The 57,671-nt window shown below is 42.6% G+C and carries 48 protein-coding genes (1 of these 48 running past the window's edge); 24 read left to right on the plus strand and 24 right to left on the minus strand.

Annotated elements, in window-relative coordinates; genetic code table 11:
- The first annotated feature begins 414 nt into the window (after nucleotides 1-414).
- Entirely contained in the window at nucleotides 415-735 is a 321-nt protein-coding gene (locus F9K23_16790) for a hypothetical protein (GenBank protein KAB2913480.1), read from the plus strand.
- Here F9K23_16790 and apaG read toward each other — a convergent pair.
- The 3 genes from apaG to F9K23_16805 form a co-directional block, all read right to left on the minus strand.
- Nucleotides 732-1,118, minus strand: coding sequence for a Co2+/Mg2+ efflux protein ApaG (gene apaG / locus F9K23_16795; protein KAB2913481.1), 387 nt, complete (start codon nucleotides 1,116-1,118; stop codon nucleotides 732-734). The two genes, F9K23_16790 and apaG, sit on opposite strands and share 4 nt — an antisense overlap.
- A gap of 205 nt (nucleotides 1,119-1,323) precedes the next feature.
- The gene (locus F9K23_16800) at nucleotides 1,324-2,073 is read right to left on the minus strand and encodes a glucose 1-dehydrogenase (protein ID KAB2913482.1); all 750 of its coding nucleotides are present in this window, start codon (nucleotides 2,071-2,073) and stop codon (nucleotides 1,324-1,326) included.
- A 141-nt stretch (nucleotides 2,074-2,214) separates the two neighbouring features.
- Complete coding sequence (locus F9K23_16805; GenBank protein KAB2913483.1) at nucleotides 2,215-3,090, minus strand: helix-turn-helix domain-containing protein; 876 nt, start codon at nucleotides 3,088-3,090, stop codon at nucleotides 2,215-2,217.
- Nucleotides 3,091-3,194: 104 nt separating this feature from the next.
- Between F9K23_16805 and F9K23_16810 the strand changes: the two genes are divergently transcribed.
- Together F9K23_16810 and F9K23_16815 are read left to right on the plus strand one after the other, a co-directional pair.
- Entirely contained in the window at nucleotides 3,195-4,301 is a 1,107-nt protein-coding gene (locus tag F9K23_16810) for a DNA replication/repair protein RecF (protein ID KAB2913484.1), read from the plus strand.
- Between the two features lie 5 nt (nucleotides 4,302-4,306).
- The gene (locus tag F9K23_16815; GenBank protein ID KAB2913485.1) at nucleotides 4,307-4,594 is read left to right on the plus strand and encodes a DUF721 domain-containing protein; all 288 of its coding nucleotides are present in this window, start codon (nucleotides 4,307-4,309) and stop codon (nucleotides 4,592-4,594) included.
- Nucleotides 4,595-4,598: 4 nt separating this feature from the next.
- Here F9K23_16815 and F9K23_16820 read toward each other — a convergent pair whose 3' ends face one another.
- The 4 genes from F9K23_16820 to F9K23_16835 all read right to left on the minus strand — a co-directional run bounded on the left by F9K23_16820 (nucleotide 4,599) and on the right by F9K23_16835 (nucleotide 7,375).
- Nucleotides 4,599-4,832: a hypothetical protein gene (locus F9K23_16820; protein ID KAB2913486.1), complete on the minus strand. Its 234-nt coding sequence runs from the start codon at nucleotides 4,830-4,832 to the stop codon at nucleotides 4,599-4,601.
- The gene (locus tag F9K23_16825; GenBank protein KAB2913487.1) at nucleotides 4,832-5,518 is read right to left on the minus strand and encodes a DUF2589 domain-containing protein; all 687 of its coding nucleotides are present in this window, start codon (nucleotides 5,516-5,518) and stop codon (nucleotides 4,832-4,834) included. The genes F9K23_16820 and F9K23_16825 overlap by 1 nt, the downstream gene beginning before the upstream one ends.
- Nucleotides 5,518-6,357, minus strand: coding sequence for a hypothetical protein (locus F9K23_16830; GenBank protein KAB2913488.1), 840 nt, complete (start codon nucleotides 6,355-6,357; stop codon nucleotides 5,518-5,520). Before F9K23_16830 ends, F9K23_16825 begins: the two co-directional genes overlap by 1 nt.
- Before the next feature lie 73 nt (nucleotides 6,358-6,430).
- Nucleotides 6,431-7,375 carry a DUF2589 domain-containing protein gene (locus tag F9K23_16835; protein ID KAB2913489.1) on the minus strand — a complete coding sequence of 315 codons (945 nt, stop codon included), beginning with the start codon at nucleotides 7,373-7,375 and terminating at the stop codon, nucleotides 6,431-6,433.
- Between the two features lie 413 nt (nucleotides 7,376-7,788).
- Between F9K23_16835 and F9K23_16840 the strand changes: the two genes are divergently transcribed.
- On the plus strand, nucleotides 7,789-10,653 hold the full coding sequence (locus F9K23_16840) for a TonB-dependent receptor (GenBank protein KAB2913490.1): 2,865 nt from the start codon (nucleotides 7,789-7,791) through the stop codon (nucleotides 10,651-10,653).
- 330 nt (nucleotides 10,654-10,983) lie between these two features.
- Complete coding sequence (locus F9K23_16845) at nucleotides 10,984-11,250, plus strand: acylphosphatase (protein KAB2913491.1); 267 nt, start codon at nucleotides 10,984-10,986, stop codon at nucleotides 11,248-11,250.
- 2 nt (nucleotides 11,251-11,252) lie between these two features.
- On the opposite strand, the gene F9K23_16850 is transcribed toward F9K23_16845, so the two are convergent.
- The 4 genes from F9K23_16850 to F9K23_16865 form a co-directional block, all read right to left on the minus strand.
- Nucleotides 11,253-12,443, minus strand: a complete 1,191-nt coding sequence (locus F9K23_16850) for a hypothetical protein (GenBank protein KAB2913492.1) — start codon at nucleotides 12,441-12,443, stop codon at nucleotides 11,253-11,255.
- Entirely contained in the window at nucleotides 12,424-14,877 is a 2,454-nt protein-coding gene (locus tag F9K23_16855; protein KAB2913493.1) for a DUF2339 domain-containing protein, read from the minus strand. The genes F9K23_16850 and F9K23_16855 overlap by 20 nt, the downstream gene beginning before the upstream one ends.
- Before the next feature lie 46 nt (nucleotides 14,878-14,923).
- Nucleotides 14,924-22,885, minus strand: coding sequence for a PKD domain-containing protein (locus F9K23_16860; protein ID KAB2913494.1), 7,962 nt, complete (start codon nucleotides 22,883-22,885; stop codon nucleotides 14,924-14,926).
- 161 nt (nucleotides 22,886-23,046) lie between these two features.
- Nucleotides 23,047-24,210, minus strand: coding sequence for a phosphoribosylformylglycinamidine cyclo-ligase (locus F9K23_16865; protein KAB2913495.1), 1,164 nt, complete (start codon nucleotides 24,208-24,210; stop codon nucleotides 23,047-23,049).
- Nucleotides 24,211-24,334: 124 nt separating this feature from the next.
- Between F9K23_16865 and F9K23_16870 the strand changes: the two genes are divergently transcribed.
- On the plus strand, nucleotides 24,335-24,739 hold the full coding sequence (locus tag F9K23_16870) for a hypothetical protein (GenBank protein KAB2913496.1): 405 nt from the start codon (nucleotides 24,335-24,337) through the stop codon (nucleotides 24,737-24,739).
- A gap of 11 nt (nucleotides 24,740-24,750) precedes the next feature.
- Here the strand turns inward: F9K23_16870 and F9K23_16875 are convergent, their stop codons facing one another.
- The gene (locus F9K23_16875; protein KAB2913497.1) at nucleotides 24,751-25,143 is read right to left on the minus strand and encodes a VOC family protein; all 393 of its coding nucleotides are present in this window, start codon (nucleotides 25,141-25,143) and stop codon (nucleotides 24,751-24,753) included.
- A gap of 254 nt (nucleotides 25,144-25,397) precedes the next feature.
- Between F9K23_16875 and F9K23_16880 the strand changes: the two genes are divergently transcribed.
- Both F9K23_16880 and F9K23_16885 read left to right on the plus strand, forming a co-directional pair.
- Nucleotides 25,398-25,862, plus strand: coding sequence for a MarR family transcriptional regulator (locus tag F9K23_16880; GenBank protein ID KAB2913498.1), 465 nt, complete (start codon nucleotides 25,398-25,400; stop codon nucleotides 25,860-25,862).
- A 45-nt stretch (nucleotides 25,863-25,907) separates the two neighbouring features.
- A complete protein-coding gene (locus F9K23_16885) occupies nucleotides 25,908-26,612 on the plus strand; it encodes a hypothetical protein (protein KAB2913499.1) in 705 nt (234 codons plus the stop codon).
- Between the two features lie 87 nt (nucleotides 26,613-26,699).
- On the opposite strand, the gene rsgA is transcribed toward F9K23_16885, so the two are convergent.
- A complete protein-coding gene (gene rsgA, locus F9K23_16890; GenBank protein KAB2913500.1) occupies nucleotides 26,700-27,620 on the minus strand; it encodes a ribosome small subunit-dependent GTPase A in 921 nt (306 codons plus the stop codon).
- Between the two features lie 77 nt (nucleotides 27,621-27,697).
- Nucleotides 27,698-28,654, minus strand: a complete 957-nt coding sequence (gene metF / locus F9K23_16895; protein ID KAB2913501.1) for a methylenetetrahydrofolate reductase [NAD(P)H] — start codon at nucleotides 28,652-28,654, stop codon at nucleotides 27,698-27,700.
- A gap of 96 nt (nucleotides 28,655-28,750) precedes the next feature.
- Here metF and F9K23_16900 point away from each other — a divergent pair, with 96 nt between their 5' ends.
- Nucleotides 28,751-29,266 carry a YcxB family protein gene (locus F9K23_16900; protein ID KAB2913502.1) on the plus strand — a complete coding sequence of 172 codons (516 nt, stop codon included), beginning with the start codon at nucleotides 28,751-28,753 and terminating at the stop codon, nucleotides 29,264-29,266.
- A 10-nt stretch (nucleotides 29,267-29,276) separates the two neighbouring features.
- Here F9K23_16900 and F9K23_16905 read toward each other — a convergent pair whose 3' ends face one another.
- The 3 genes from F9K23_16905 to F9K23_16915 all read right to left on the minus strand — a co-directional run bounded on the left by F9K23_16905 (nucleotide 29,277) and on the right by F9K23_16915 (nucleotide 31,310).
- Nucleotides 29,277-29,720, minus strand: coding sequence for a hypothetical protein (locus F9K23_16905; protein KAB2913503.1), 444 nt, complete (start codon nucleotides 29,718-29,720; stop codon nucleotides 29,277-29,279).
- Nucleotides 29,721-29,828: 108 nt separating this feature from the next.
- Nucleotides 29,829-30,878, minus strand: coding sequence for a hypothetical protein (locus F9K23_16910; GenBank protein KAB2913504.1), 1,050 nt, complete (start codon nucleotides 30,876-30,878; stop codon nucleotides 29,829-29,831).
- A 15-nt stretch (nucleotides 30,879-30,893) separates the two neighbouring features.
- Nucleotides 30,894-31,310 carry a hypothetical protein gene (locus F9K23_16915; GenBank protein KAB2913505.1) on the minus strand — a complete coding sequence of 139 codons (417 nt, stop codon included), beginning with the start codon at nucleotides 31,308-31,310 and terminating at the stop codon, nucleotides 30,894-30,896.
- 195 nt (nucleotides 31,311-31,505) lie between these two features.
- On the opposite strand from F9K23_16915, the gene F9K23_16920 reads away from it, so the two are divergent.
- The 14 genes from F9K23_16920 (at nucleotide 31,506) to F9K23_16985 (ending at nucleotide 48,410) form a co-directional block, all read left to right on the plus strand.
- Nucleotides 31,506-31,736 carry a twin-arginine translocase TatA/TatE family subunit gene (locus tag F9K23_16920; protein KAB2913506.1) on the plus strand — a complete coding sequence of 77 codons (231 nt, stop codon included), beginning with the start codon at nucleotides 31,506-31,508 and terminating at the stop codon, nucleotides 31,734-31,736.
- Nucleotides 31,737-31,766: 30 nt separating this feature from the next.
- Nucleotides 31,767-33,179 (plus strand): Asp-tRNA(Asn)/Glu-tRNA(Gln) amidotransferase subunit GatA, encoded by a 1,413-nt coding sequence (gatA, locus tag F9K23_16925; protein ID KAB2913507.1) that lies wholly within the window; start codon nucleotides 31,767-31,769, stop codon nucleotides 33,177-33,179.
- A gap of 61 nt (nucleotides 33,180-33,240) precedes the next feature.
- Nucleotides 33,241-34,437, plus strand: a complete 1,197-nt coding sequence (locus F9K23_16930) for a LysM peptidoglycan-binding domain-containing protein (GenBank protein ID KAB2913508.1) — start codon at nucleotides 33,241-33,243, stop codon at nucleotides 34,435-34,437.
- 59 nt (nucleotides 34,438-34,496) lie between these two features.
- Complete coding sequence (locus F9K23_16935) at nucleotides 34,497-35,138, plus strand: hypothetical protein (GenBank protein KAB2913509.1); 642 nt, start codon at nucleotides 34,497-34,499, stop codon at nucleotides 35,136-35,138.
- A gap of 17 nt (nucleotides 35,139-35,155) precedes the next feature.
- Complete coding sequence (locus F9K23_16940) at nucleotides 35,156-35,920, plus strand: UDP-2,3-diacylglucosamine diphosphatase (protein ID KAB2913510.1); 765 nt, start codon at nucleotides 35,156-35,158, stop codon at nucleotides 35,918-35,920.
- On the plus strand, nucleotides 35,920-36,612 hold the full coding sequence (locus tag F9K23_16945; GenBank protein ID KAB2913511.1) for a hypothetical protein: 693 nt from the start codon (nucleotides 35,920-35,922) through the stop codon (nucleotides 36,610-36,612). Before F9K23_16940 ends, F9K23_16945 begins: the two co-directional genes overlap by 1 nt.
- Nucleotides 36,613-36,936: 324 nt before the next feature.
- Nucleotides 36,937-37,515 carry an RNA polymerase sigma factor gene (locus F9K23_16950; protein KAB2913512.1) on the plus strand — a complete coding sequence of 193 codons (579 nt, stop codon included), beginning with the start codon at nucleotides 36,937-36,939 and terminating at the stop codon, nucleotides 37,513-37,515.
- Nucleotides 37,499-38,995, plus strand: coding sequence for an outer membrane beta-barrel protein (locus tag F9K23_16955; GenBank protein ID KAB2913513.1), 1,497 nt, complete (start codon nucleotides 37,499-37,501; stop codon nucleotides 38,993-38,995). The genes F9K23_16950 and F9K23_16955 overlap by 17 nt, the downstream gene beginning before the upstream one ends.
- Complete coding sequence (locus tag F9K23_16960; GenBank protein KAB2913514.1) at nucleotides 38,976-40,145, plus strand: PKD domain-containing protein; 1,170 nt, start codon at nucleotides 38,976-38,978, stop codon at nucleotides 40,143-40,145. Before F9K23_16955 ends, F9K23_16960 begins: the two co-directional genes overlap by 20 nt.
- Nucleotides 40,146-40,325: 180 nt before the next feature.
- Entirely contained in the window at nucleotides 40,326-41,864 is a 1,539-nt protein-coding gene (locus F9K23_16965; GenBank protein KAB2913515.1) for a hypothetical protein, read from the plus strand.
- A gap of 37 nt (nucleotides 41,865-41,901) precedes the next feature.
- Complete coding sequence (locus F9K23_16970; GenBank protein KAB2913516.1) at nucleotides 41,902-42,777, plus strand: outer membrane beta-barrel protein; 876 nt, start codon at nucleotides 41,902-41,904, stop codon at nucleotides 42,775-42,777.
- 118 nt (nucleotides 42,778-42,895) lie between these two features.
- Nucleotides 42,896-43,792: a PorT family protein gene (locus tag F9K23_16975; protein KAB2913517.1), complete on the plus strand. Its 897-nt coding sequence runs from the start codon at nucleotides 42,896-42,898 to the stop codon at nucleotides 43,790-43,792.
- 159 nt (nucleotides 43,793-43,951) lie between these two features.
- Nucleotides 43,952-46,534 (plus strand): T9SS type A sorting domain-containing protein, encoded by a 2,583-nt coding sequence (locus F9K23_16980; GenBank protein KAB2913518.1) that lies wholly within the window; start codon nucleotides 43,952-43,954, stop codon nucleotides 46,532-46,534.
- Between the two features lie 553 nt (nucleotides 46,535-47,087).
- Nucleotides 47,088-48,410, plus strand: coding sequence for an alkaline phosphatase family protein (locus F9K23_16985; GenBank protein KAB2913519.1), 1,323 nt, complete (start codon nucleotides 47,088-47,090; stop codon nucleotides 48,408-48,410).
- Nucleotides 48,411-48,634: 224 nt separating this feature from the next.
- Here the strand turns inward: F9K23_16985 and F9K23_16990 are convergent, their stop codons facing one another.
- The 3 genes from F9K23_16990 to F9K23_17000 form a co-directional block, all read right to left on the minus strand.
- Complete coding sequence (locus tag F9K23_16990; protein KAB2913520.1) at nucleotides 48,635-49,009, minus strand: hypothetical protein; 375 nt, start codon at nucleotides 49,007-49,009, stop codon at nucleotides 48,635-48,637.
- 117 nt (nucleotides 49,010-49,126) lie between these two features.
- The gene (locus tag F9K23_16995; protein ID KAB2913521.1) at nucleotides 49,127-53,434 is read right to left on the minus strand and encodes a hypothetical protein; all 4,308 of its coding nucleotides are present in this window, start codon (nucleotides 53,432-53,434) and stop codon (nucleotides 49,127-49,129) included.
- Nucleotides 53,435-53,461: 27 nt separating this feature from the next.
- Nucleotides 53,462-54,151 carry a hypothetical protein gene (locus F9K23_17000; GenBank protein ID KAB2913522.1) on the minus strand — a complete coding sequence of 230 codons (690 nt, stop codon included), beginning with the start codon at nucleotides 54,149-54,151 and terminating at the stop codon, nucleotides 53,462-53,464.
- Between the two features lie 664 nt (nucleotides 54,152-54,815).
- Here F9K23_17000 and F9K23_17005 point away from each other — a divergent pair.
- Nucleotides 54,816-55,523, plus strand: a complete 708-nt coding sequence (locus F9K23_17005; GenBank protein ID KAB2913523.1) for a DUF2490 domain-containing protein — start codon at nucleotides 54,816-54,818, stop codon at nucleotides 55,521-55,523.
- Between the two features lie 124 nt (nucleotides 55,524-55,647).
- Here F9K23_17005 and F9K23_17010 read toward each other — a convergent pair whose 3' ends face one another.
- The 4 genes from F9K23_17010 to F9K23_17025 form a co-directional block, all read right to left on the minus strand.
- The gene (locus tag F9K23_17010) at nucleotides 55,648-56,088 is read right to left on the minus strand and encodes a hypothetical protein (protein KAB2913524.1); all 441 of its coding nucleotides are present in this window, start codon (nucleotides 56,086-56,088) and stop codon (nucleotides 55,648-55,650) included.
- Between the two features lie 114 nt (nucleotides 56,089-56,202).
- A complete protein-coding gene (locus F9K23_17015) occupies nucleotides 56,203-56,817 on the minus strand; it encodes a hypothetical protein (GenBank protein ID KAB2913525.1) in 615 nt (204 codons plus the stop codon).
- Nucleotides 56,818-56,879: 62 nt separating this feature from the next.
- On the minus strand, nucleotides 56,880-57,611 hold the full coding sequence (locus tag F9K23_17020) for a hypothetical protein (protein ID KAB2913526.1): 732 nt from the start codon (nucleotides 57,609-57,611) through the stop codon (nucleotides 56,880-56,882).
- A gap of 1 nt (nucleotide 57,612) precedes the next feature.
- Nucleotides 57,613-57,671 carry the 3' end of a hypothetical protein gene (locus F9K23_17025; GenBank protein KAB2913527.1) on the minus strand. Its footprint extends 5,137 nt past the window's final position, so 59 of the gene's 5,196 nt are visible here — the last part of the coding sequence; the start codon falls outside the window, past its right edge; its stop codon occupies nucleotides 57,613-57,615.

Below are 57,671 nucleotides of genomic sequence, written 5' to 3' on the forward strand. Positions count from 1 at the left end.
TGGGGGGAGTGGTGCGTGTGGTGCTGATGAAACCAAAGAACTTAGTGCCGGACAGGGAGGTAACGGAGGTGATGGGGGACTGGGCGGCAATGGAGGTAATGGCGGCATGGTTATGATTTTTGGTGATGAAGAGGCTTTGAAACATTTGCATTGCGTACAAATTGACAATGGAGGGGGTGCAGGTGGAAACGGAGGCGATGGAGGTCGCTCAGGAAGGGGAGGAAGTAATCTTAACAGCAGTTTTCTTGCCTTATTGTTTGGGACGAATAGAGGTTACAGAGGAAATAACGGACTTCAGGGTAGCTACGGCAATAGCGGAAACCCTCCCGCTATTCATAAAATTGATACCCTGACTTTAAACAATATTATGGGTATTGAATAGAGCTTTCTTACTAAAATAATAGCTTTGCAATAATGCAATACGTTATTCGTGCACTTGTGCTATTCTGTTTTGTTTTTTTAGCAGGCGAGCTTACTGCATCGCCTGTGCAAAGTGCCAATGACAGTGCGGTGGTTACTTACCACGAAAACGGACAGGTAAAGGAAAAAGGAAGCTACCGAAACGGCTTAAAGCATGGAAAATGGAAAGAATACGATGCAGAGGGTGTGATACTTAAAATGACCAAGTATAAAAACGGCGAGTTTAAGTGGGAACGCTTGTATAAAAACGGAAAGCTAAGTCAGATAACTGATAAAAAAGGCAGAGTACACAAAATGAAAGACTGCGGCTGTTAATTAAGCCTGTGCGGAAGCACCATCTTAAATTCGGGGATAGTTACAGTAAAAAGTTTGCCATCGGCGTGGCGCACAAACTCATAAGTGCCGCTCATTTTACCCATATCGGTATGCAGGTTACATCCTGATGAATAAGCATAATTATCACCGCTGGCCAATGTAGGTTGCAAGCCAACCACACCTTCACCCTCTACTTCACGGTATTCACCATTACTGTCATAAATATGCCAGTGGCGGCGAAGTAACTGAACGGTATAGTCGCTTTGATTCACAATTTGCACGTGATAGGCAAAAAAGTACTCTCCCCTTTCGGGGTTAGAGAAATCAGGCTGGTAATCTGTAACTACCGACACCCTTATCTCCTCTGTAACGGCTGTTGGCATAAAAGGCATAATAGGAAGCAAAAGTATATTTCACGGTTTCAAAAACCGCTTTACTTTTTACGAGCGGCAAGGATATTATGTGAATGGCGAAAAAACAAGGGGCAATGGCGGAAACAAAATAAATATAACGTTCACCCATATACTTAAACATAAAAAAGGCCCCTCCCGGGGCCTTAACAAAACAACTATAATAAAACTATGAAAACTACTGTGCTAAATAACCGCCGTCTACAGCATAATAAGATCCCGAAACAAACGATGCTTTGGGAGAGCTTAACCATAGAACAAGCTCTGCCACCTCTTCAGACCGGCCAAGCCTGCCTATAGGGTGTTTACCTACTAAAAAGTTCATCACATCTTCAGTAAGATTATTCTCAAGTAATGGGGTAACTATAAAACCGGGGCCAACTGCGTTAACCCTTATGTTTTGTGATGAATACTCCAGAGCAGCATTTTTAGATAAACCAACCACTGCGTGTTTGGCAGCTACGTAGGCGCTGCTGCCTGCAAAACCTACTTGCCCTAATATTGAAGCGATGTTTACAATAGCACCCTCTCCTGCCTTTATCATAGCCGGGAGCTGGTAGCGCATACCGTAAAACACGCCGTTAAGATTTACATTTATTACTTTTTGCCACCCGTCAAGCGGATACTCGCCGGTGGGGGCTGATGGACCGCCAATGCCCGCATTGTTGCAAGCTATATGAAGTGCCCCGAATGTTTTAATGGTGAAATTTACTAAGGCTTCGTTATCAGCTGCACTGCTTGTATCGGCCTTAAAAAAAGCTGCTTTGCCGCCTTTGTCTAGTATGGCAGTAACGGTTTCGTTACCTCCGGCTTCGTTAATATCTGATACCACAACAGAGGCACCTTCGGCTGCATACTTATATGCTACCTCACGCCCAATTCCGGAACCGGCTCCGGTAACTATAGCCACTTTGTTTTGTAAGAGCATCACTACACCGTTTTTTTTAGAACTCCTTGTGTGTTGTAGGCAATAAAAAATCCTACCTTATAGCAATACAAAGTTACAACATCAATCAAGGGGTGGTATTGTCCACATTACGGTAGTTATTGTCAAAATTTCGGTTTTGTCTTACGCCTCTCTGTACTTAGAGGGTGAAACCGCCGTCTGCTTTTTGAAAAACTTGTTAAATGCCGCCGCATCAGAAAAATGGAGACCGTAGGCCACTTGTGCAACTGTATTTTGTGTGCTTTTCAGCATCACTTTAGCCTCCAGTATCACAGCGTCATCAATCAGTTCGCTGGCATTTTTCCCTTCTACTTCTTTCAACAGTTCGCTAAGGTATTTCGGCGTAATGGATAAGGCATCCGCATAAAACTGCACACTGCGTTGCTCTTTAAAATGCTGCATCAATAAATCATGGAAACGCCTTGCAAGCTCCTCTTTACGTGACAATGTTTTAGTAAGCACCGCATACTTTTGGCGGTATATGGCATTAATCTCGTACAGCAATGCCATAAGTATATGGCGGCTTATTTCGCTGCGGTGCACATTCTCTGTTTGGGCTGCCCGCTGACGCAATAAACCAAAATATTCCATCAGCAAGTTGGCATCTGCCTCGTCAAACTGCACCACCGGAAAAGCACTGTCATCAAAAAAATCAAACGTTTCTAAAATACGGCTATCGGGTAGCGTACTAAAGAAACTGCGGTTAAACACTATCAGCACCCCTTTGTAATCCTTAATCTCCAACATGTGGGCAATTTGGTGGGGCTTAAACACCGCAAAACAGTTTTTGGTTAAGGTATATTCGTGAAGATTAATAGTGCTGGTATATTGCCCTTCGAGGCACAGGGCAATAGCATAAAACTCAAGTCTGCCGGGGGTTTCGCGTAAATAAGGATAGATATCATCGGTAACAAAAAACTCATCACCCGCCAAGGTGCCGTTATTTTCAGCAGCCACAAAATGGCTTATATCAACTTTCCTTATTTCATTACCGCTCATCTGCAATAAGTAAAAATAGTGATTTTGTTTGAGAATACGAAACACCGCAGCCTGTTATCAACAAATTGCTTTTTAACAATGTAAATGCCCGAACTTTGCACGTTATGTTACTGCGCCGCCTGCAACTGTTAAATTTTAAGAACCACGAAGAGTTGGTGCTTGATTTTGACCGTATTAATTGCATTACGGGGCCTAACGGCGCGGGCAAAACCAATATTTTGGATGCCATTTATTACCTGTCGCTTTGTAAAAGTTATTTTAACAGCAGCGATAGCCAGAGCATCCGCCAGCAGGAAAGTTTCTTTTTGTGTGCCGGAAATTATGAGCTGGATGGCAAGCCGTTTAGTGTGCAATTAGGGCTAAAACGCAATACCCGAAAAAGCTTAAAGAAAGACGGAATTGAGTATGAACGGCTGGCGCAACACGTGGGGACAGTTCCACTAATAATCATAACTCCGTTTGATATACAGTTGGTGTATGAAAGCAGCGAGGAACGGAGACGGTTTACGGACACCCTGTTGGTGCAAACCGATGCTGCGTATTTGGATGCTTTGCAACAGTATAACCGTTTGCTTGACCAACGAAACCGCCAATTAAAACTATTTGCCGAGCGCAATACGTTTGATGCGCTATTGCTGGACACTTATAATAGGCAATTGGCTCCTTATGCAGAGTTGGTGTACAAAAAGCGGATAGCGTTTTTTGAGGAGTTTTTGCCCTTGTTTGCCCAAAAATATACGCTAATTAGCGGCGGAGCCGAGAAAGCGGGCATTGAGTACGAAAGCCCTATGCACGAGGGTAATTTTTTAGATTTGATGGAAGGCAATCTGCGCCGCGATTTAGCGTTGGAGCGCACCACTGCCGGGCCGCACAAAGACGATTTGAAGTTTACGCTGGATGGTGAACCTGTGAAAAGGTATGCATCACAGGGGCAAACCAAATCGTTTGTAATTGCCCTGAAACTGGCGCAATACGATTATTTAAAAAACACTACGGGCAAACTGCCTTTGCTGTTGTTGGATGATATTTTTGAGAAACTTGATGCTACCCGCGCTGCACAATTGATGCAAATGGTAGCCGGCGAAGGGTTTGGACAATTGTTTATTACAGATACCCACCCGCAAAGGGTGCGAGATGTTTTTGAGGCAATGGGCATCAGCCCGAATTATTTTGAATTATCTGCACCACAAACGGCGCAAGCAACCTATTAACTATTATGGGCACAAATGAAAAACCTTTGAAAGCTGTGATTGAAAGTATGCTTGAAGCTTACCAGCTTAAAGCAAAAATCAACGAGGTGCGTATAATAAACGAGTGGGCAAATGCTGTAGGCCCCATGATTTCACAAAAAACTGAAAAGTTGTATGTGAGAAGGGGAAAGCTGTATGTTTACCTTAGCTCATCGGTTATTAAAAACGAATTGGTATTTGCCCGTACCGAAATTATCAAACGGCTGAATGATGCGGTGGGCGAGCAAGTGATAGAGGAGCTTGTGGTAAAATAGCCCGCTACTTATACTTCTGCTTCAGGTGGTTTACGTTTTTAATAGCTGTATCTAAATTTTGCAACGCTTGCAAAGCCTCGTTAGACATGTTACGGTTCATTGTTAATTGCAGACCGCAACTGGCGCATTGTATGCCTGTGCGGTACAAAATATCCTCAATACTCATATTTATAAAAAAACCACACTCAGGGCAGGCCAGGCCGGGTTTGTGTTCTTGCGAAGGTTTGTTAGTATCCATTATTTTTTACAATTGTTTGGGTCGGGGGTTGGGTCGGGTTCAATCAACTTTGTTGTGCTATTGCTGCTATCCGTCACAACATTCAATAAATTACTTATACCGGCAGGCACATCGGCCTGCCTCATATTAACGGTTAATCGCATATTGGCAATTAAGCTTGGCGCCAGTGTGTTTACGTTGGTTTCAGAAACCAACGGGGTGTAGGTAGCCTTTACAGTAGGAATAACCATTTTATTCTTTTTACCTGTTACGGCAGCACGCATCAAATCACCATCCGTATCTGTCACAGCCGTTGAATCATAAACGCCGGTTATGCGGATATCAAAATTGTATTTGGCATCGCTCACCTGCAAAATGGGCATCGGTATCAATGATAGCTTGGGAAGCGTTACAGACACCATCCTTTCGATGGTTGTTTCTTCGCCATCCACAATTGCCACTTGCTTGTACGAGTACCAAAAGGTAATCATCTTTAGCTTTCCCAAATGCGAGTTAGCATCGTCACCGCCGCCTAAATCGGAAGTTTTGCTGGCCAGTTTTTCTTCAAATCCGTACTCCTCAATAAACTCAACAAATGCTTGGGCAGCATATATGTCTGCCTTAACGGTAGCAACCATCGGCGCAGCAATAAGGTATTGCAGGTCGGATATCTGATTGGTAATAACTTCGTTTGAGGCCATAGGCATTAAGAAGTAGAGGGTAATAATATGGTATACTCAGGATTATTAGGGTCGGTAGCCCATTTGTAATTCCTTATTTCCACCTTAATTTTCAATGAACTTATAACATCAGAGCCTATATCCTCCAACTCACCTGCGCTTACAAACATCCGCATACCGGGCCTTTGGTGTTTCAGTCCGGCAACCTCAACAGGTACCGAAACTTTCACCAGTATGCTGTATATTGGGTTACGCAACAACCCGTCAAGTCTTTTCCGCGCACTCTTCTCCTGCCCGAAAATAAAATCAAGCTGCTCTTGGTTATAAATTTCCTGCTCAATCACATTCATTACCTTTTGCAGGGCTGTTTTGGCATCAAACGCCAAATTGTTCAACAACACCTTTTCATTGTCAAGCAGGCATTTCAATATTTTTTGGGTAAGAAACTTGGTGAAATGTTCACTCATTAAGTTTCGCTGTATGGTGTTCAGCTTACCCGTTACCTCAGGTTCGGTGAGGTTGGCCGCCGCATTAAAAAACGACGAGAAAATTTCTTTGATACGGTCAACAATCGGCAGCACATAAGGCAAAAGTACTTTAGCATTGTATTGCGGGGTTTTAGTCCCCGTTCCGTCTTCGCCATCATCCGTATAAGTGTTGTCAACCGCCATTTTAAGCGTTAATTCCAATTCGGATAAAAGCGCGTTTGGCACAGGAAACTCCTTCAGCAAGGTGTCGTCTTTATACTCAGGTGCCAGCACCTCTGCCGAGTATTTGTTCGAAGCATCTTGCGCCTGGGCAACATCAACAAGCACTGCTTCTAATATTTGCTCAAGGGTTAGCGAAGGGGTTTGCTTTATTGCCATTTGACTATTGGTATTATTTGAAAAGAGGGTGCCGCCTTACGGCAGCACCCTTATATAATTGGTAGTGGTTAGTTTATGCGGGCGATATTGTAACTGAGAAAGTAGAGTTTACAGTGTCTTTGCCGCCTGTTACAGGGTTGGGCACATCAGTAGCAGTAAACGGTATTAATACAGTTACGCCATTTGCCAAATCAGTAGCAGCGGTGGTTACGCTTAATGTAAAGGCTGCAAAACCATTGGCGCTGGTTACTGCATTTGCAGGATTAACGGTAATTACACCACCCGTGCCAAATGAAGTTGTTGCCGTTACAGGAGCTACGGTAACGCCCGGTACTACTAAGCCCATGCTGTCTTTTAGTTGCAACGTTACATCGGCTGTGCTCGTGGTGTCGTTTTTAAGCAGTACTATAAACGGCGATGGTTCCATTACACCGTTGGTAGGAGCTTCGTTAATGCTTGAGTTGAGTATGTTTAGTACTGAGGCTAAACCCGCAGGCATGGCCGATTGGCTGGCACCCACGTGAATGTTCATGGTGTATTCAACCGAATATTTTGATTCTTGCGTAGCCTTTGAATCTTTTTTACTTGAGTAGTTGGCTTTAAAATTAGCTTCTACTGAAAACGGCCCCCAGCCTACTCTGGCTTTAGCACTCGCTTCGCCGCTGGTTGCAGTACTTTCGGTATTTTCAACTACGCTCGAAGAAGACGCCGAAATATTGGCCGTAAAGTCAATAGTCATTGCATCAATCGAAATGTAAGGAATGGGCACAATAGCCAGCAAGGGCACAATAAGGTTAACCATTTGGCCGCCCTTTTGGTACTGAAATACAACACTGATGGCCTTACGGTCGCCTTCGGGACCCGTTAAACCAACGTTGTTAATAAATTCCCAAGTAGTGATAGCTGCTTGTGATTGTGCCTGAATAGCAGCCTGCAAAGGGCCGCCGATGAGTGAGGAAAAAGGGATAGCCTGCAATGCATTGGTGGCTACCGTTGATGGGGTGGTGTCAATTGCCATAGTTGTAATGGGTTTAATTTTTTATGAAATTGATAATGTGTAATTGGGGTTTCTTTAACAATTACTTATATGCTTTACAAACAATACCCCCTGCTTTTCCTCTTTATTCGCTTCAGTAATGTGCATTAATTTTTTCGGTATAATAAAAAAATAAATGCGCCAAGCAGAGCACAATGTGTGTGAAATAAAAACATAACAAGTGATAGTACAATACAAGTTTACCCAATTTTTTCCCTCAAAAGCAAGCGTTAACAAAAAATAAACCCTAATAATAAATAATTGGGCATTAATACCTGTTTTTTATATTAGGTATATACACTCTTGTGTAAGATAGCCAAAATCTTATATGAGTTATTTAACCCACAATTAATAGATACATTGAGAGCAACACCGTATTTTTGAAGCCATTAATTATGGCTAATTTGCTTAAAACCATACTTAGCTGCCTAGTGATGCTGGTTTCGTTCTCTTTGTGGGCGCAAACAGGCAGCATCAAAGGCCGCATAACCGATAAAAAAACCAAAGAGGGGCTAATAGGAGCCACAGTAATCATACGTGGAACCTCTGTTGGTGCTGCTACGGATTTGGACGGGTATTACGAGATAAAAAACCTGAAGGCCGGAACCTACACGCTTGAAGTAAGGGTGGTGGGCTACCAAAGTCAGTTGATAACCAACGTGAAGGTAGATGCCGACAAGGCTACTGAAAAGAACGCCGAGCTGACTGAAATGACAGTAGATGTGGGCGAGGTAGAAGTAGTGGGCGAAAAACCACTGGTGGATGCTGAAGTGCCCCGAACTACTAATATTGTTGGGCAAGACCAAATAAAGGAAGCCCCTGTGCGCCAACTACAGGCTATTATAAATACGCAGCCGGGTGTAGTAAACACACCTGCGGGGGTTTTTATTCGCGGAGGACGGACGTATGAAACCGGCTTTTTGATTGACGGCGTATCAGCCCGTGACCCTTTGGCGGGTACAGGGTTTGGTATCGATATGGGTTCAAACTCTATCAGCGAGGTAGATATAAATACAGGGGGTGCTACTGCTGATGTGGGCGATGCTACATCGGGCGTAGTAAACGCCAAAACCCGTTCAGGCGGCGATAGCTTAGAGATTTCAATCACCCACAAACGTGATAATTTTGGGTTTAACAAAGACTGGCAGGCATCATGGAACTCACAAGTTACCGAGTTTACCATTGGTGGCCCTGCGGGTTTGTTGTTCCCAAAAAATCCTAAAAAACTGCGCTATTTTATAGCATTCAGAAACTTTTTTACCGACCAATTTACAAAGAATCCACCCAATCAAGTAGTTTCATCACTATACCCCAACACAATGGTTACCCCGTTTTTGGATAACCGTTGGAGCGGTCTTTTGAAATTAAACTATGATATCGACAGCACTAAACGCCTTAGCTTCACCTATAACAAAACCATCACGGTGAACCAAGACGAAAATATGCTGCGTATTACGGGCAACGACATCCCCTTTTCGCCCGGTTATCAATACATGTTTCAAGACCAAATGGATAATGCGAATACCTACACGCACGACGCCAACCTGACTATCTTGAATTTTAAACACTTGCTTCGGAAAAGGTTTAATTACGAACTAACTGCTTCACGCTTCTTTGCTCGCTTGCGTGCCGATGCAAACGGCCGTGATTGGAGACCTGATAATGTAGATAGCGAGTTCGACCCCCGTTCTATTGTTACCTACCCTGTTTCTGTATTTAACCCCGGAGATAGCGTAGTGTTTGTGAACCCAGCCCCCGGAACGTATAACAACGGAGGTATTGCTACACTTTGGCACGACCACTTTATTGAAGAATATACCTTGAAGGCAGTGGGTAATTTATTCACCCAAAACGCGCAAGACAACTCACTGAACCGACTTTCGTTTGGTGCGGAAGTGAAATTGCAAGACTTGCAATGGATTGACATTGGCCGTCCTTGGGTGGGTGCGCCTATACAAGTAGCGGGTGGTGGTTTTACCCAATCGTACCGTTTGGGTGAATACAGCGAAGCTTGGCGAGTGAAACCTTCTCGCGGCGGTATATTTGTTACCGACCGAGTACGTTATAAAGGCTTGGTAGCCGAAGTAGGTGCTCGCCTTGAATACTGGATGCCCGGTAAATATGTAGATGATGCCATTAACGACCCACGCGCCCAAATACGCGAAGAAATAAGACAAGACTATATCAATAACTCAACATCAATAATGGGGCGTCGTTTCAAATTCCGCTTTTTGCCCAAAGTATCGGCGTCGTTCCCTATTACCACTAAGCAAATGCTGTTTTTTAACTACGGACACAGCACTATCTTACCTCACCCCTCTTATGTTTATACAGGCTTAGACCCCTATTACAGCGACCGTTCAACTGTAGCGCGTTTGGGTAATCCAAGTCTTAACCCCGAAGTGAGCATACAATACGAGTTGGGTTTGAAATCAGAACTTAGCAACAACGATGTACTAACAACATCGGCCTACTGGCGTGATAACTATGATTTTATTACTACTACCCGCATTTTGGTTAAAGATGTTTCAGGCAGGGAAGTATCGCGTTCTATGCGTATCAACAGCGATTATGCCCGCATACGCGGCGTTGAGGTGAGTTACCTTAAACGTGTAGGCAAATGGTACCAAGGCCAGTTTTCAGTGGGTTATATGGTGGCTACAGGACAAAGTTCATCGGCGTCAACATCGTTAAAAGAAATTTTGGGCGAAGGAAACCGCGAAGACACCCGCGAGTTTTATATGCCTTGGAGCAGTCCTTGGGATGTAAAAATGAACCACGTGTTTATTTTGAACCAAAAGGGCGGTTATTGGGGCTACAAATGGCTGAATAAAATGAGTTTTTATCTTGAAGGTGTTTGGCGTTCGGGCATCCGTTATACTCCTTACGTATATCAAGGTGACGAGCCTGCAACCGGTCGTCCTGTTTATATCCAAGACCAAAACCCAAATTCTCGCTATTCAAAAATCGGTAAATCGGTTTGGTGGCTCGATTTCAACTTCCGCAAATGGTGGACGGTGAAAAATGTGCAGATTTCATGGACGATTGAGATTACGAACATTCTTAACCTAAAAAATACGGCACGTGTAAACCCTGTAACAGGTCGCGCTTACCAAAGCGGAGACCCTGTTCCCAGCGAATGGCGTGACCCTAACTACCCCGACCCTCGCGACTCTCGCTCAAGCGGCACACCGCCTTACGACCCATCAAGGTTTATGGCACAACGCCACTTTATGACGGGTATCAGCGTAAGATTTTAAGCAGTCCTCCCGAACTCGGTTCGGGATCGCATGGGTAAATCACATAAATGGTAATGAGATGCCGAAACAAGTTCGGCATGACTATCAGCGCAGCATTTCCACCCCCTACCCCCGCAAGCGGGGGACATTGAACGACGAACGAAATTTGATACTCGAAAAATCAATGAGGCAGGCCAACACCCCAATGTCCTCCTTTGGAGGAGGATGTAGGAGGAGGAAAACCACCGTCATCCCGAACTCGGTTCGGGATCGCATAGGGAAATCATGTGAATGGTCATGAGATGCTGAACCAAATTCGGCAATTAATATTCTTACAATAGCTTTGCGACAATGGAGCATATTAATATTACTATCAGCGGACGGGTGCAAGGGGTTTGGTTTAGGAAATACACCCAAACACAAGCAATTAAGTTGGGCATTAAAGGGTTTGTGAAAAACCTACCCGATGGAAGTGTGTATGCCGAGGCGGAAGCTGAACAACCGATACTTGACCGGTTTATCGCATGGTGCTATGTGGGCTCACCGCTTTCATCGGTAAAAGAGGTGAAGTGGGAACAGGGAGACGTACAGCATTTTTCAGCGTTTGAAATACGGTAAGCCTACGCCTTTTTTATCATACTAAAGGCCATACCGCCCATTACTATAATACACAAACCCAACGCTCCCCATAACAACAGGTTTTTTCGGGTTTTCTCAGCACTACTTTCTACTATGGCTTCGGGCGGGGTGTTTATGGTAAGTGTACCCACTGTCCTCACATCTGAATTATACTCAATATCGTATTTCGGTTTTTTCAAATCAGGGTCTCCGCACCTCAATTCATAATTCATACCTGCTTCTAAGCGAAGCGTTACAAACAGTTTAGGTGCCAATGCTGTTATACTTTTTATTTGCAAAGGAGCATCGTCATTATTGTTTATCAGCAGGCTAAACGCATTTGTAAAATGGTTATCTGTCTCAATTAAAACAGGGTTGCTGCCGATATTTACATGATACACCCTATCAGACGTTTTATTAAATATACTGCCTTGCTTGTTTCCGTTGATTAAAGTAAGTGAGCAGTCCCGTTGAAACGGCAACGGATTGGTAAACTCAAACTTTACCATTGATAGCGGTGCCGAATGGGGCAAAGTAGCCTCCACAATACTGCTGTGAGAGTTTTCTCCTTCGGAGGTTTTCCATTTGGCTTCTATCAGGTGAAAGGCAGTCGGGTCGTTTTCTAAACTGTAATTCGCCAAGGTTTTAATAGCAGGTCGTTTGGCAACAGGGCCTTCAATTCTAAATTTCAGAGAGCGTTTGCCATAAATCAAATGATGTTCAATATAAAACCCTTCTCCTTTCGGTAATGTATCAACCCTTACTTCTTGATACACCCCATTTTCATTTCCTACTATTATTTTTATGTTCGGGTTGTTCGTCCATTTTTCGGTGGTATAAAAGGCAAGTTGACCGTCATCGTATTTTTGGAATACAGGGACTTCAATCTCTGTGTAGCGGGCGTTTTCTTCAACAACAGTATGCGTAACAGGGTGAGACACGGGTACTTTTTTTAAGTAAGTATCGGTACTCAACTGCACCATATAGGGGACTTGCTCTTTACTGCCTACGGGATATATACGGATATCACTATAATTGGAGTTACATACAGCAAACAATTCAAGCGGTAAATACACGTTGTAATACCCTGTACTGTCAACCTTGGGAAGCGGCAAGTGGTGGGTAAAGTTTTGCGCGCGTGCTCCAAAACTTACCAAAACAATAAGCAGCAGGTTAACTATCCGTTTTTTCATCGCTCAGGATAATTTTTTTGATTTTTTGATACATGAAAGAAATTACCAGCAACAGTATGCCTAGTATAATAAAGGCAAGTATCCGCCCGCCGTCAGATACTCCGCTGATATCATAAATAAATAACTTAGCGAGGGTAAGGGTAAACAGTGTAAGAGAAATAATACGCAAGGTTTGGTTTTTATTGCGCATACCCAGCCACATTAAGGCAAAAGAGCAAATGCCCCACAACACCGGATAGCCTGCTTTGATAGATTGCCTTACGATACTTCCGTATTCAGCCAATCCCGCCTCGTGGCCTTGGGTAGAAAGCCGCGCAATACTATCGGTGTGCAATGCAAGACCGTGCAGGGTTACTTCGGCACTGACGATAAATACCCCGAAAAAGGTTGCCGCCCACAGCCATAATGTATTGGTGCCGCTCTTTTGTTTGGCTTGCAATACAAACAAGGTGATGATAATACCTGCCAACGCAAAAAAGTTGATGTAGTGTAAAGCAAAGCCGGGTTGTATATCCGCACCGTCGTAGATGATTGCTTTGAATAGCTGGTAATACACTCCCTGAACTAAACAGTTTATAAACAGGGCTGCTACACCGAGCAGCATCACTACTTTGCCGTATGCAAAGCTGCGTCGGAAAATCACAATCAGCATCAATGCTAACACCCACAGATAATTAATGGCCATCAGCACTATTTGGCGGGTGGTGCTATCCACCTCTAAACGGTTCATTTGGTACAATCCTTCAAAATTCAGCGTGCCGAAGGCTATTACAGCCATCAGGATATCAAATAAAATTCCTGCACTTTGGTTATCAATATGTATAAGTCCAAAGCTGTACGGATGTTCATGGCTTCGTAACAAACGCCTGCTAAGGGCTAGTGAGGCGAAACAAGCCAAGCAGGTAATGAATACTTTATTGGTAAGTACGGGAAGATAGGCTGCCCCAAATCCGTAAAACTTAAACCAATCAATAACCACGCTTACCATCATTAAACCCACTAGCAGCAACGAAGCGGTTTTAGCCAACGGCATTTGTGCCGGACGTGAAAACCAAAGCAACATGGCAGCTTCGGCCGCCCAAAACAAGGTGATATAATTGCCTTTTAATTGTACTGGTGCTACTAAGCTTACAAATACAAGCACCAAACCAAACAAGTATAAGGCCAGCTTACTGTTTGCTCGCTCTCTACGGTAAAATATAAGTGCGGGAACAAAGTTGAAAACTGCCAATAATGCGGTGAAAATGCCTTGATACTCTGTTTGCCCCCAATGCTTTAAAATGCCCATGCCTGCGGCAAAGAACAAAAACGAGTTAAACAGCAGTATAAATGTTTGGAAGCGGGTAAACACCTCGTTTCTCCTGAATTGAGGTAAAGCATTCATCACAAAGAACACAACATAGAACAGGGATGCAAACAGCAAAGCGTCTCCGTAATGGGGGGCAGTGGTATAATAGATTTCGTTGAGCAGCCACGCTGCATAAATAAGCACAGTGCCAATAAAAGATAAGGCATTGATGATATTCCACCTGCGGAGGCCGGCCAACACAAGCATACCTGTATTGAGTATGAGTAGGTAACTAAATAATACTATGTGATTGCCCTGTCCGGTGCTCACCATAAAGGGCGCACCTAAACCGCCCAGCAGTGATATAGCTGCCAATTCTTTGCGGTCGTACAACACGGAGAGCAGCACACTAAATGCGGTAATCACTACCATGATGATAAAGGCAAGGGTTTGCCCGAACATTTGGTATTGTTGGAAGGCAATGGTAATGGTGAAATAAAACGTGGCGATACCCCCTGATACCAACAACGAACTAAAAGTGCGGTAGCTGTTGCGTTGGCGGTGAGCAATGGCCAGTAATATGCACCCACTGATAAGGCCAAGGGCTACACGGCCTGCCTCGTTTATCATTTCGCGGTCGATGGCGTATTTTACAAAATAGCCTATGCCCAATACTAATATGGCAATACCTATTTTACCCGCAAGATTCTCGCCAATAAAGCGTTCAAAGTCTTTAGCCTCTTTGGGTGCTTTTTCTTCTTTCGGGGTTTCGAAAGGAGGAATATTTGGTGTTACAGGTTTAACAGTCTCTATTATGGGAGGTTCTTCAACCGCCTTTGGAGTTTCAATTACATCAGGTGTGGGAGGGATAACAGGCGGCGGGGTAACAACTACCGGAGGCGGAACCACATCTCGCTGAACAACCGGAGGTACAACCGGTTTATCTACAGGGGTAGGTTTTTCAGGCGGCACTTCGGGTTGGCCTTTTAAGCCGTTACGGTACAGGGTTTCTTCTAACTTATCTATGCGTTTAAGTAATGTTTCCCTGTCTTGAAGCTGTCTGCTTCTGATGCCTGATAACATTACCAGTAGAATTATCGGAAAACCGATAACCACCGCTATGCCTAAAAATAGTAATCCCTCCATGTAGGATGCTGCGAAAGTTGGTTGTTGTAACGAATGTAGCTAAATATTAGCGTAAAAGGGTAACGTTGCCACCCGTAGAATGATTGTACACCTCACCCGATTCGTCGATTTTTAAGAAAATCTTCCACACATACACGCCGTCTTGCAGGGGTTCGCCTTTGTAGGTTCCGTCCCAGCCTTTGGTTTTGTCATTGCTTTCAAAAATCAACTCACCCCAGCGGGTAAAAATCTTCATGTTAAACTCAATCACATCCTCCATGTACGGCAAAAACACATCGTTTTGCCCGTCGGCATTAGGGGTAAAAGCGGTTGGGAAAAAGAAATTACAATCGTAATCGCGGAAAGCCACATACACCGAGTCGGTGATGGTATCGCAAATATTAAACAGGTTGACAATATACAACCCTTGTTGTGCTACCCGTATGCTTGGTTCGGTGCTGCCTGTGTTCCACAAATACTTGGCGTTGGGGTTTTGGGCGTTCAGTATTAAAAACTCACGTTTGCAAAGAGTAGTGTCTAAAGGTAACGACAAAGAAGGCAGCGGGAACACCTTGGTGTATTTCTCGGTATCGCTATAGCAGCCGTTCACCTGTACGCGGTAAAATACCGTGTCGGCACCCGTAAAACGGGGGACAAAGGTATCGTTCCGCATATTTTTACCTGTGAAAATACCACCTGCCACCAGCGGTTGCAACGGTAGCGAATCATCATCGGTACAATAAAACAACTTTAGGCCGCCAAAATTGGGGTTGGGATGGGGGTACACCACTACATTTTTGGTGATAGAATCCATACACAACTCATCCGAGGTGAGCACCAATTCGGCGGTATAAGTGCCGGGGTTGTTAAACTGCCTGCGAATGTTTACCGAATCATAAGAAGTACCGTCGCTAAAACGCCACAAGTGGGTAAACGTTCCGCTATCAATGGTTGAGGTGTCTTTAAAGAAGAAGTCCTGCTCAAACAAACACTGGGCGGTATCGTTAATTACAAAATCGGGGTTGGGCTTGGGGAATAATATCGATGTGCCCCGTGCGGTATCGTAGCAGTTGTTATTACTGCGCGGAATAAGTGTAACTATAAAAGTGCCCTGTACAGGATATACATAGGTGGGGTTAATGGTCGTACTTCCGTTGCTGTTGCCGTAATCCCAAGCATAAGTGAGGGTTCCGTATTTAATGACTGATTGATTGGTAAATACAAAACGGTTGGTGTTGATACACTGTGATGAATCATTAACGCTATAAGCCGCCTGTGGTTTAGGGAACACCAACATAGTTTTGGCAATAGAATCTACGCACCCAAAGTTTGAGGTGGCTAATAAACGTACCCGATAGGTAGTATCGTAAGTATATACTTTAACAGGGTGGATGGCGGTATCTGTAGTACCGTTTCCAAAATCCCAGTCGTAAGTGTTGCTACCCAATTTTATGGTGGTTTGATTGGTGAAACGGTACAGGTTGTTGTTTACGCATTGGTCGATATCGTTTGTTGCGAAAGCCGGCGAAGGTTTGCTGTGGACAATTACATAACGTCCTCCGGTATCGGTACAGCCGTTATTGGTGGTTGCTCTTAATACCACTCTGAAAGTAGAATCGTAAGTATAAACAATGGCGGTATCAGTAGCCACAGCGGTTTTACCATTGCCGAAATTCCAGTTATACGTCATGCTGCCGTATTTCACCGCACTAGCGTTGGTAAACTGAAACTGGTTGTTATTCACGCACTGGCCGCTATCATTAATATTGAAAGCAATTTGCGGTTGCGGGAACACCACTACCTGCTTACTAATGGAATCTTTACAATTCCAGTTTGAAGTAACCAATAGCTTAATAGTGTAGGTACTGTCTTTGGCGTAAGTGCGGTTAGGATGCAGTTGGGTGCTGCTTCCGCCATCGCCCCAAAACCAATCAAAAGCCATTATGCCTTCGGCAATCACACTTTGATTACTCATTACAAAGCTGTTGCCCGTCAGGCATTGGTCGGTGTCGTTAATATTAAAGGCAGGAGTAGGTTTGGCATACACACTAATGTCTTTGGTAATAGTGTCGCGGCAATTAAAGTTTGAAGTGGCAATTAATACGGGTTGGTACTTGCCGTAGGCAGCATACACAATAGATGTATCTGTCGCCATTGATGTTTTGCCGTTATCAAAATCCCAGTTATAGGTAAGCGTGCCGTATTTCAGTGTGGTTTGGTTGGTGTAGTCGTATTTATTACCATTTACACACTGGCCGGTATCGTTAATGTTGAAGTTGGCAACCGGAGTGGGCAGCACAATCACTTGTTTAATCAACGAATCGGTACACTGTTGGTTAGATGTTGCCTTAAGTTTTACGTTATGGGTAATATCATTTGAAAACACAAACGACGGACTGGCCTGCGTACTGGTTCCTTCAGTGCCGAACTCCCAACGGTAACTTTGTGTGCCTGCGCTGATAGTGCTTTGGTTGGTAAACACAAAGTTGTTAATGTTTGAGCATTGGTCGGTATCGTTAATGGTAAACTGTACTTGTGGGACGGGGTAAGTCTCAAACTGGGTAAGCGAGGTGTCAAAACATCCGTATATGTTTTCTACAATTAACCGCACAAGGTACAACCCTACAGTATTGATGCTAAAAGTAGTATCGGCCTGTTTTGAGGTATGTCCCGACCCGAAAAACCAATCGTATTTTAGTGTGCCGATACCCGTAGTGCTGGTGCTGGTAAAAGCAAAGCTGTTGATGTTTAAGCACTGCGAGGCATCGTTAATAGTAAACGATGAGTTGGGCACAGGGAAAACCGTTATTTGTTTTTTAATGCTGTCTATACAGCCGTTATCAGAAGTTGCGGTCAGGGTTACCGTGTAATCCCCGTCAAGTGCATACACGCGGCTTCCAGTTGTGGTTATATCTGTAGAACCGTCGCCGTATTTCCAATCGTAGCTGTTAGTTCCGTACTTTAAAGTAGTTTGATTGCTGAACGTGTATTGATTGATGTTCAAGCACTGGTCGCTATCGTTCGCCGTAAATTTAGGAAACGGCTTAGGGAACACTGTAAGCGTTCGGGTGGTACTGTCTAAACAACCCCTGTCGCTGGTGGCAACCAACTTTACAGTATATCCTGTATCATACGTATAACTGTGGTTTTCATTAAACGATGTGCCCGTTGCTCCATCGCCAAACCTCCACAAAGCAGTGGTGCTGCCGTTGTTTATTGTGGTGGTATTGGTAAAGGCATACAGGTTATTATTTACGCATTGGCCCGTATCATTAATGGTAAAAGCAGGAGCGGGTTTTGATAACACCCGCACATCTTTTGCTATTGTATCACGGCATAGGTTGCCGTTGGTTACTACTAACTGCGCTGTGTAATAAATATCGTTGGCAAAGGTTTTGGTTACATCGGTGCTGGTAGCCGAGGTAGCATCCGTAAAACTCCAGTTACTGCTAAATGTTCCCGTATCAGTACTAGTATTGGTAAACACAAACGACTGTGTATTGATACACTGTGCGGTATCATTAATAGTAAAGCCTGCCGTTGGTTGTGGAAAAACGTACACGTACTTGCCCAATGCTCGGGTACACCCAAAATCAGAGGTTTCTGTTACAAAAACTGTTTTTCTTCCCGTGTCGGCATACACATGGGTAGGGCTGGTTGTGTTGGCGTTAGCACCGTCACCAAAACTCCATTCTGAAGTGAATGTTCCCGAAGGAATGCTTGAGCCGTTAGTAAATACAAAATTGTTGATGTTGATACACTGGTCGCTATCATTGATAGAAAACGCAGGCACCGGACGCGGGTGTATGGTAATAACCTGCGATGTTGAGTCTTTACAACTGCTGTCACTGGTGGCAATCAGCCAAACGGTATAAGTTCCGTGCGTAGTATACGCAGGAGTAGGTGTGGTTTGTATAGATGTATTACCGTTGCCGAATTTCCAAACATAAGTGGCAGTGCCGCTTGCAATGGATGAATTGTTTACAAAGGCAACGTTGGTTTCTGCACAAGTAGCAGGTGCTACAAAGCTGACCACCGGAACAGGATTGATGCTCACGTTTTTCGTTACAGAGTCTTCGCATCCTGCATTGGTAAGTATTTTTAGTTTTACGGGATAAGTACCTGCAGTTAGGTATTGGTTGCTTGGGTTTGAAAGTACAGATGTAGTTAAATCACCAAAATCCCAATCCCACCGTACCACGTAGGCGTTATTGGTTGAAGAAGAATCGGTAAACAATGTAATGTTTCCGTGGCAGGTGTTTTGCACCACAAAGTCAGCCGAAGGAGGAGGAGCAACCGCAATGTTTTTAACCACTGTGTCTGCACAACCCGATGATGCTGTTACAATAAGCGTAACGGTATAAGTGCCTGTATCGGCAAAGCTGTGACCGGGGTTTTGCAGGGTGGAAGTAGAGCCGTCGCCGAAATCCCAAAAGTGTGAAACTATCGTGCCTGAATCTAGGGTAGATGAATCCGTAAAGTTTAGTGAGAAACTGCTGCAAGCATTGGTGTTGCCAAAAGCAGCTACGGGTGTTCCACTTACGGCTACCAAGCGGATGATGTGTAATGCTGTATCAGGGAAAACTGCACGGCAAGTAACCGTCCGTCCCTGCTTACTGTCGTATTCGCTGCTTTCTGCTGTCAGGTAAGGTTTGTAAAGCCCTCCGCCTGTATAAATGTTAAATACGTTACTGTCGCTCAGTGTGGTTAGCGTGTTATTGCTGGCATCCCTAAAATTCCAGATGTATTTATTGGCATTGATGGTTTGGTTTGAGAACGTTATCAGCAGCGGACTGCAGCCTAAACTGTCTCCCACAATGCTAAAGGCAGGCACGGGGCCTTTTACGTTCATTTGTTTCTCGATACTATCCTTACAGCCTTGTGTGTTTTCAACTAACAGTTTTATGCTGTAATCCCCACCCCTCGGAAAATCAAAAAACGGATTCTGGATGGTACTTTTAAGGTTGCCCGGCATTATTGTCCATTTCCAGCTCACGGCACTATCATCATCAGGAATAGAGATGAAATTAAGCGGGTCGTATATCTTGGTAGAGTCAATCAACTGGTACACCTGCGGGCATACCAAGGTATCGGTAATACCAACATCGGCATAGGTGCCGTACACTGTAAAAATATCGCTGTGGGTAATGGTATCGGTACATCCCGAACTGTCTTTTAGAGCAAGCCTTACTGTGTAAGTGCCTGCCTTGTCAAAAACTTTTGAGGGTTGCCATCCATTCGTGCTAAAGCCTGCTCCATCCCCAAAATCCCACCAAACTGTTTCCTGATTGGCTGCCTGTCGTGCAGGGGTTCGCCACAAGGATAGCCCTTTATCGAAATAATAAATACTATCAAAAAATGTAATCGTATCTCCGGCACATATCTTTTTGGGTGTCATGTCAAAATCGCCCCCAAAACCAATATTAATGGTAACCGTTGCGCTGCCTTGGCAGCCGTCGGCATTTGTCATTGTAAGCGTTGCATCAAACGTACCTGCTGAATCGAATGTGTGTGAGGTGCTAAACAAATTAGGCCCGTTTATGGGTGCTCCCCCATCACTAAAGCTCCAATTGTAATCTGTGATCCCGGTTTGGGTTGTATCTGTTACCCTGAAGTTAACGGTTGTACCCACACAACGACTTACCGTAGGGTCAAAATCGTGGGTGATGGAAGGGTATAAGTCATTAAACTGAAATACATTGTGGTACCATGCAGTATCGTAGCAAAAGTTGCCTGAACTGTCTCGACCGTTACGGATAATCAAACCCAATGTTACCCTGCCGCCTGTATCGCACGGTGGGTTGGCGTATTGATAGTTGTGGCTAAAATCTTGCGGAACCCAAAACGAATTAAAACTACCCGATTGCTCAGCACAGGTAGAATCCCACATCACCCAAAACGTCTCACGGTCGCAGGCAGGGCGGGTAAGACTTAGTGAAAGTGATTTTGATTTTATGCTTTCAGGGCCTAAACAGTCGGGGCCACTAAACATCAATCCCGTAACCGGTGGAGTGGCTGTTGGGTCGGGACCTGCTTTTGGCGGCAGTAATGCTAAATCAACACTGTTTGAATCTGAACATCCCCAAAGAGTATCGTACAATATCAGCATGGGACGGTAGCAGGCTTCTTTGCCCGGAGTGTACCAGTGTTTAACGTTGAGTGAATCGGCAGAATAGTTACAGTTTACACCTACATTGATACCGTTTTTGGTATCGGTAGTACAGTTAGGGGCCCAAACATCTTTAAAGTCCCAAATACGTTTTATGTTGCCCGGCGCAGGACCGTGGTTGGATAGGTAAGGATTGGTTATAGAGTTGCTAAATACTACCGTATCGTGTATCTGGCATTGGTAGCGATTTAGCGGTGTGCCTATGCTGGCACGTGGTCCTAAAACGGTTACGGTGCGCACATTTGCCAGCGTATCACAGTTGATGGCCTGTATCCGCAAGGTGATAGTGTAGTTACCGGGTGCACCGTAGCTGTTACCTGCTGTCCACGTTGTGTCGCTGGTACCGTCACCGAAATCCCAAGTGGCGTTCGTGCCAATGTTCACAGGGTTGCTTACCACAAATGAATTACCGTAATAGCAACTGGTGTCTTTGTTTACCGTTGGGTTAAAATTCAGTACTGTGCTTTGTACAGATGTTTGTGAAAGTAACGTTTTTGGGCAGCCCGATGTATCTGTAGTTATTAACTGAATATTAAAGTTACCGTTTGTGGTATATAAGTGCTGGCTTTGCAGCCAATGGGTCGAATCTATCCTGCCGTCGCCATATACCCAACGGAATCGGCGTATTTTGCTCGAATCGAACGTAGAAGTGTTATTCAGTGTTACTTGGGTGGTAAAGCAATCCTTGTTTTCTATAACCGTAAACGTTGGAACGTAATCAGGCAACACTACCACCGCTCCTGAAACTTGTTTGCTGGCAAAACAGTTGTTAAAATCGGTAACCTCAAGGGTAATAGGATAACTTCCGCCCAAATCATCACTATAACTGTGGCAAATGGTTTTAGTACTTACTGGGGTGGTGTTATCTAAAAAACCGTCACCAAATACCAAAGTCCGTTTCCATATCGGGGCACCAAAGGGCCCTTGCTTACTTGAGTCGGTAATGCAAGCACTGTTTCCCTCAAAGCAAAGGGTGTCGTTTGCTATCACAAAATTGGCAATGGGTAAGCTTTGCACGGTAATGCTGTCAAACTGTGCAAAACAAGAGTCTGTACCGCCATGTGTAACCCTCACGCGGGGCTTAAAGTAGCCGCCCGTGTTGTAAGTATATAAAGGCGATTGTAGGGTTGATGAGTTTCCATCACCCAAACGCCACAAAAAGGCTGTTCCGCTGGTTTCATTCACTGTAACGCTAAGGTTAACCGAAGTACCTGCGCAAAACTGAGTATCACCAACACTAATCACGGGCTTTGAGTATACCCGTAGTGATTGCGTAACGGTATCAGCGCACCCGCCTACTGTACCTACAATCAATTTTACAGTGTAAGTACCTGTATCAGCGTAGGTATAGTTGGGATTAGCTTGGTGTGATGAATCGCCGTTGCCAAAAAACCACCGCCAGCCTGTAATGGCATCTCCAACCGTTGTGGTTGAGTTATTTGAAAACTTGGTGACGTTTTGTTTGCAGTTATCGTAGCGTGTAAATGCAGCCTGCGGACTTTTTATTATGTAGATACTGTCGGTTAATGTATCTGAACAAGCCGACCCGTCAGTTACAATTAAGGTTATGAATAAACGTCCTGAATCGGTGTACGAATGGTTAGGGTTTTGGGCATTGCTAAAGTTAGAAGGACTTGAAGCATCGCCGAAATTCCATAGGTAGGTTAATGTGCCACTTCCTGTCGAACTGTTTGTAAAGGGAACAGCTTGTCCACTACAGACGGTATCTTTAGGAAACGTGAACGAAGCATTACACTGGGCTGCGGCTTGTTGAGGGCAAAGTAATACCAATGCGGCTAAAAGACAGAATACTATCCCCGCCGATACTTTTTTCGGTATGTGTTTATGTGCAAAAACCACCTTGCCTTAATGTACTAAGATACGCAATTTAGTAGCAAATGGTTGACTACATGGTAAGATTCAGGTAAAAAACAGTTTTTTATACCAAAATTGATCTAGTAAGTGAGTGATAAAGCGAGAGTTCGTTCGTCGAAAAGTGACGAAACGTATTGTTTGGCGGGTTAGTAAACCAAACGCTCCCCGTTAGCTTCAATCACTAATTCTTTGGAGGCTGATGCTTCGGTGTACCCCACAATTTGGGCATCAAGGTTAAATGACTTAGAGATGCGGATAATATCCTCGGCGGTTTTCTCGTCGGTATATATCTCCATGCGGTGCCCCATGTTAAACACCTTGTACATTTCTTGCAACGATGTGCCCGATTGTTCTTGTATGGTTTTAAACAACGGAGGAAGTTGAAACAAGTTGTTTTTAACCACCTTCAAATTATCTACAAAGTGCAATATTTTGGTTTGTCCGCCACCACTGCAATGCACCATACCTTTAATGGCTTGTTTGTGTTCGGCAAAAATGGCACGTGCCACAGGCAAATACGTACGGGTAGGCGATAACACCATTTTGCCTGCATCTAATGGGCAATTTTCAACCGAATCGGTAAGTTTTAAGGCACCGGCATACACAAGGCTTTCGTCAACTTTAGGGTCGTAACTTTCAGGATATTTCGCGCGGTATTCCTTCTCAAACACATCGTGGCGGGCAGAGGTTAAGCCGTTGCTGCCCATTCCGCCGTTATACATGGTTTCGTAGGAAGTTTGTCCGTACGATGCAAGCCCAACAATCACCTGCCCTGCACCTATACGAGCATTGTCAATAATGCTGTTGCGGTGCGTACGGGCAGTAACGGTGCTATCCACAATCACGGTGCGTACAAGGTCGCCCACATCAGCAGTTTCACCGCCTGTACTGTAAATATTCACCCCAAAAGAGCGCATATTTTCAATAAACTCTTCCGTGCCTTCAATAATGGCTTTCATCACTTCACCCGGTACTAAGTTTTTATTACGGCCAATGGTGCTTGATAGTAATATGTTATCAGTAATGCCTACGCATAGTAAGTCATCTGTATTCATCACCACCGCATCTTGGGCAATACCTTTCCATACCGAAAGGTCACCGGTTTCGCGCCAGTAGATGTATGCCAGTGATGATTTTGTACCTGCGCCATCGGCGTGCATTACCACGCAATGGTCGGCACTGTTACTCAAAAAGTCAGGTACAATTTTGCAAAAAGCCTTTGGAAATAAGCCTTTATCTATATTCTTGATGGCATTATGCACATCTTCTTTTGCCGAAGAAACCCCGCGTAAAGCGTATTTATCTGTCATATCGTTTCACAAACCACTGCATAAGGCAGGGTGTTGAGGGTACAAAATTACAAAATCCGTGCTCTTTAGCTTATACGAATTGTAAACACCTTAGCTTTTTGTAACTTACCTTAAAATTGTTTGTATGCGTTATGTAGTTTACATCGCTGTGGGTATTGCATGTTTTGGGTTTGCTTCGTGTAAGAAAGATAATCCTACGGTTGAGCAACCCCTTAAGGCTAATCCGTTTGAAGGAGGTAAAGGGGGAAGTTTCAGCCGTGCCTTTTTCAGTGGGTACAATGGGGTACCAATAGCGGCTAGAATGTATCTGAAGTACGGAGATGATAAAATGCCGGGTGATAGCACAAAATTTGATGAAAAGCATGATGCTGTGAGGGAGCCCGGTTTTAGTTATCATGCCCATTTTGACGGGCTTACTAAAGGCACTTACTTTTTTTATGCAGTATCAGGAGTTTTGCAGTTTGATACTGTAATCGTGCTTACCGATTCTTCTGAGTTATCAGATAATATTGTAGTTGAATTAAATTAATATTTAATTTACTACTCAAGCAGGTTAGAAAATAATTCAAGCAGGTTGCCCTCGGGGTCACGTAAGTGAGCAACCCTAAGACCCATTGCAGGTACATCCGATGGGGGGTTCAAAAACTCAACACGGTCACTCAACTCGTGGTAAAGTGCATCCACATTGTTCACCTCTATTATAATAACAAACTTGTCGCGGGCATCAACGGGCAGTTCTTTATCAGCATTACCAACCACGGGTGCCATCAAGTCTGACTTGAAAATAGATAAACCGCTCTGTAGACCGATGTTAAAACTAGCGTATGAGTCGCCCCTTTTTCCGGCACTTGCCTCAAGGCCCAGCAGGTTTTTGTAAAAATCAAAGCAGGTATTAAAGTCTTTAACAAGCAGTCGGATATTATTGAGCTTCATAGCGGGAGTACTTAGTTGGGTTTAAACGCAGTTTACACAGCCTTTACTTTTTCTCAGTCGTTTAACACAGAGCGCTGAATAAAGTTCTGTGGTGTTGTCTTGTTTCTTTTCGGTGGTTGACTATTTAAAACGTAACAAACCTACTAAAAAAACTACTTGATTTTACTACTACAATGCACAAATAAAATAAGTATTTGTATAATCAACCATCATAAACTTGCATATACAAGTAAAATGATTTTATCTTTGCCCCGATGGAAGAGAAAATCGAAACGCCAAATTTTGATAAGGTGAATCCAATAGAGTGTGTTAACGCCAAGCTGCGAAAATTGCAGCGTAAAGTTGCCTCACTGTATGATGCACGCCTTCGCCCTTTTGGACTTGAAGGCAGTATGCTGGCGATTTTGTTTGTGGTTGGTAAGATGCCGGGAATCAATCAGAAAACACTGGCCGACAAGTTGGTGCTTGACCCTTCAACCATGAGCCGTGACGCAAAGAAGTTGGTTAAAAGAGGGTTGATACAGGCAACAAAAGGCGAAGATCCCAGGAATACTGTACTTGCATTAACTGTTCAAGGATATGAGTTGTTAGAGCAAGTGTCGCCTGTTTGGGAAGCGATGCACCATAAAATTTCTGATTTATTCGGGCGTTTCAGTGTGCAACAGTTGGACATTATGACAGAAGCTATTAACCAAAACATGGATGAGTTACGAGCCTAAAAATTTGACCATATAATTGTATATACACTTAAAATAAATTAAACTATGAAAGCAGAATCTTTTGGTATAACCTTTGCATACACCGCGCTATTGCTGATTACTACCCTTGGGGTAGCGTTTGTTTTTAAAAGTGCTGTTAGTCAGTCAACAATGAGAAACAAACTGTTTCCTATAATTTTTCTTATTTTAGTTTGGATTGTTGATAGTATTTTATCTTTAAAAGGAGTTTTTTTAGATACTATTAAAAGTACCCCTCCTGTTTTTTTTCCTACAGTGTTGGCAACAATTTTACTGGCTGTATACTTCGCTCTAAAGTATGAGCCGCTTACACATTTTAAAGAAGAGAATATGAAGTATGCGGTAGCACTTCAAACATTCAGACTCCCGTTAGAGTTGATTTTTGTTTGGGCACTGCACTTGGGGATGATACCCCAACAAATGACCTTTGAAGGTTTAAATTATGATGTACTTGTTGGGCTAACAGCTCCTTTTATAGCGTATTTCGGTTATCACAAAAGGGTATTGCCAAAGTGGGCATTGGTGGCGTGGAACGTTGGCGGTTTGATTTTACTTGCCAATATTGTTACTGTAGCTATTTTATCAGCACCTACTAACTTTCAGGTGTTTACAAACGAGCCGCATAATACAATTGTACTCGAATTCCCTTATATATTCATCCCCTTCTTTTTAGTGCCATTAGCTTTGTTCGGGCATTTGTTTGCATTGCGCAAACTGCTGGCTAAGTATTAATTACAATAAAAAGTTATTGGTAAATAAAGGGTGTAGTGTTTTAAAAAATGGGTGTATTTTTTGAGATATTTACTGAAAAGATAACCATTAATGATGCACGTCTTCGTTGTTAATGATGCTCAAATAGCTGTAGTATCTTTCCGGGCGAAGCGTGCCTTCTTCAATGGCTTTTAGTACGGCACAGCCCGGTTCGTTAAGGTGCAGGCAGTCGTTAAATCGGCAGCTTCCCATCAGAGCCTTCATCTCAGGGAAATAGTGGGCAACTTCGGTTTTGGCTAAATCAACTACCCCAAAATCTTTAATACCCGGGGTATCAATAATCCGTGTACCGTCTTCTGTCTCAAACATCTCGGCAAAAGTAGTGGTGTGTTTTCCCTTTAGCGAGTAGTCGGATATTTCTCCTGTTTTTTGTTGTATCTCGTCAGAAAGTTTATTGATGAAAGTAGATTTTCCTACGCCTGAATGCCCTGAAACAAGCGTGGTTTTTCCTTTCAGCTTGTCTTTAAGAGCCGCTATGTTAGTGCCGTTTTTGGCTGATACCTGTATGCAGTCGTAACCGAGAGGTTCATAAATTGCTTCGTATTCGCGCAACAATTGCATCCCCTCGTCTTCATACAAATCAATTTTATTGAAGGCAAGAATAACGGGAATGTGATAGGCTGTGGCCGTTACCAAAAATCGGTCGATAAATCCCGTTGAGGTGCGCGGTAAAGCAAGGGTAACAAACAATAAGGCTTGATCGATATTAGCGGCGATAACTTGTGTTTGCTTACTGAGGTTATTGCTTTTGCGAATGATGTAATTTTTGCGGGGATGAAGCGATACAATCATCGCATTGTTGGTATCGCCTTCGGGCTCAATTTCAACGTCATCACCAACAGCAATGGGGTTTGTACTTTTAATGCCTTGTAACCTGAATTTTCCTTTAATCCTTGCCTGCCATACCTTTCCTTCGTCGTCTTTCACGTCGTACCAACTTCCGGTTGATTTGGTAACAATACCTCTCATAGTTATCGGTTGGCGGTTGTCAGTGTAAAGCCCGCGTTATAGCATTTATAAAGCGTAAGCATTATACTGAAACCGGATTAAAATACTTCTTTGGCAATAGCATAAGTGGCTGCGCTACGCCCCATGGTGTAAAAATGCAGTACGGGAGCACCTTTAGCCTTCAATTCTTTTGATTGCTGCACCGCCCACTCAATACCAATTTGTGCTACTTGTTTATCGTCTTTGCAAGCCTCTACAGCTTCAGTCAGTTCTTCAGGCAAATCCATGTGGAACAAGTTTGGCAGCACATACAATTGCTTTTTGGTAGTTAGTGGCTTCAAGCCGGGTATAATGGGCACATTGATGCCTGCTTCGCGGCATTTGTCTACAAACTCAAAATACCTGCTGTTGTTGTAAAACATTTGGGTAACGATAAACTCCGCACCTGCCTCAATTTTCTTCTTCAAAAAAGCCATATCGCTTTTTAGATTGGGTGCATCGTGGTGCTTTTCAGGGTATCCTGCCACACCCGCACAAAAGTTAGTAGGGAATGCATCTGCTAATTCATCGTCCAGATAAACACCCTTATTCAACTGTTGTATTTGTTGCAATAGTTCAAGTGCGTTGGCATTTCCGTTAGGCTCAGGCTTAAAAGAACTTTCGCCTTTGGCATTGTCGCCGCGTAGTGCCAATACATTATCAATGCCCAAAAAGGCAAGGTCAATCAATGCGTTTTCAGTTTCCTCACGGCTAAACCCGCCACAAATCAAATGGGGTACAGCATCCACGTGGTATTTGTTCATGATAGCCGCGCAAATAGCTACCGTGCCGGGACGTTTTTTAGTAGTTATTTTACGGTAGCTGCCATCCGGAAGTTTCTTTTCTATAAACTCTTCTCGGTGGTAGGTTACATCAATAAACTTGGGATTGAACTCCATTAGCGGGTCAATACCTTGATATATACTTTCAATGCCTTTTCCTTTTAGCGGGGGTAAAATCTCAAACGAAAACAATGTTTCGCCGTTGGCATTCTTAATGTGGTCGGTAATTTTCATTATCGGTTTTTACAGGAACGCAAAAATAGACAAAGTTTTTGTTGCTGTTGCGGCTTGTTTTGAAACAGTTGCGAAACTAAATTTCGCAAAAAAATTATGGTGAAGTTTGATGTTGAAATAACGGCCGAAGAATATATAAAATTGAATTACAGGATTGTGTATGGCAATCCTGTGGTGCTGATTGCACTTTCAGCTTGTGCGGTAATAGTGGCTACAAACTTAACCAACGGTGGTTGGGATGCGCTGACAAAAGGCCCTGCGGATATTATTGCATTATTTGCGCTGGGTTATTTATTGTTGTTTTTACCCGTTACCTTGTTTTACAGGGTGAGGGGGCTTTATTACCGTATGGCCGCCCTTAATGAAAAGCAAACGTTTACTACCGATGATACAGGGGTGAATATTAAAGGCCAGACTTTTGAAGTGAAGAACGAGTGGAGTGCATACAAAACAGTGGAACTTAAAAAGGACTGGATGGTACTGTGGAAGGCAAAGAATTTTGGAAATTTTGTACCGCTGCGTTCGTTTAAAAGCCCCGATGATTTAGAGCAGTTTATAGCAATGGCGCAAGAAAAAGGGATAAAAGTGAGGGGTAAGCTACCTTCAAAATAAGAGGAAAAGTTTACGGCTCAACAATGTCGGTTTCCCTTTTCATTTCCCATGTTCCTTTTATGGGTAACAGGATGGCGGGCATCATACCGATAAATGTCAGGCCAAATTTAAACTTCCATTCCCCTTTAAAAGAATTGTCATTCACACCAGTACCTTTATAATATACTGTTGGATGTTTTTTTGATTTATCAATAACCCGTTCCCCTCTTATAAGCAACGTTCTAAAGGGCATTTTTTTGGTAAAACTCATAACGTTTCCCTCAACTGTGCCTTCAATCCGACCTATGCCTTCCATTCCGAGGGTGTTTTTATCGTCCTCAACCGTGCCATAAAATTTGTTGCCGTTTACAGTATCTATATAAATACTAAACATCGTTTTGTCGACGCCCCTTATTTTGTCAATCTTTTTATTGTTATAGGCATACCAGCCTACCCATTTGCCTCGCATATTCATTTTAACGAAGTTAACAAAGCCACCGCGTATCAATACGATTTTTTACTAAATGAAAAACAAAGGCCGGCAGAAGGATTCCCCTGCCGGCCTTTATATTATATAGTATAACTATAGGGTGGTTTTCTTAAACTTACCAAAGTATAGATATAGTGCGCCCACATCGCCGTGGTATACGCCAACTTCAAGGCCGCGTATAATGCGGTCGTTGCCTGTTGTTGGTTTGTACTTAGTTTCGGGGTCACCGTCGCCAAACGTATAAACTTTAGTGCCCAAATAGGTGTTATCTTCAATGTCCATCACATCAAATGCCTGTCCGTACAATTCAGTGGTGTACATTTTAGTGTCGCCGGCATTCAAGCCCATGCCTGTTACTACATAGCCATTAGAGCACACTGTTTCGGTTTCAGCATTACTGCTGTAAACTTTTACGTGATTTCCACTGCTATCCTCAGTGTACCAGTCGGTATTTCCTGTTTCAAGGTTTAGTAACTTGGCATTAAGAGTTTTTAAGTTGCTGTCGTCAACCGAGAAGCCTAATCCTACTATTACCATATGGCTTTCTGTATCGGGGTCAAGAATAAATTTCTTTTCTACTGTGCCGGAGTTGATGGTTTCTTTGCTGCCATCCACTTCCCACGCCAATGTTTGGAAACTGAAAGGAGTGAGAACGCTTTTAATTGCAGCATCTATTTCATCAATGCGCTCTTGGTTGGTTGGGTCAACCAATACAGAAAGCGGCTGTAACGAAACATTTGTGTCGTTATCAAAACTAATCAAGCTCCAGTTTCCTTCATTTACCGATGCTTGCCACGCGTCGTAGCTGCTTGTTGTTGTTCCTCCGATAGTGTTTAGATACAAATCGGTTTGGCTCACTGTTTCGGTTGAAGTTGTGCTGCTGGTATTAGTGGTTGATGTGCCTATTTTTACCCCTTCTACCTCTGCCGATGCCGATAGGGTGTTGGTTACCTCGGTGGTGCTGGTGGCAGAGTATTTTGAGATACTTTGCGAATACATCCAAACACCTCCAAAATATCCGGATGCAAGAAAGTGTGTGCCGTATTTGCTTACTACATCTTCAGCAGACATACTGCCGTTAATATCAGCATTTACAGAGTCTTTCATTAATGAACGCCAGTACTCGGCGTCACCTTTCATCACAATTTTGTAGATAGTTTACTGCGAAAACTGTTTGGCCAGCGCCATTGAGCTTTCGTAGTAATTGTCGGTGGTTTGTGAGTAGCATTCGTTCATCTCGCCGGTAAAACTACCGGTAGAGCCGCTTACTCCCACGTTGACAGAGAAAGAGTTGTTTACATCTTCTGAGTAGAAAACCTCTGAGGTGGTTTCACCCATGTGGTCTTCAAAAGTGGTGTCTACCTGTAAATCTTCAGATGCGTAAAATTCGCCTAACGACCCGATATCGATAGATTGCATTTCGGTACTGAAGTTAAACAGCTGTGTAGATTTTACTGAGGATGAGCGAGCAATGCGTCCGCTTCTTACATTGTAGATGCGCCCCATTAGGTCGGCGCCGGTTAGTGTGGGCATGTCAGAGCTAGCAGCCTGAACGCCGTTGATAGAATTTTCCATAATAAAGTTAGTTATAATGCGTGTGATAGTATGTTTCAAAGGTTAGTAATCAAAAGATATAAATCAACTTGAATATTATTTATTTTTTGTTTATATATTAATTAATTATAGGAGTAATCCAACCCCTTCAAACAAAAACAGTCTAAAAAGTAGCAAGTGCTAAAAATTTGGTAACTTTGCGCACATTTTTAAGCAATGACTTTAAGTATTCTTTTATTTGGTATGCCCGGAGGTTCTGAATGGATCCTTATCTTGGTAATTGCCCTTTTACTGTTCGGCGGTAAAAAAATTCCTGAATTGATGCGTGGACTTGGCAGCGGTATCCGTGAGTTTAACGATGCCAAAAACAAAGTGAAGGATGAGATACAAGAAGGTATCAAAAATCCTCCTCCTGCTGAAAAGGAAGCAAAAACCGAAAGCAAGTAAGTAATACCAAGCGGCAAACAATTAGTGGCTTTGAAGAAATTTCAATCGTTGGCACAGGTACGTGCTGAAATCAGCGCAGGAAATCTTACCTGTGTTGATTTGGTGCGTTATTATTTGCAACGCACCGAAGAAAAAAAACACCTGAATGCTTTGTTGGAAGTATATGCCGACGAAGCACTGCAACACGCTGCCCAAGTGGACGAAAAGCTGAAAAGCGGAACCGCTGGTAAGCTGGCAGGCATGGTGTTGGTGCTGAAAGACAACATTTGTTTTAAAGGTCACAAAGTGAGTGCATCCAGTAAAATACTGGAGGGTTTTACTTCGCTATACTCTTCAACCGTTACTGAACGGTTGCTGGCCGAAGACTGTATCATATTAGGACGTGCTAATTGCGATGAGTTTGCGATGGGTGCCAGCAATGAGAACAGTGCCTACGGACCAGTATTAAACGACTTAGACAATACCCGCGTGTCAGGCGGTTCATCGGGAGGCTCGGCCGTTGCCGTTCAAGCCGATTTGTGCTTGGCAGCTTTGGGTAGTGACACGGGTGGTTCGGTGCGACAACCTGCGGCCTTTACAGGCTTATACGGATACAAACCAACCTACGGGATGGTGTCGCGTTGGGGTTTATTGGCCTACGCGTCATCGTTAGACCAAATTAGCCCCATTACATCAAGCGTTAGTGATATGCAAGCAATTATGGATGTAATTGCAGGCCCTGATGAGTTTGATGCCACACTAACCCAACAACCTGCGCCTGCCTTTATGCTTCCTGCCGATACAGGCAAGAAACGTATTGCCTATATCAGCCAAACCCTTTCTTCTGATGGGGTGAGCGCAGATATTAAGAACGGCACGCTGGCACTTATTGAAAAATTGAAACAAGAAGGCCATACGGTTGAAGCGGTTGATTTTCCGCTGATAGACCAAATGGTGCCTTGCTATTATGTGCTTACCACTGCTGAAGCCAGTAGCAATCTTTCGCGCTACCAAGGCTTGCAATATGGTTACCGCAGCCCTAATGCCACCGATTTGGAGAGTACTTTCAAAAAATCGCGTAGTGAAGGGTTTGGTAAAGAAGTACAACGCCGTATCATGCTGGGCACTTTTGTACTTTCGGCAGGATACTATGATGCATACTATACCAAAGCCCAAAAGGTGCGCCGTATAGTACAGCAAAAGACCAATGAAATTTTAAGCAAGTACGATTTTATACTATCGCCTACTACCCCTACTCCGGCGTTTAAAATCGGCGATAAGGCTGCCGACCCTGTAGCCATGTACCTTGCTGATATTTTTACCGTACAAGCTCCTTTGGCGGGTATCCCTGCCATCTCTGTTCCCGCAGGAACAGATGCAAGCGGAATGCCTTGGGGCATTCAACTGATGTCGGCCAAAAACAGCGATGCACAATTGCTGGCTTTTGCTGCTGCAATAAATTAATGTTAAAAACTATTTTACCTTTTCTGCCGTTTAGGTATTAAATCTGCAATAGATACCACTGATGCGTTTTTTTAAATATACTGCCTACCTTGTTTTGTGGTGCTTAGTACCTGCTGCTGCAACCGCTCAAACCGACTATGCCAACAGGCTTGCCACCATTCCCGATGTTAATATAAAATACAATGCCGTTGTTGACGGCTATATTAATGAGTTGCTTCGCACGCCTAACAGTGCTGCACAGGCATTGGGCAGGTATATTTATTTCAAACCTGTTATCGATTCAATGCTTACGCAATACGGAGTTCCTTCGAGTGTAGGGTTGATGGTATTGGGTAATAGCATGGCCGATTGCACCTACAGCGATGCTGAAGGCTATGCCGGTCCTTGGGCTATGTCTTACAACGTTGGTCGTTTGTGGGATTTAAAAATGAACACTTATGTGGATGAACGCAGGGATTTGGCTAAATCATCGTTTGCAGCCGCCAAGTGTATGAAGGAACTAAGGTTTTTGTACAACTCGCCCGACCTTGCCCTTGCTGCATTTGCCACCAATACTACCACTATTAACAAGTATATCCGTCTTACAGGAAACAAGTTTAACTACTGGGATATGTACGACAGTCTTCCCAAGGCTGCTCAAAAAATTGTCCCAGCATACTTAGCGGCGGTTTACCTGTACCATTTTCATGCTGAACACGGCATATCGCCCATTGCATACAACCCTCCCGCATACGATACGGTGTCTGTCAACAAATGGCAATCGTTTGATGAAATGGCAACAGTGCTTAATGCGTCAAGCAAAGAGCTGAAAGAATTGAATCCTGAATTTAAGCAAGGAATTGTACCAACTTCACGCATCCCTTACGTAATTAAACTGCCTTCAAAAAGTAAGCAGCACTTTAATAAATTGGATGCACTTGATTTTAAGCCTTACAACACCAATCCTTATATTGAGAAAGTACCCGAACTGGAGAATAGGAATTTGCCCATTCGCAAAGGTTCTGATACTGCCCAAAGTGATGTTGCTGCTACTCCGAAGAAGGCAAATACACCCACCTCAACAGTTAAAAATACTGAAGACGGGGGTAAAGAAAAAAGCGATACTACTACGCATATTGTAGCCAAAGGTGAGGGACTTGGAACCATTGCCCAAAAGCACGGTGTGAAGGTAGACGATATTAAAAAATGGAATAACCTTAAGGGGTATAATATCTATCCCAACCAAAAGTTGGTTATATACAACAGCAAGGCTAAGTAATCCGCACGTTTTCTAAAAAATATACATTTGCAGTAGCAAGTAGTATATTTGTTTGCAGCATGGATAATATCACTCCCAAAGAACGCATACTAAAAAAAATAAGGGCGGGGTTGTTGTATAAAACGCCCAACAAGCACCCCGAAATTGACCTTGAGCATAGTGTGTATGAGGATATTACCGACCCCATGCCCGAAGTTTTTGCAAAGAACCTTTCATTGGCGGGCGGCAAGTTTGTGTTTTGCCATAGCAAATATGATTTTATTGATAGCTTGATAGACCTGCTTGAAAACAAGAAGTGGGATAACTTGTATTGTTGGGACAAAGAGCTAAAAGCCGACTTAGAGGATATTGAACAGGATTTTGTACGCACCACCAATAATTTGGAAAGTGCGCAGGCATCGCTTACCACCTGCGAATGCCTGATAGCCCGCACAGGAACAGTAGTAACCAGTTCGCTAAAAAACAGCCGCAGTTTGGTGGCAGTTCCCCAAGCTCACATTGTAGTTGCTTGGATGAACCAAATAGTGCCGGATATTAAAGACGGTTTAAAAACCCTTAACAACCGCTACGGTAAAAAACTCCCTTCGGCCATTAACTTTATTACAGGGCCCAGCCGCACTGCTGATATCGAAATGCAACTGGTAACCGGTGTGCACGGCCCCAAAGAGTTATATGTGTTTTTAATAAATGCTAAAAAGTAATACGGCCTTTATCAAGTATTTTGACAGCACTACCCGATAATAAGAAAGTTTATTTTGCATCCGATTTTCACCTCGGAGTACCCGATTATGATAAAAGTTTGGTGCGCGAACGCCGCTTAGTTGCCTGGCTGGAAAGCATTAAACACGATGCTGCCGAAATTTACCTGGTGGGTGATTTGTTTGATTTTTGGTTTGAGTATAAGACGGTAATCCCTAAGTATTATACCCGTTTGCTGGGCAAACTGGCTGAGTTGCGCGATATGGGCATACCCATTACTTTTTTTACGGGCAACCACGATATGTGGATGTTCGGTTATTTTGAAAAGGAGCTGGGCATACCGGTAATACGCCAGCCCATTGAGCGGGTGATAAACGGTAAGAAATTTTACATAGCCCACGGTGATGGTCTTGGCCCCGGCGACCACGGGTATAAATTCATAAAAAAGGTATTTGCCAGTAAATTGTGTCAATGGGCATTCCGTTGGTTGCACCCCGATATAGGTATTGGTATCGCCAATTACTTTAGCCACAGCAGTCGCAAAGCCAACGGCGAAAAAGATTATGTGTTTTTGGGCGAAGACAATGAATGGCTGGTGATTTACAGCCGCGATATTCTAAAAACAGCTCATCACGATTATTTTATATACGGACACCGACACCTGCCGATGGATATTGAATTGCAGCCCGGCAGCAGGTACATAAACCTTGGCGATTGGATTAAACACTTTACCTACGCCGTTTTTGACGGTGAGAAGATGGAGCTTAAAGAGTTTGCAGGGTAATGGAGGAGCTTACTGCAAAAGACTTGCTACATAAAATTGTTGATTTTTTGCAGTATGATACGACCAGTGATGAGAATTTCTTTAATGCTGAGCGGCTTAAAAATAATCCTCCCCAATATTACAGGGCTCTTCAAATTCATGCAATGCTTGCTGCTTTTGGTGTAACAAAAGCACAAAACGCGTCCTTTGTTAATCAAATATTCAGCAATGTAAAGAGAGTTTATAAAGGCACTGAAATGCCGGATATTAAGGCTGAACTGGATTTCTTTATGCAGGGGGATTTCATAGATGATGAATTAGAATGGGTTAAGAAAATTCCTGAATTGGATAAGAGGATAAAGGAGTTTGCAAAAGAAAACGTAAAACTATCAGAAGATTTTTATCAAAGGCCACTTTCAATACAATGGCTATTTAGTGACCTTTTACATTTTAGAATCGATATTCAGAGATTTATTAAAGGCCCTTCTTGGTTTATGGAAGGGTTTAACATTGCGTTGTTTTATAGTCACAAGTTTCAGTTTGCGAGTAGGGATGCACTAATACCAATTGTTAAAGAAATGGATGAGACATTAGCCTTGCTTATCGACCCACATCAAAAAAGCATCACTATCGAAGAACTTAAGTCTAAATTCAATTACCCAAACGTTAATCTTTACGATGTGGATTCAGACTGGTTAACGAGAAATTATTAAAAATTTCAGCCATCACCCAACCATTTAAACGCAACCTACGTGTATAGGGTTGAAAGCAGAAAGTGTTTAGCAAAGCCAAAGCCCGAAAAGTTATCCTGCTGTAAGGATAATTAGTAAGGCATTGCAGATTTGGCAGCTATTGCAGTTTTGCTTGGGATACGGCAGAAGTTCGGATTTTTTGTATGTTAACTTTTGTTGCTGCTCTTTATTAATTGAAGGGGTAGCTGCAAAGGGATATGTTATAACAATGTGATTTTTACAATTGGGGTATGATGTACCCCTTGCTTTTTACTACTTTAGTACCTTTTTGCTGTAAGCCCATTGATGCACATAACCACAGACCTATTAACCAAGTGCATGGATAACGACCGGAAAGCCCAATTAGAGCTTTACAAGGTTTGTTATTCCTTTATTATGCGCATTTGTTACAGGTACTATACATCGGTGGATGATGCCAAAGTGGCTCACAATGAGAGTTTTTTAAAGATAGTAATGAACCTTAGCAAATACAAAGGAGATGCTCCTATAGAGGTTTGGATAAGAAGAATTACCATCAACACGATTATTGATAATTACAGGAAAGATAAAAAACTGAGAGAAACCATTGAGTTTGCAGATGTGAACGACCCTTCTTTTAAAGAAGAACCGCCAGAGGAGAATGAAGCTGAGATGAAATTGCAAACTGAGGATTTGTACAGATTGATACAATTACTACCCCCCATGTGCCGCAAAGTATTTAACTTGTACGTGGTAGATGGGTATAACCACAAAGAGATTGGCGAATTGCTGGGAATTTCGGAGGGTACTTCGAAATCGCAGTTGTTTGATGCACGTAAAAAACTGCAAGCCATGATAAAAGAGTATTACAAGCCAAAAGCTGCAAGAAATGAACAGGCTGAGTAAGAACGAAGAAGAAATACGCAAACAACTGAACGAGCAGGAGTTTGCTTTTGACGAGGCTCAATGGGCCGACGCAGAAGCATTACTTGATCGTGAAATGCCCGTGGAACGTAAAAAGAAAAGACGTTTTGTGTGGTTTTGGTTGTTGCCGTTGTTTGCTTTGTTGGGCATTGGCGGCTGGCTGGGCTATACCCACAGCAACGAGTTGTTGCAGCTTGTTAATGGCAAGACTGCTGTTGATTCTTCAAACACCGAAGTTCCGGTATTGAGTGAGAATGAAACATCAACTGATTACTACATTACAGAAGGGGCAGGCGATACCAGCTATTCACACAAAGAAGAAGGCAGTGCTGATGAGCCTCAGGAGTATGAAGTACAAGGAGGGCCACCTGCTTTGATGGCTGCCCAACTATCCAAACAAAACAGCGGACAAAAACAAACCTCTGCTCACAAAAATGAAGGTGAAAAGAGCGGAGATAAGAACGCAACTCACAATACCAAGGGAACAAATAACGGGGCAAGTAAAGGAGTCGACAATGATGGTGAGAAAAGGGACTCTAAACAGTTATTAGCCCAAGACAATAGTAGGGATAAAAGAAGTGATAATAAGGAAAAAGGTAATAATGGCGGTGGTGCTGAAACCTCTTCAACACTAAACCCTGAGGACGGAAAACAAAATAAGCAGGAGGTGCCGGCTGTAGTGCCAACAAAAGATAAGGATGAGGGCGTTAATGAAGGGCCGCAACAACCTGCTCCTACAGCCAAAGCAAGTTCTCCCGACAAAGCAGACAGTACCCAACAAAAAGTGGCTGCTGTTGATACGACTTCAACCAAAAAGAATAAAAAAGAAAAAGGACCTGTATTACTTAAAAACTCTATTAGCCCCATGATAATGGCAGGGTATTACAGGATTATAAATCCCACAGGTAATGATTTTAATATTATGCCTTACTACGGGTTGTTTTATAACCGCTACCTAACTTCAAAATTGCAGTTGGGACTTGGACTGGGCTATACAACTACAACTACTGAGGGATTGAACAAGGTATATACCAGCGAAACATATTCGTTTGGTGTGCAACGCGACCAAACAACAATTGGTACCCAAAAATTGTATTATATCGATATTCCGGTGGTAGCCCGTTACTCACCCATACCTGTATTTAGCTTGGTAGGTGGTTTTAGTGCCGGTTATTTGATTAATACACAAAATACGATAGCCCAAGAAAGCTATGGCAGTTTATCAGGGTTTAGTAGCAAAGTGCCAACCCAAGCTACTGCATACCGGCAAGGGATAGCCGATTGGAATTGGCAGTGGCAATTGGGTGTTGAAGGAAACTTCTTTAAGAACAGACTACATGTTGGATTTTTAACCACTAACGGGTTTTCTGATATTACCGTAAACGGGTACTATAACAACTCCGTTTTTGATAGAACACGACGCATACAGTTATACATACGCTATGATGTTATCAGGTTTTAAAAGATACCGCGCTATAGCCGCAGTGCTATTGGCCTGCCTGCTTACACTTGCTAACTGCAAGCGTAGCGAGGAGCCTTTTAACGATAAAAAGGAAGAACCGGTGTTTTCTATAAAAGGCACTGCTAGCGGACAACCTGTGCAAATGGTAGCAGGGGTAGACAGTTATTACTTGTATACCTCATACACATTTGATAGCTCTGTTGATGCATTTTCGTTTAGCGGAAACCTTAAAAGGACAGGTTGCTCAACCTGTAATCAATCGATTAAAATAACCATTTATGACAGTTTGACTAACAGTGGCAGCGACCCTGTAAATATTCAGCTTGCGTTAAGAGCTAAAAACTATAATTATCACGGCCCGCAGCAGGTTGTTTCTAAAACCTATAAGTACAACTTTAAGCCTGAAATAGAAGGGTATGTTAATCCCAGCTATAAATGGATTTTTGGTCCGGGTGATTCATCAAGTGTTTCAACACCCAGCCATACGTTCACGGATACCTTAGGTAAAAATATATGCCTTAGGGTTACAGATCAATTTAACAGCTGCGCAGATATTGCTTGTAATAATGTGACACCCGCAAGGGTTATTTCTGACACCGCCGTTCCAGACTTTACAGCTTCGGTAGTTTTTGATACGGCCTATTTTACTGCCAAAAACGCGGGGTCCAATGTGACATATTCATGGGATTTTGGTGATACACGCACGGGAACAGGGCTGCAACAGCAAAACGCGTATTCAGGTCCGGGAGTATATAATGTATGCCTTACAGTTACCAGTACAACGGGCGCTTTTCAGCCAAGGGTAATATGCAAAAAGGTAGCTTTTCAGGATACCGGTAAAAAGTGTATGGCCAGTTACTCATACGGAGGCTTAGTAATAGATAGCGTAGTTAGCCCTGTTAGTAAACTTTCTAAGGTTATCATTAGTTACATTGATGAAGCTGGGGAGGAATACGTGAGCGATTTTCAAAATCAACCGCCCACCTCTTTCTTTACCGTTTTAGCTGCCCAGCCATACACAGTGAACGAAAGAGGCGAAAAAACATACCGTCTGACGCTTAATTTCAGGTGCAGGGTGTTTAGTACTTCTACTACTAAATTTCAGGATTTAGATATTATCAACGGCGAAATAGCCGTAGCCTATCCGTAATTTACAAACAAGAATAGCTTTAATAAATAAGCCCGGCTTCAACCAAAAGCCGGGCTTTTCTCACACACACTTGCGGGTGTTTTTTTGGAAGGATTGCAGCCCGCAGTTATATATACGTGCAATTGATGAGTTTGGATTTTAGAAAGTGAAACTTTTTAAACAGATAAGTATCTTGCCGCTGTGAAAAAGTGGTTAGCACAGATAAAACAAAACCCATTGCCCTATTTGGCGATGAAGCTGGCAATGATAGCTTTGTTGGTTGCTTTACAATTTAATTGGGCATACGCCAATAATTTTTGGAGTGATATAACCACCCGCGTAATTGCTGCTGTGGTAGCCGGCGGGGTTTTAACCATTGCATACAGCCGCTTGTTTGTAGCTGCATTGGCTAAACTTACCGGCCTTGATACCCAAGCACTTTTGTCCAAAGCCTCTTTGGTTCATTTGCCATTACTAATTCCCTTTTTGGCAGCGGCTTTTCCTGATAAGGCAAAAATGCTGATAGTACTTGCCTTGGGTGGTTTTGCAGTTTTGGTAGCCGTGCTGTATATCATTCCCCGCGAAAAGGAAATAAAGCAGCACATGATGGCCAATGCGTCCTTCTTTCTAATGCTGTTTGCTATTGCAGCAGCGTTGGGAGCACGCAAGCTATTCATTCCCCAACCGTCAATGGATACGGTAAACTGGGTAATGCCTTGGCTTAACTATATTAAACAACATGGTTTTGCCGCTTATGGTGATACGTTTACCAACTATGCCCCTATATATACCTATATGTTGGGTATTGGCTCGCTATTACCGCTTACCGATTTGGAGATTATAAAATACATTTCCATTGCGTTTGATTTTATGGCAGCGTGGTACATCTACCGTATCATACAACTTAGGTATCCCGCCAGTTCTATTATGCCCGCGCTTGCGTTTACATCGTTTTTGTTTTTGCCTACAGTGCTTATAAATAGCAGCTTTTGGGGACAGTGTGATATTATATATGTTGCCTTTAGCCTTGCAGCTTTGTATTACTTGATGCTTGCCGATACACGACGGAATAACTTGTTTGCCATGGTGCTGTACGCAGTGGCGCTGAGTGTGAAATTACAGGCAATGCTGATAGCTCCTTTATTTGCTATCGCTTGGTTTAAACGCGATGTGAGGCTTACAGATTTTTTATTGATACCAGGAGTTTACATAGTACTAATGGTGCCCTGCCTGATAGCAGGCCGAGATTTTATGGATGTGTTGCTGGTGTATTTTAACATTGTTGATAATAACCCTGTGCTTACGGCCAACTCTCCCAACGTGTACCAATTGGTAGGCGATAATTTTATTTTTAACACTGCGGGGGTGATGGTTGCCTTTGGTGTGCAAGCCATTTTGATATTTGCTTCGGTTTGGAAACTTAAAAATAAACCGTTGGGGTTAGATATTACTGTACACCTTGCCTTTTTAATCACCCTAACCATGCCTTTTTTGTTGCCCCGCATGCACGAACGCTACTTTTTATTGGCGGAGTGCATTGCGTTGTTGTTTGCCTTTTACAATCCCCGCTATTTTTATATGCCGTTGGTGTTGGGTTTCATTTCGTTTTTTACCTACACCGAGTTTTTGTTTGCAAAGGTTTTTATCCCTTTTCATTGGCTCACATTGGCTGTTTTGGCGCTGATTTTAATTGTAGGCAAAACCTTATTACACAAACTTGACGATGGGAATTTGCAGTAAGCCACGAATAGCGGCTATCTTACAATAAATAATTCCCATGTCAATACACAAAAAGCTTACCACAGCAATATTTTCACTATTGCTTCTATTAGTAGGAGTTAGCGGATACTCACAAGTTAAAATAGGGTTTACAAATGGGCTTGCTAATACAAGCGTAAGCGCAGAGGGTTATGGGGTTGTTCCCCCTGAGGCTCGATCTAAATTTTCGGGTGCCTCTAGTTCTCGTACAACAATATTTGCACTTATACGGCTATCGGATTTTTTTAGTTTAAGACCTGAGGTAGCTCTTTATAATACCGGTTTTGCTGAGCAAACCGATACATCACGAATAGAAGCAATGACTTTTCCGGGATGGACAGATGATGTTTCAGTCTCATCTAAACATCGATTTTACAATTTGCAAGTGCCAATACTTATTAACTTTTCATTTCATTTGGCTGACTTAGGAAAGAGAACAGAGGATCCCGCTCAACAAAAAACGCTGTCGATGGATATTTTTGCAGGCCCTACATTTTCCTATACTGTAAAAGCGCGTTCGCAAGTTTCTAAACAACTTACCCGCAGCTCTAGCAACGACCCTTCATCTGAATTTAATTTTACTACCAGAGAGCAAACTAAAGTAGACTTGAAAAGTGATAAAGTAAATTATTATGATTGGGGTATTACAGGAGGCATTGGTATTAAAGGAAGGGTTAACAAATACTTGTGGCTTTGTGTAGAGGCAAGGCACTCTGTACTTTTTAGCAATAACCTTAATAAAGGGCATTGGGACAGGACAACACCAGACCCGGAAAAAATTGGACAGTTCAAGCACGAAAGCCCTGTTATCAAGCTAAAACATTCGCCAATTATTTCAGTTGGGCTAATTGTGGGTGTTAATTTAAAGAAACTTAAACTTTCGCCTGAACATTAATATCGGATAAGACAATAAAAAGGGCTTGTACTAAGTTTTTATGAAATAGCGGGAAAGATGTTGAAAAAACGCCCAAAATCAATAGATTTGTCTTTTTAAAAATAAAACTATAAACACGATGAAAAGAAATTTTACGGCAAAAGGCCTGTTTCTTTTAGCAGCATTAACCCTTACAGCGATTGTAAACACTGCCAGTGCACAGGTTGAGTGGGGGATTATAGGCGGTCTGAACAACTCTAATATGTCAGGTAAAAAATACACCAACATACTTAGCCCTGATCGTCCTAAATTTAGCGGTATCAGCCGTTTTAGGGTAGGTATTTTTATGGATTATCCATTGAATAACTACTTTAGCTTTAGCCCTGAGGTAGCCTACGCGGTTAAAGGTGCTGTGCAAAAGCTGGATACTTTCCGTTCATACACCGATGTTCCTCCGGGTTGGGATGATGACGTGAAAAGTGTTTCAAACCTTGATTTGAACTATATCGAAATACCATTGTTGTTCAGGGTTTCTATGCCTATCGGCCACCCAACAGCACTATACCCCTATGAAAACTCGGTAAAACCTTTTTACCTTGACTTTATGGCGGGTCCACACATATCGTATTTGTTGAGTGCAAAGAATGAGTTTAGCTATACTCAAACCCGTACATCAACCAACGACCCCAGCGAAGATTATAACTTCTCTAAAAAATTTAGTGGTAGCAACTCTCCTGCTAAAATTAAGAAGATTGATTATGGTTTTGTAGCGGGTGCTGCCCTTAAATGGAGGTTCAACCGCAAATCATACCTATGTCTTGACTTACGTTACACCATGTCGTTTGCCAATATTAACGGTGGATTTTGGGATCGTAACGTAGCTAAAGTTAGCGACCCAACACAACGTATCACTGAAAAGCCTAAAGTAAGCAACGCAGGCTCGTTTTCAGTATCGTTAGGTTTAATAACAAACTTTAGCAAACGCAGGTATTTCAACCTGTTTAAACCTGATAAAAACCGCCCCGACGGCAGGTAAGCTATTGTAATATTATTGTAAGAAATTAATTATCAAGGCCCTGTGTTTATTGAAACACGGGGCCTTGTTGTTTCTTTGCATTGTAAAATTAAAAAGTCTGTACCAACAAGCATTGTCATATTGAAGTCTCTGCTACAGTACTTACCAAAAACAAAATCTATGAAAAAACTATTTACCCACAAAATTCTCGTCTTATCTGCTATTGCCCTTGCTTTAATGGCGGCCGGTACGGCACTTAAAAACGGCGGAGGAGCACCGGTATCGCATACCAATGCCCCTGCTGAAGCCAACTGTACCACATCAGGTTGTCATAGCGGCTCACTTAACCCTACTTCATCAAACCTGGCTAACTTAACTCTTACAGGAACATTTACAGGTAACGGTTACATACCCGATAGTACCTATACAATGACCCTTACATACGCCCAAAGCGGTATCAACCGTTTCGGTATGGAGTTGACCTGTCTTACAAAAACCGGAAGCAACCCTGCCGGTACGTTAACAGCAGGTAGCGGAAGTCAAAAAATGACCGGAACAGTTACCGGCAAAACACGCGAATACTTAACACATACTTCGGCCTCATCATCAGGCTCAAGGACTTGGGTATTTACTTGGACTGCCCCATCAACCAACGTTGATACGGTTATGTTTTATGTGGTTGTGAACGCTGCTAACAGCGATGGTACTACCAGCGGTGACCAGATTTACGCGAAAGAGTTCAAATTCGGCCCTTCGTCATTGTTGCCTATTGCCTCTATTATGGCAAACAAAACCACTATTTGTGTTGGCGACACTGTGAAGTTTAGCGGAAGCGGAACAAACAGTCCTACCAGCTATGCTTGGAAATTCAGAGGAACTCCCTCAACCAGCTCAGCCCAAAACCCTGAGGTTATTTATAATAACCCCGGTACTTTCTTTGACACCTTAAGGGTGTTTAACGTTAAAGGTTCTTCGGCACCAGCAACTGTTAAAATTACCGTTACGTCAAAACCATCAGCTAATATTATCAGCACATTGCCGGGCAATACTATATGCGAAGGCGATACTGTTACTGTTTCCGCAGCTTTCTCAAGCACCAACAAGTATAAATGGGATACCGGTAATCCCGGCGATACATTTAACGTGGTGAAAATAACCCAAGGCGGCACCTATCGTGTTACGGTAACCTCTGCCGGAGGATGTAGCAGCGTTAGTGCTCCTGTAACGGTTACGGTTAAACCCAAACCCGTGGTAACAATTACTACTTCGGCTGTAAACGATTCAGTATGCCAAGGTGATAGCGTTACTTACACTGCAACCGCAGGGAATGACAATTACACATTCTCTGTAAACAGTACAACAGTACAAAACAGCGCATCAAATTCAATAAGGATACTTCCTGCATCAGGTACTGTGGTATCAGTTATTGCCCAAAAGAACGGCTGCCAAAGCAGTGCAGTGCAAAAAACAGTTACTGTTGTTGCTCCTGCTGCCGGCCCTACCATTTCATGCGGTACTCCAACAACTTCTGATGTTACCTTTAACTGGACTACTGTAGCAGGTGCTACCGGCTACGAGGTGAGCACCGATACCGGTAAAACATGGAACTCGCCCTCTACAGGTGCTGCCGGAACCAGCCACACTATTACCGGCTTAGGTTTTAGCACAAGCGTTAAACTATGGGTAAGGGCAAATACAAGCAGCCTTTGCGGCAAATCGCAAACAAGCAACCAAACTTGCGCTACCTTGTCATGCTCAGGTGTAACCTACAAAACCACCATTGGCGATACCTTGTTGTGTCCCGGCGATTCAACCACTATCACCCTTAGCGATTTTTCAACCAGCAAATACTCAATCAAGTTTAACAACGGAAGCTTTGCCTCTGATACAGTATTCTGGGCTAAACCAAACGCAACTACCAATTATCCTTTTGAGATAATAGACTCTACTAAACTAAACTGTGGTGCTGCACCATTTACAGTTTCAGTAGGAGTTGATAATGTTCCTACACTAACTGCCACAGCCGTTCCCGGAACCACCGTATGCTTTGGTAAAACAATTAACCTTACTTCAAGCACCGGCTTTAGCAGCTATACAGCTTTCAAAAACAGCGTTCCTACAGGAACTCCCAATGCTACAGGTGCATTTAACAACCTAACTGTTGTTAGCGGTGATAAAATGACTGTTGAAGGCCAAACGAGCGCAGGTTGTAAAGCAACCTCAAACGAGTTGACCTTTGTGGTTAATCCATTGCCAAAACCCGGTTTTACTGCAACTATAAACAACAAATCGGTGACGTTTGATGATACCACTACAACCTCTAACATCCGTGTTTGGACGTTTGGCGATAATACTGCACCTGTAATAACAACCAAAAACCCAACTCACAACTACGCTACAGTAGGCACGTTTGATGTGAAACTTGTAGTAATAGACAACAACCAATGTGTTGACTCAGTTACCAAGCAAATTACCACTACCAACGTATCTGTGGGCGAGATTGCCGGATTGAACGGCTTAGACGTTTATCCTAACCCAACTACCGGTGTATTACAATTGAATATTAACTGGCAAGGTAACAGTGTGTTAACTGTTAAAGTAACCGACATCACAGGTAAAACTGTTTATACAGAAGCAATTGAAGATAAAGGAGCGATTAAACAAACCATTAACCTTCAACACTTGCCTAACGGTACTTACTTATTGCACTTACAATCTGCCGACGGTGAGAAAACACTGAAAGTATTGAAACAGGACAAATAATACAGGGACTCCCTGATAAATTAAAAGCAGGTACTGTTCAGTACCTGCTTTTTTGTTTTAGGGTAAAGTGTACAAGAATAGCTTTTTTGTTTCTGGGATAACTAATGCCAATGTTTAGCCAATAAACAACCCAACGTGGGTAGCGATATAGCTTAAAACATTGTGAGGATAAGCGATAAGCTTGTGTGTAGGTTCGGGGCCCGTAACGGGCAATGCATTGAAAGTACTTAGTGTTACATCAAAAAAACAGAGTTAAGCAGCTTGTTTTCTGATGTTGCTTATCCTGCGGGATAACACATCTTCTTCAATGCTCATTCTGAATTTGATTTTAAAATAACGCTGAAGCGCCTTAACATCTACTTTGGACTTTGTAGCATACCTTTTTAGGGTTTCGCTGATTAAATCTCTCATGACGTGTGTGGTTTATGTGTGTGTGTAAGTTTTTTATTTAAGCAGCAGCTTTAACTATGTAAACGCAATTAAACAAATATAAGTTTTATAATGGTAAACTTTTTTTAAGCATTTGATAATAACTTTACAATATATATGCACAATGATTAAGAAAGCCTTCGTTGTAGTTGTTTTATTGTTGTTGATAAGTAATTTGTATGCACAAAAATCAGCAGTTGTAGCGGGTCCGTTGCTGGGATACGTTGATTTTAGGGAGGCCTGCGTATGGGTACAGGTGAACAAAGAAGCCAAGCTAACGCTGAAATATTTTGCCCACCCCGATACCGTTTACCAAACCCAAACAGTGGTGGCCAAGCAAGAAACCCATTACTCGGCAAAGCTTGTGCTTGATAATATTGAGCCTGCCAAAACCTATACTTACCAGATATGGATTGATGGCAAACAGGCTGCCCCAAAGAAAAATTATAACCTAAAAGTGCCGGCGTTGTGGAAATGGCGCGGCGACCCTCCTGCATTTAAGTTTGCCACCGGTAGCTGTCACTATGCCAACCAAACCATACACGACCGCCCCGGTACACCCTACGGAGATACTTTACCTGGTATTTTTAACAGCATTGTTACCAAACAGCCCGAGTTTATGCTATGGCTGGGCGATAACATTTATTTGCGAGAGCCTGACTGGAACAGTAAAACAGGGGTGTATAAACGCTACGACCACGTGCGCAGTAACCCTGAATTGAACAACCTTTTTTCGTTTTGTCCCAACTATGCCATTTGGGACGACCACGATTTTGGCCCTAACAATGCCGATCGCGGTTTTTGGAACAAACAAACTACTTTGCAAGCGTTTAAAGACTACTGGCCCAACCCAAGCTTCGGGGTGAACGGGGAGGAAGGTATTACAACATATTTTAACTATGCTGACGCCGATTTTTTCTTACTGGACGACAGATACTACCGCAGTCCTGAGAAAACGCCTGTATATGACGCAGAAGTGCTTGGGGCTACCCAGTTACAATGGTTAAAGGATAATCTTTTGGCCAGTGGGTCAAAATTTAAGTTTATAGCCGTTGGCAGTCAGTTTTTAAATACTTCCGAAGAGGCGGGCGAAACCTTTATCAGTGCACCCAAAGAGCGACAAGAAATAATCAGCTTTATCCATAAGCATAAAATCAAAAACGTAATTTTCTTAACAGGAGACAGGCATCACAGCGAAATAAGCATCTTAAAAACCGATAGCCTGCCCACCATTTATGATGTTACCGTTTCGCCATTATCATCGGGTGCAGGAAATAGGGCACAGCAGGAAAAAAACACACTGCGTGTGGACGGTACGCTGATAACCGGAAAGCGCAACTTTGCCACGCTTGAAATAACCGGTGCCCGCAACCAACGGGTGCTTACCATTGTGTATTACGGTCGCGAGGGAGAAGAAATCAATCGTTTTCAGATAAGCGCAGAGTAGAGTCCTGCCGAACTTGTTTCGACATCTCATCACCATTCACATGATTTCCCTATGCGATCCCGAACCGAGTTCGGGATGACGGTGGTTTTCCTCCTACTACATCCTCCTCCAAGAGGAGAGAGTTTTATATTTTCTTTTATATCATTTAAACAATTGTTAATCAAATTTTTATGCGTGTTATAAAAACAATGTTAGAAAATGGGGTACAACATAGGTGTTCACACTTAGTTGTTTTGGTAAAGAGGTTTTAACTCCAAAGAGACGGCCACCGTCAAGGCCATTTGCTCCTTTGGGTCGGGTTCGACCATATAGCGAAGGTAACAATTACTTCTTAAAATGGTTGCCGTGCCGTTGGAACTTTCAGAGGTGGTTAAGATGTAGGCAAGCTGCTTGGTAAAGATTTCGTTGCGGAGGTTGTTGGTGAAGTTAATATAAAGAGGGGTTTCGTTTAGAGTTTCGTCCACAAGACAGATTAAATATACCCCGCCCAGTTTGGGCAACGTAGTGATGTCGATTGTGTAATATTGATATGCGGTGCTATTAAGAAAGGATTTTGCACGTTCTTGCAGTTCATTCCATCGGTTAGGTAGCAGTATCATTCCTATATCAAATAAAAGGTTTAAAAATAGCCGCACCAAAATTGGTGCGGCTATGGTGTAAAACACTGTGCATCCCTTTAGAGCGGGACAATTATATAAATCGGAGTTGTGAGCAGCTTATTCGTTGTTTTTGATAAAATGCTTGACAAAAGGCACATTATCTACATACACCACCATGTTGTACACGTCAACAGGCAAACCTGCTATAGTAACAGTATGGCTGTGGTTGCCTGCTAACAGTTCTCCCAATGCTATATCACTCACTACCTTACTACCAAACTTGTTAAACACAGCTATTTTTACATCACCGTCAATATTCATGTCCATATTCACTGTGATAATATCAGTAGCAGGGTTGGGGGTTAGGGTGTAGGTTACTGAGGGGTCATTAGAACCGCCGCCACTACCCTGTGAACCACCGTTCTGTCCATTTCCCTGTAAAGGTTGATATGGGAATAACATTGCGCACGTTTTAATGTTTTCTGCGTATTCTAACTCAGTGATTTCCTCTGCTATTACCTTACGTTCATTTTCAATAACGCAATTCCAATAGTTCAAACGGTCGATGTCGTCGGTTTGTACAAAAGTGCTGATGTCAGAATTTATCTCCAGTGCGTCGGCGTATTTACCAAACATCCAATGCACAATCATCCGGTCAAGTTCTATGTTAAACTTCACACGGTAATGAGGGGTATCGTTTGTGTTTACTAAGTCGTTGACTGTATTTAACTGGTCAAACAAGGCGTTAGCGGCCAATAGTTGATTAGCCACTCCTGCTGCATCCCCAACAAACACTTGTGCGCCGATTGCATCCCCGATGCTGGCAAGGTATTTTTGATACCCAAACACATTCATTTCTTTAGTCTCAGGACTGATAAGACTTGAGGTTGCTGTTAACAAGTTGGCAAGGTTTAATAAGCCCTGCTTTAACACCCTTTCTTCACTGCCACCAACGGTCAAAGGCACTGTTTCGGTAAAGCCTGTAAACACATTCCTAAAGGCAGTTTTAACGTTCGTTCCCATGTAAGTTCCGTTGGGTACGTTTTCAGTTGTGCTGATACCCCCGAAGTTCCCGTCAAAGGACGACAGCACACTGCCGTTACGATAAATGTTAAGTGTTGCACCGCCACCTACGGGTGGTTTTTTAGTATCAGGGTCAAAGTTTAAAGGGTCAGATAATGCCGAAGTCCATGCGCTAATCGGACAGGTGGTTGTTGTAGCGGATTGTACGCCCAAAATATAGCGGGGTGTATAGTTTTCATTAATGGCAAAGTGAATAGAACCTGCATTGTTTACGCTAATAAAGTTTGGCGGAAGTGGGGGTGTAACATAAGCAACGTTTGCTTGTGGCCCCCAATAATTGTTGTTAATCGTTAAGTCTTGGATTGAAGTATTCAGCGTATTGCTTGGGCGTGTTATCACTAACGATGAATGCAGAGGATTGCTACTGCCAACGTTATAAAAACTATTGTATCCATTATCCAAATGGGTGGTTAGGAAAAAGGGACTAAGTAATCCGTATGGTGAAGTAACTTTAGCCCCGTTCTTACCGCTTGGTATGTTAAGGTAGTTATAGCCGCCGTTTAAGGGGCTGCCTCCAACCAGTGAAATGCCAGTGGACGGAATAGCTGCACTTATGTTTAAGCTGCCGTAGTTATAAAAATCAATGGCTTGTTCGTTTTGGAAAAAGTGGTTACAGGCAAGGGTGGCAACTGCTTTGTCACCGTGAAACCCTGTTGCGGTTTTTGAAAACACGTTACCTGTTACCCCAACATCGGCATAGTTAGCACTGGTGATTTCAAAACCAAACCCTGTGGGGTTGTTACCTGCTCCTTTAATTGTGTTTGACTCAAAACGAAGGGTGCGGGCAAAATCAATTGCCTGTACGGCCTGTCCGCAGTCTATAAATTCGTTTGCAAAAATGTGGGTTCTACCGTTGCGCACCTGTACGCCGTAATCACAATTTATAAAATCGTTGTAGTGGATTTTAATATCGTAATGTCCTTGTGGGTTTAAAATGGTAAAGGCTGTTTTAGCGTCTGAAAAGGTGTTATCAGTAATGTATTGGGGGTGTTGGATGCCGTAAATGGTAATACCCTTGTGTATGCGGGTATTTCCGTTGTTATCGGTTACGTTAGGAATACGGGTAATGATATTGTTTACAATGTGAAAATCACAAGGCAGTACCATGCTCGCATTTAGTCCCAATTCTGCGGTTATTCCTTCAATTTTGAACAGTTTTAGGTTTTTGGGTGGGTGCAAACGGGTGTTGTTGGCTATCTCAATGCGTTTCCTTTTAAGACTGTCGGTAAAAACCATTTGGCAGTTGTTGCCGTTCACCAAGATATTCGGGTTTTTGTCTTGGGCTTCTATATCAAATAAAACAAACCCGCTTCCTTTGGTTGAAAACACAGCGTTGGGCATCAATTCAAGCGTCCCGCGTATTTCTAAAACTGAATTAGTATTCTTTAAGTCAATGTTTGCATTGGGATGAAATTGCAGCGTGGCACCTTTTTCTATTATCACCCTTGAGTTTGCAAGAATATCAAGGTTAGAGCCTGCTTTTAAGATTAGTTTTGTACCACTTGAAAAGCGCAGAACAGCATTTGTGTCTGCATTATGACCAACTTGTATCCTTGCTCCGTTCAACACCATTTCAACCGTTGAGTTATTGCATACCTTCACATCTTCAAGTAAGGTAAGTTTACCACCTCCGCCTTGTATAATTAGGTTTTTGTTGAGGTAGCGTTCAAAGTTTATTCCGTGCTCTTTTGAGTCGTAATCATACTTTCTGATTTTACGCTCAATGGTTAGGGTAGAAACATTTGTTTCAGGTATAATTAACTCTGTAAGGCCATCCCAAAACCCATTATTTCGGGCATTGCTAATCTCGTGAAATTTAGACGATGCACACGGGCAAATAACTTCGGGGGTGTAGGTAGGCAGGTTTTGTGATTGGTCAAACGACAAGTGAAAAAGATTGTATAAAATCATGTAATCTAAGCCCGGTTGGTTGCCTTTTATCCAAGCATTGCTCCAATCGTGATTGGCTGCTTCATTTTTCATCCAGCGGTTGTCAAATGACCAGTAATTGCCACCATTACCACGCAGGGTAGAGTCGGCGGGAGTTTCGTCCTCTGTATATAAAAAGCATCCGTGGCAAAGGGGCATACTATCTAATAATGTTTTGTAAAAATCCCGCTCAAGCGCATTGGTCTGCTGGTTAAACATCACATTTGACATCAGCGGGTATATCATCAGGTTTCTATCGTTAGAAAAATCCACAATTTTTTGGTAATCACTCATGCGCCCAATAGCTTCTAACATCAAAATCATACGCATATTCATAGCGTAATTGCTAAATGTTTCATCAAAGCAAACTATTTCCAAATCAACGGGAAAAATTCCTACCTCTAAACAAGGGTCGTGCCCTACGATAATATCATCGTAAAACACCTTTAAATCTTGAAACGAAATTTCATCAATTATCTCGAAATTAGGGTCGGTTTCAGAATTTCGGGTGTACCTGAAAGAGCAATCCACTTGTTCACCTGTAATTGCTTCAACTACTGTCATTAGTGGGTAAGCAAGCAGCATTATAAAACGGTCATGGCCTCCTGTGGTTTCCCAATGAAATACAGGGTTATTGAAAGTATAGTTTTGTTGGATAAATAAACCGTCGTTATTTGGAGTAAACTCGTTCACCACATTAAACTTTTTTAACAAAAGTCGGTCTCGCATCCGTTTGGTCATGTTTTTTACCTCAGTAAATAGGTAAAAGCCTGTGCTATCGTTTTGGGGGTTAACGTACACATCACCAACAAACTTTTGTACAAACCTAAAGCCTAATAACAAGGCAACCATTTGGTCGATGCTTGGTTCATTGCCTGCTTGAAAATGCTCGGCATTAGGTATCGGGTCTGCATCTTTGTTAAAATAATCAGAATGGGGCTTTACCATGCCCATTGTTCCCCAATTAATATTAAAATTACTATCAACATCATCTCGGATAAACCAGCCGTTTAAATTTTCTTGTACGCTCTGTTGTTTTAATTTTCTTGCGTATTGAACCTCTCCTGTTAAATCCAATCTTCTTATTGCGTTAATTGCATAGTAAAGTTCATTTAATGTAGCTTGTGTGGGCAGGTTATCTCGTTTTAAGAGTTCATACTCAGTAGCTAACACTGCAATGTACCAACCCAATTGTGAGGTAGCGTCGCTCCAGCGCATATTGTTTTTCGTACGGTCTCTAATATTAGCGGGGATACTCTCTCCTTGGTTTGGTCCGATTTTCACAAAGAACTTACGAAGTCGGTCGCGGTTTTCCCAATACTTTTTAAGGTTGGCATCGGGAGATTGTGCGTTTGATAATTTGGGCAACAGGCATAGCATAGCCATTGCCACTAAGAATAGCTTAATTTTCATGCGATTTGAAAGGGGGTTAGTTAAGTATTATTTTATTATATGATAGCGAATAAGGTTCCATGTTTCATTATCAGTAAGGTTCTCCTTTTTAATAATTCCGACATCTTTAGCCCAAAAAAGATTAATATTTTTTCGATTGAAAATAAGTGATTTAGTAATATTTACCTTAATAACTTTTGGGAAAGTAAATAATGTATCGTACATATCCTGTAAGACGTATTGTGAGTTTTGCCCCGAAAAGTCCGCTACTCCGCCATATCCTTTCGTAAATGGATAATCCCATGAGATGCTTTCACCAAGAACATTACCAACTTTATACTTATAACATGATAATCCATAGCACGGCCATTTGGAACCTTCTTTTATGCAACCCGCACTACCTTGAGTTGACATTGCATACTTATACGTGTATCCATCAAAAAAACTTACTGTATAACATTCCACAACTTCATAGCTTTCGCCTTGTGAAGATGGAGTAGTCATTTGCTTTTTGTTAACTGAGACTACTACACTATCAATTTCGCCAGTTTTATCATTCTGAAATATCCAATATGAACCTTGTTTGAAGTAAAAATAATCCAATACTTCTTGCGGGATATACCAGTCCTTTGGCCATTGGTTTGTAGGTGGCGGCGGCACAGGCTCCCCGCCGTCGCAGGCATTAAACAATAAAGTTGTGGGTATAAACCATAGCAATAGAATGTATAGCTTTTTCATATCGGATTATTAGATTTTAAGATGCAGGTAAAACTGTTCACTTGTAATTGCTAAGTTAGTAATTATTGCTTTCAATTGATTTGCACTAATTGCAAGCCAACTTTTTACTTTTACGGAATTTTGCAAACTGATACTTTTCATCTTATTAACGTTAAACCTAAAAAACTCAAAAAGGGTGCGAACCTCAGCTAATCCCGCAGCGTTAGGTACGGCCAGTACCCATCCAAACGGAATAGCAAAAGGAACACACCCTTTTCAAGGGCGTGTTCTTCTGCAATTCCCCTTTGGATTTAAAATTGGCCGTTTTAACGTTGAGGGAACTAACAAAAGGACACGTTATATTTATCCTTATAGTCTAAGTTTCGATGTTTCTATTTACCTACAAAGGTAGTAAACAACACTCCGTTGCACAATACCCAACAACACGTTGTTTTTAGAAACAAACCGTTTTTTGCTTGTATAAAGAGCATGGGTTTTGGTGCTGCTGCACCCCAAACAGTAAAACAGTGATGCAAACATTAATAATATCCATAACAAATAATACAGTGAAAACACCCATTTTTATTGTACACATTTTGTAGTAAAAAAAATAGATATTGCAGGTAACTTATACCTTCAATTGTTTGCACTTACACTTATTGTTGGGAAATTAGACTAATAAACTATGAAAACAAAAACCTACTTCTTGATGCTCACAGTATTATTATGCTTCCCATTAGCTGCACAAAACGTTAACAGGGCTGGAATATCTCCCGCCATTGATTATTCAGGTCGGTTTTCCCGCAAATGGAGTGGTAATTTTTATACGTTCAGTGCGTTTCACCTGTACGATTTTTCACAACAAAAAATACCAAGGGAAGGTAGGTACTACTTTTTAAACGCAGAGGCATACATATCCTACCATACCTCTGAAAAACTTTCTCTTTCGGGAGGGTATGTTTTTCAACGCTTCATTCCTCTTTACCCCCGCTATTTAGATGAAAATCGTTTATTTATACAAGTCTCAAGAAATCACTTATGGGATTCAACTGTTGTTAAACAGCGACTTCGGTTTGAACTAATGAATTACTCTTTAATATCAACAAGCAGCAGACAGTATCACCGCTTGCGTTATCGGTTAGGAATTGAAAGCCCAATATCCGACAAGTTGTACTTTACAGCATTTATCGAGCCTTTTATAAACACAAGCGAAAAAATCAATTACCGATGGATTGAAAACTGGTTATACGTTGGCATTGGAAGACATAGAAACCACCGAAACCGATTAGAATTGGGTGGTATGAATATTTCGTGGAGATTGAGAAAGAACGGTTGGTTTAATCAATTTTACCTTCAAGCATCATGGATAAGAACTTTATCGCCTAAGAAGTGATAGCCATCAACAACGTGTTGTATCGTCCTGTTTTTCGGATAAAAACATTTGTATGCTGTATCAAAACAAAAAAACCGCCCATTGATTACAATGAGCGGCTTACAATAGTAAAGTCGATTGTTCTTTATTTAGCAGCCATTAGTGCCCCAAACTTCATCAATCCGTACACAAATGCCCTATACATTCCAGAGCTAACACCACTTTCCGCATCTTTAACAAGTTTATTTGTTTGTTTCCAAATATCCTCTGGGGCATCGCTGCTGGGAATGCAGATATAGTGAACCGCTCCGTTTGAAATATCGGTACGCCTAAATATCATCATTACCGCACAAGGCTTGGTTTGCCCGTCCCTGAACAGTCCTTTAAATTCACATTGGCGTTTTTCTTTGCCTTCTTCAATGGTAAAAGTACCGTAATCTTTAAAACTATATCCTTTCTTCATGTCTAATCCACTCTCCACTTGGGTCTTGTACCCTTTGGTAATGTAATTGTACTCTTCTTGGGTGGTTTGGGAAATGGCAGGTAGAGAAACTGCCAAAAGCAGTGCGATAATGATGTTTTTCATAATTGTTTAATAGTTTTTAATATTAAAAGGTGCAAAATAGGGTCGCATTCTATTAAAATGCCAATCCTATTGCGGGTTTCGTATTCTTACAATTCATTTTCAATGTATTAAATTTTACTGCAATACTTTCTCACTGACATTATACTGCAAACCTGTTTGCCCGTATCGGTTTTTAGTGGCAACGGCGTAATTGTTTACAAACGTATTATCGGCTTTTACCACTTCGATATTAATCCCTGCATCATAGAGGGGTTTGGTACCGCCGCGTATCTTATTGCTTGCGGTACGTTGAAACAGCACAATAAAAATGGTATCGGGATAATCCTTCCTCAGCTTATCAAACTCTGAACTGTCAACATCGAGTTTTGTCCAACTGTCGATAATCACTACATCAAAAAGCCTTGCCCCCTCTCTCACGTCTTTAAGGGTACTTTCTTCTGTAACCGTTACTTTTGGAATATTGCGGGGGGAAAGGTGGTCTTTACGGTTACACACGATAATATCACTGTTTGCCCCGATTTCTAACGAGTAAAACAAGACGGTTCTTCCCGTTTCTGCAAACGCATCCGCCAATTGGAATGCCAATTGTGTTTTACCCGCGCCTTGGTCGCCCTCAAGGGTGATGGCCAACCGATACGGCTCCAGCTTGCCTAACAGTTTACCCAAATCACCTTTGAGAACAAACGTGTTTTTCGGGGGGCGTATATCGGCAATGGGGATAAAACGCAAACGTCCTAAATTTCTTTCGGGCGGCCTTTCGGATATTTCCGCTGTTGCGCCAGCCGCCCTACCTACTTTTTTCCCGAAAGCCCCGATAAGTATTGCACTTGTAATCTTGGCTTGGCATTTTTCACCGCCTCCTTGCATTGCCTTAACAAGTCATCAGCGATGTTGATATTGCGCACAAATTCCACATTATCCGCTAATCCGGATAAAGCCGTTTTCATGCGTTGTGCAATTACGGTAAGTATAGACTTTTGGGAAGATACGTTCGAGTTGCTTTTGGCCGATTCTATCCTTTTTAAAAAGTTACGGATGGCGGTTACTTTGCGGTCTTTGCCTTTCATGGCGATAAATGACTTTATCAGTTGCAGTTCGAGGCTGTATTTCTTAACGTTCACAAGGGCTTTGGGGGCTTTTTCTTTAACCACTTTGATTTTAGTTTTCACTTTGGCCTTTACTGCCTTTTTAGGCTTTTTGGCTTTGGCGGCAACCTTTTTTGTTTTTCGGGGTGCGGGTATTTTTTTCTTAGGCGGGGCGGGAGCTTTGCGTTTAGTAAGCGGTGCTTTGCCTTTGGCCTGTTTCTTTACAGGGGTTTTGTCAACGCCCTTGTTGTCCTTCAGGTATTGGCTCACCTGCTTAATAGTAGCATCTACAGTTTCCTTTACTTCGGGGTCGTTGTTATAATACACCAATGTTTTACCCTCTTTGGTGGCATTCTTCACATATTCATGGGCGGTACGCAGGTTTTCAGGCAATACCGAAGGGTTGATACCCAGTTCAAAATAAGATTGTACGTTCATATTAAATAGCTAAGAGTAGTTTAATTTTAATCGCCCTTGCACGAAGGCGCAGGGCTTCGA

This window comes from Bacteroidota bacterium (assembly GCA_008933805.1).
Lineage (GTDB): Bacteria > Bacteroidota > Bacteroidia > UBA8524 > UBA8524 > SB11.

What these genes read in the sequence shown, in the direction of transcription:
- F9K23_16880 (KAB2913498.1), top strand. Translation starts at nt 25,398, where the DNA reads ATGGAAGAGAAAATCGAAACGCCAAATTTTGATAAGGTGAATCCAATA.
- F9K23_17005 (KAB2913523.1), top strand. Translation starts at nt 54,816, where the DNA reads ATGAAAACAAAAACCTACTTCTTGATGCTCACAGTATTATTATGCTTC.
- F9K23_16970 (KAB2913516.1), top strand. Translation starts at nt 41,902, where the DNA reads ATGTCAATACACAAAAAGCTTACCACAGCAATATTTTCACTATTGCTT.
- F9K23_16800 (KAB2913482.1), bottom strand. Translation starts at nt 2,073, where the DNA reads ATGCTCTTACAAAACAAAGTGGCTATAGTTACCGGAGCCGGTTCCGGA.
- F9K23_16990 (KAB2913520.1), bottom strand. Translation starts at nt 49,009, where the DNA reads ATGATACTGCTACCTAACCGATGGAATGAACTGCAAGAACGTGCAAAA.
- F9K23_16950 (KAB2913512.1), top strand. Translation starts at nt 36,937, where the DNA reads ATGCACATAACCACAGACCTATTAACCAAGTGCATGGATAACGACCGG.
- F9K23_16825 (KAB2913487.1), bottom strand. Translation starts at nt 5,518, where the DNA reads ATGCCTATGGCCTCAAACGAAGTTATTACCAATCAGATATCCGACCTG.
- F9K23_16820 (KAB2913486.1), bottom strand. Translation starts at nt 4,832, where the DNA reads ATGGATACTAACAAACCTTCGCAAGAACACAAACCCGGCCTGGCCTGC.
- F9K23_16840 (KAB2913490.1), top strand. Translation starts at nt 7,789, where the DNA reads ATGGCTAATTTGCTTAAAACCATACTTAGCTGCCTAGTGATGCTGGTT.
- F9K23_16875 (KAB2913497.1), bottom strand. Translation starts at nt 25,143, where the DNA reads ATGAAGCTCAATAATATCCGACTGCTTGTTAAAGACTTTAATACCTGC.
- metF (KAB2913501.1), bottom strand. Translation starts at nt 28,654, where the DNA reads ATGAAAATTACCGACCACATTAAGAATGCCAACGGCGAAACATTGTTT.
- F9K23_16935 (KAB2913509.1), top strand. Translation starts at nt 34,497, where the DNA reads ATGGATAATATCACTCCCAAAGAACGCATACTAAAAAAAATAAGGGCG.
- F9K23_17010 (KAB2913524.1), bottom strand. Translation starts at nt 56,088, where the DNA reads ATGAAAAACATCATTATCGCACTGCTTTTGGCAGTTTCTCTACCTGCC.
- F9K23_16815 (KAB2913485.1), top strand. Translation starts at nt 4,307, where the DNA reads ATGGGCACAAATGAAAAACCTTTGAAAGCTGTGATTGAAAGTATGCTT.
- F9K23_16945 (KAB2913511.1), top strand. Translation starts at nt 35,920, where the DNA reads ATGGAGGAGCTTACTGCAAAAGACTTGCTACATAAAATTGTTGATTTT.
- F9K23_16855 (KAB2913493.1), bottom strand. Translation starts at nt 14,877, where the DNA reads ATGGAGGGATTACTATTTTTAGGCATAGCGGTGGTTATCGGTTTTCCG.
- F9K23_16835 (KAB2913489.1), bottom strand. Translation starts at nt 7,375, where the DNA reads ATGGCAATTGACACCACCCCATCAACGGTAGCCACCAATGCATTGCAG.
- F9K23_16930 (KAB2913508.1), top strand. Translation starts at nt 33,241, where the DNA reads ATGCGTTTTTTTAAATATACTGCCTACCTTGTTTTGTGGTGCTTAGTA.
- F9K23_16790 (KAB2913480.1), top strand. Translation starts at nt 415, where the DNA reads ATGCAATACGTTATTCGTGCACTTGTGCTATTCTGTTTTGTTTTTTTA.
- F9K23_16995 (KAB2913521.1), bottom strand. Translation starts at nt 53,434, where the DNA reads ATGAAAATTAAGCTATTCTTAGTGGCAATGGCTATGCTATGCCTGTTG.
- F9K23_16885 (KAB2913499.1), top strand. Translation starts at nt 25,908, where the DNA reads ATGAAAGCAGAATCTTTTGGTATAACCTTTGCATACACCGCGCTATTG.
- F9K23_16985 (KAB2913519.1), top strand. Translation starts at nt 47,088, where the DNA reads ATGATTAAGAAAGCCTTCGTTGTAGTTGTTTTATTGTTGTTGATAAGT.
- F9K23_16850 (KAB2913492.1), bottom strand. Translation starts at nt 12,443, where the DNA reads ATGAAAAAACGGATAGTTAACCTGCTGCTTATTGTTTTGGTAAGTTTT.
- F9K23_17020 (KAB2913526.1), bottom strand. Translation starts at nt 57,611, where the DNA reads ATGAACGTACAATCTTATTTTGAACTGGGTATCAACCCTTCGGTATTG.
- rsgA (KAB2913500.1), bottom strand. Translation starts at nt 27,620, where the DNA reads ATGAGAGGTATTGTTACCAAATCAACCGGAAGTTGGTACGACGTGAAA.
- F9K23_16845 (KAB2913491.1), top strand. Translation starts at nt 10,984, where the DNA reads ATGGAGCATATTAATATTACTATCAGCGGACGGGTGCAAGGGGTTTGG.
- F9K23_16920 (KAB2913506.1), top strand. Translation starts at nt 31,506, where the DNA reads ATGACTTTAAGTATTCTTTTATTTGGTATGCCCGGAGGTTCTGAATGG.
- F9K23_16865 (KAB2913495.1), bottom strand. Translation starts at nt 24,210, where the DNA reads ATGACAGATAAATACGCTTTACGCGGGGTTTCTTCGGCAAAAGAAGAT.
- F9K23_16915 (KAB2913505.1), bottom strand. Translation starts at nt 31,310, where the DNA reads ATGGAAAATTCTATCAACGGCGTTCAGGCTGCTAGCTCTGACATGCCC.
- F9K23_16980 (KAB2913518.1), top strand. Translation starts at nt 43,952, where the DNA reads ATGAAAAAACTATTTACCCACAAAATTCTCGTCTTATCTGCTATTGCC.
- F9K23_16955 (KAB2913513.1), top strand. Translation starts at nt 37,499, where the DNA reads ATGAACAGGCTGAGTAAGAACGAAGAAGAAATACGCAAACAACTGAAC.
- F9K23_16830 (KAB2913488.1), bottom strand. Translation starts at nt 6,357, where the DNA reads ATGGCAATAAAGCAAACCCCTTCGCTAACCCTTGAGCAAATATTAGAA.
- F9K23_16805 (KAB2913483.1), bottom strand. Translation starts at nt 3,090, where the DNA reads ATGAGCGGTAATGAAATAAGGAAAGTTGATATAAGCCATTTTGTGGCT.
- F9K23_16900 (KAB2913502.1), top strand. Translation starts at nt 28,751, where the DNA reads ATGGTGAAGTTTGATGTTGAAATAACGGCCGAAGAATATATAAAATTG.
- F9K23_17000 (KAB2913522.1), bottom strand. Translation starts at nt 54,151, where the DNA reads ATGAAAAAGCTATACATTCTATTGCTATGGTTTATACCCACAACTTTA.
- F9K23_16975 (KAB2913517.1), top strand. Translation starts at nt 42,896, where the DNA reads ATGAAAAGAAATTTTACGGCAAAAGGCCTGTTTCTTTTAGCAGCATTA.
- F9K23_16960 (KAB2913514.1), top strand. Translation starts at nt 38,976, where the DNA reads ATGATGTTATCAGGTTTTAAAAGATACCGCGCTATAGCCGCAGTGCTA.
- apaG (KAB2913481.1), bottom strand. Translation starts at nt 1,118, where the DNA reads ATGCCAACAGCCGTTACAGAGGAGATAAGGGTGTCGGTAGTTACAGAT.
- F9K23_16905 (KAB2913503.1), bottom strand. Translation starts at nt 29,720, where the DNA reads ATGAATATGCGAGGCAAATGGGTAGGCTGGTATGCCTATAACAATAAA.
- F9K23_16810 (KAB2913484.1), top strand. Translation starts at nt 3,195, where the DNA reads ATGTTACTGCGCCGCCTGCAACTGTTAAATTTTAAGAACCACGAAGAG.
- F9K23_16870 (KAB2913496.1), top strand. Translation starts at nt 24,335, where the DNA reads ATGCGTTATGTAGTTTACATCGCTGTGGGTATTGCATGTTTTGGGTTT.